At 62.7% G+C, this 53,247-nt stretch carries 49 protein-coding genes, 2 pseudogenes and 1 riboswitch; of the genes and pseudogenes, 28 read left to right on the top strand and 23 right to left on the bottom strand.

Annotated elements, in window-relative coordinates; all coding sequences use genetic code 11:
* The 6 genes and pseudogenes from G552_RS16220 to G552_RS0104425 form a co-directional block, all read right to left on the bottom strand.
* Nucleotides 1–165, bottom strand: a pseudogene (locus G552_RS16220) (IS701 family transposase); the annotation flags it as partial.
* Nucleotides 135–2,312 carry a type I restriction endonuclease subunit R gene (locus tag G552_RS14745; protein WP_245575110.1) on the bottom strand — a complete coding sequence of 726 codons (2,178 nt, stop codon included), beginning with the start codon at nt 2,310–2,312 and terminating at the stop codon, nt 135–137. The pseudogene G552_RS16220 and the gene G552_RS14745, both read right to left, overlap by 31 nt.
* A 1-nt stretch (nt 2,313) precedes the next feature.
* A complete protein-coding gene (locus G552_RS0104440) occupies nt 2,314–2,667 on the bottom strand; it encodes a HepT-like ribonuclease domain-containing protein (protein WP_027881936.1) in 354 nt (117 codons plus the stop codon).
* Nucleotides 2,657–2,950: a nucleotidyltransferase family protein gene (locus G552_RS0104435; RefSeq protein WP_027881935.1), complete on the bottom strand. Its 294-nt coding sequence runs from the start codon at nt 2,948–2,950 to the stop codon at nt 2,657–2,659. The genes G552_RS0104440 and G552_RS0104435 overlap by 11 nt, the downstream gene beginning before the upstream one ends.
* Nucleotides 2,907–3,647 carry a restriction endonuclease subunit S gene (locus G552_RS15960; protein WP_084640371.1) on the bottom strand — a complete coding sequence of 247 codons (741 nt, stop codon included), beginning with the start codon at nt 3,645–3,647 and terminating at the stop codon, nt 2,907–2,909. The genes G552_RS0104435 and G552_RS15960 overlap by 44 nt, the downstream gene beginning before the upstream one ends.
* Nucleotides 3,644–5,179, bottom strand: a complete 1,536-nt coding sequence (locus G552_RS0104425; RefSeq protein WP_027881933.1) for a type I restriction-modification system subunit M — start codon at nt 5,177–5,179, stop codon at nt 3,644–3,646. Before G552_RS0104425 ends, G552_RS15960 begins: the two co-directional genes overlap by 4 nt.
* Nucleotides 5,180–5,414: 235 nt before the next feature.
* On the opposite strand from G552_RS0104425, the gene trpS reads away from it, so the two are divergent.
* Both trpS and G552_RS0104415 read left to right on the top strand, forming a co-directional pair.
* Nucleotides 5,415–6,449 carry a tryptophan--tRNA ligase gene (gene trpS / locus G552_RS0104420; RefSeq protein ID WP_027881932.1) on the top strand — a complete coding sequence of 345 codons (1,035 nt, stop codon included), beginning with the start codon at nt 5,415–5,417 and terminating at the stop codon, nt 6,447–6,449.
* The gene (locus G552_RS0104415) at nt 6,446–7,150 is read left to right on the top strand and encodes a chromosome segregation protein ScpA (protein ID WP_027881931.1); all 705 of its coding nucleotides are present in this window, start codon (nt 6,446–6,448) and stop codon (nt 7,148–7,150) included. Before trpS ends, G552_RS0104415 begins: the two co-directional genes overlap by 4 nt.
* A gap of 3 nt (nt 7,151–7,153) precedes the next feature.
* Here G552_RS0104415 and G552_RS0104410 read toward each other — a convergent pair whose 3' ends face one another.
* The 4 genes from G552_RS0104410 to ispD form a co-directional block, all read right to left on the bottom strand.
* Entirely contained in the window at nt 7,154–8,677 is a 1,524-nt protein-coding gene (locus G552_RS0104410; RefSeq protein ID WP_027881930.1) for an ABC transporter permease, read from the bottom strand.
* A 110-nt stretch (nt 8,678–8,787) separates the two neighbouring features.
* A complete protein-coding gene (locus tag G552_RS0104405) occupies nt 8,788–9,840 on the bottom strand; it encodes a thiamine ABC transporter substrate-binding protein (RefSeq protein ID WP_027881929.1) in 1,053 nt (350 codons plus the stop codon).
* A gap of 44 nt (nt 9,841–9,884) precedes the next feature.
* Nucleotides 9,885–9,983, bottom strand: a riboswitch (TPP riboswitch).
* A gap of 35 nt (nt 9,984–10,018) precedes the next feature.
* Nucleotides 10,019–10,846 carry a 4-(cytidine 5'-diphospho)-2-C-methyl-D-erythritol kinase gene (gene ispE, locus G552_RS0104400; RefSeq protein WP_027881928.1) on the bottom strand — a complete coding sequence of 276 codons (828 nt, stop codon included), beginning with the start codon at nt 10,844–10,846 and terminating at the stop codon, nt 10,019–10,021.
* Complete coding sequence (gene ispD / locus G552_RS0104395) at nt 10,834–11,481, bottom strand: 2-C-methyl-D-erythritol 4-phosphate cytidylyltransferase (RefSeq protein WP_036270245.1); 648 nt, start codon at nt 11,479–11,481, stop codon at nt 10,834–10,836. The genes ispE and ispD overlap by 13 nt, the downstream gene beginning before the upstream one ends.
* 28 nt (nt 11,482–11,509) lie before the next feature.
* On the opposite strand from ispD, the gene G552_RS0104390 reads away from it, so the two are divergent.
* Nucleotides 11,510–12,283 carry an undecaprenyl-diphosphate phosphatase gene (locus G552_RS0104390; protein ID WP_027881926.1) on the top strand — a complete coding sequence of 258 codons (774 nt, stop codon included), beginning with the start codon at nt 11,510–11,512 and terminating at the stop codon, nt 12,281–12,283.
* On the opposite strand, the gene G552_RS0104385 is transcribed toward G552_RS0104390, so the two are convergent.
* The 3 genes from G552_RS0104385 to G552_RS0104375 form a co-directional block, all read right to left on the bottom strand.
* Nucleotides 12,280–12,870, bottom strand: coding sequence for a UbiX family flavin prenyltransferase (locus tag G552_RS0104385; RefSeq protein WP_027881925.1), 591 nt, complete (start codon nt 12,868–12,870; stop codon nt 12,280–12,282). The two genes, G552_RS0104390 and G552_RS0104385, sit on opposite strands and share 4 nt — an antisense overlap.
* A gap of 62 nt (nt 12,871–12,932) precedes the next feature.
* On the bottom strand, nt 12,933–14,309 hold the full coding sequence (locus G552_RS0104380; protein ID WP_027881924.1) for an alanine/glycine:cation symporter family protein: 1,377 nt from the start codon (nt 14,307–14,309) through the stop codon (nt 12,933–12,935).
* A 13-nt stretch (nt 14,310–14,322) separates the two neighbouring features.
* On the bottom strand, nt 14,323–15,108 hold the full coding sequence (locus G552_RS0104375) for a DUF4388 domain-containing protein (RefSeq protein ID WP_027881923.1): 786 nt from the start codon (nt 15,106–15,108) through the stop codon (nt 14,323–14,325).
* A gap of 123 nt (nt 15,109–15,231) precedes the next feature.
* Between G552_RS0104375 and G552_RS0104370 the strand changes: the two genes are divergently transcribed.
* A complete protein-coding gene (locus G552_RS0104370; protein WP_027881922.1) occupies nt 15,232–15,924 on the top strand; it encodes an alpha/beta hydrolase in 693 nt (230 codons plus the stop codon).
* A 7-nt stretch (nt 15,925–15,931) separates the two neighbouring features.
* Here G552_RS0104370 and G552_RS0104365 read toward each other — a convergent pair whose 3' ends face one another.
* On the bottom strand, nt 15,932–17,812 hold the full coding sequence (locus G552_RS0104365) for an ABC-F family ATP-binding cassette domain-containing protein (RefSeq protein ID WP_027881921.1): 1,881 nt from the start codon (nt 17,810–17,812) through the stop codon (nt 15,932–15,934).
* Between the two features lie 17 nt (nt 17,813–17,829).
* On the bottom strand, nt 17,830–18,393 hold the full coding sequence (locus tag G552_RS0104360; RefSeq protein ID WP_027881920.1) for a glycerol-3-phosphate acyltransferase: 564 nt from the start codon (nt 18,391–18,393) through the stop codon (nt 17,830–17,832).
* Nucleotides 18,394–18,483: 90 nt separating this feature from the next.
* On the opposite strand from G552_RS0104360, the gene G552_RS0104355 reads away from it, so the two are divergent.
* The 3 genes from G552_RS0104355 to G552_RS0104345 all read left to right on the top strand — a co-directional run bounded on the left by G552_RS0104355 (nt 18,484) and on the right by G552_RS0104345 (nt 21,524).
* A complete protein-coding gene (locus G552_RS0104355) occupies nt 18,484–19,497 on the top strand; it encodes a LacI family DNA-binding transcriptional regulator (RefSeq protein ID WP_027881919.1) in 1,014 nt (337 codons plus the stop codon).
* 61 nt (nt 19,498–19,558) lie between these two features.
* Nucleotides 19,559–20,707 carry an aminofutalosine synthase MqnE gene (gene mqnE, locus G552_RS0104350; protein WP_027881918.1) on the top strand — a complete coding sequence of 383 codons (1,149 nt, stop codon included), beginning with the start codon at nt 19,559–19,561 and terminating at the stop codon, nt 20,705–20,707.
* A gap of 4 nt (nt 20,708–20,711) precedes the next feature.
* Nucleotides 20,712–21,524 carry a menaquinone biosynthetic enzyme MqnA/MqnD family protein gene (locus G552_RS0104345; RefSeq protein WP_027881917.1) on the top strand — a complete coding sequence of 271 codons (813 nt, stop codon included), beginning with the start codon at nt 20,712–20,714 and terminating at the stop codon, nt 21,522–21,524.
* Here the strand turns inward: G552_RS0104345 and gltX are convergent.
* A complete protein-coding gene (gene gltX, locus G552_RS0104340) occupies nt 21,509–22,939 on the bottom strand; it encodes a glutamate--tRNA ligase (RefSeq protein ID WP_027881916.1) in 1,431 nt (476 codons plus the stop codon). The two genes, G552_RS0104345 and gltX, sit on opposite strands and share 16 nt — an antisense overlap.
* Nucleotides 22,940–23,024: 85 nt before the next feature.
* Here gltX and lptB point away from each other — a divergent pair, with 85 nt between their 5' ends.
* The 6 genes and pseudogenes from lptB (at nt 23,025) to G552_RS0104305 (ending at nt 30,013) form a co-directional block, all read left to right on the top strand.
* Nucleotides 23,025–23,795 carry an LPS export ABC transporter ATP-binding protein gene (gene lptB / locus G552_RS0104335; protein ID WP_051195675.1) on the top strand — a complete coding sequence of 257 codons (771 nt, stop codon included), beginning with the start codon at nt 23,025–23,027 and terminating at the stop codon, nt 23,793–23,795.
* A gap of 34 nt (nt 23,796–23,829) precedes the next feature.
* Nucleotides 23,830–25,260, top strand: a complete 1,431-nt coding sequence (locus G552_RS0104330) for a DUF3084 domain-containing protein (RefSeq protein ID WP_027881914.1) — start codon at nt 23,830–23,832, stop codon at nt 25,258–25,260.
* Nucleotides 25,261–25,373: 113 nt separating this feature from the next.
* Nucleotides 25,374–26,531: a PQQ-dependent sugar dehydrogenase gene (locus G552_RS0104325; RefSeq protein ID WP_084640373.1), complete on the top strand. Its 1,158-nt coding sequence runs from the start codon at nt 25,374–25,376 to the stop codon at nt 26,529–26,531.
* Between the two features lie 197 nt (nt 26,532–26,728).
* Nucleotides 26,729–27,793 (top strand): annotated as a pseudogene (locus G552_RS0104315) (PQQ-dependent sugar dehydrogenase); the annotation flags it as partial.
* Between the two features lie 44 nt (nt 27,794–27,837).
* The gene (locus tag G552_RS0104310) at nt 27,838–28,941 is read left to right on the top strand and encodes a PQQ-dependent sugar dehydrogenase (RefSeq protein WP_027881911.1); all 1,104 of its coding nucleotides are present in this window, start codon (nt 27,838–27,840) and stop codon (nt 28,939–28,941) included.
* A 19-nt stretch (nt 28,942–28,960) separates the two neighbouring features.
* Nucleotides 28,961–30,013, top strand: coding sequence for a C39 family peptidase (locus G552_RS0104305; protein ID WP_051195674.1), 1,053 nt, complete (start codon nt 28,961–28,963; stop codon nt 30,011–30,013).
* Between the two features lie 46 nt (nt 30,014–30,059).
* Here the strand turns inward: G552_RS0104305 and G552_RS0104300 are convergent, their stop codons facing one another.
* From G552_RS0104300 to purU, 6 genes are all read right to left on the bottom strand, one after another.
* A complete protein-coding gene (locus tag G552_RS0104300) occupies nt 30,060–31,370 on the bottom strand; it encodes an ABC transporter substrate-binding protein (protein WP_027881909.1) in 1,311 nt (436 codons plus the stop codon).
* A 12-nt stretch (nt 31,371–31,382) separates the two neighbouring features.
* Nucleotides 31,383–32,207, bottom strand: coding sequence for a carbohydrate ABC transporter permease (locus G552_RS0104295; RefSeq protein WP_027881908.1), 825 nt, complete (start codon nt 32,205–32,207; stop codon nt 31,383–31,385).
* On the bottom strand, nt 32,200–33,129 hold the full coding sequence (locus G552_RS0104290; protein ID WP_051195677.1) for a carbohydrate ABC transporter permease: 930 nt from the start codon (nt 33,127–33,129) through the stop codon (nt 32,200–32,202). The genes G552_RS0104295 and G552_RS0104290 overlap by 8 nt, the downstream gene beginning before the upstream one ends.
* A gap of 70 nt (nt 33,130–33,199) precedes the next feature.
* Nucleotides 33,200–35,917, bottom strand: a complete 2,718-nt coding sequence (locus G552_RS0104285; RefSeq protein WP_036270247.1) for a PD40 domain-containing protein — start codon at nt 35,915–35,917, stop codon at nt 33,200–33,202.
* A gap of 23 nt (nt 35,918–35,940) precedes the next feature.
* Entirely contained in the window at nt 35,941–37,182 is a 1,242-nt protein-coding gene (locus tag G552_RS0104280; protein ID WP_027881905.1) for a S1C family serine protease, read from the bottom strand.
* 67 nt (nt 37,183–37,249) lie between these two features.
* A complete protein-coding gene (gene purU, locus G552_RS0104275; protein ID WP_027881904.1) occupies nt 37,250–38,110 on the bottom strand; it encodes a formyltetrahydrofolate deformylase in 861 nt (286 codons plus the stop codon).
* An 80-nt stretch (nt 38,111–38,190) separates the two neighbouring features.
* Between purU and G552_RS0104270 the strand changes: the two genes are divergently transcribed.
* From G552_RS0104270 to G552_RS0104225, 10 genes are all read left to right on the top strand, one after another.
* Nucleotides 38,191–39,186, top strand: a complete 996-nt coding sequence (locus G552_RS0104270) for a sensor histidine kinase (RefSeq protein ID WP_027881903.1) — start codon at nt 38,191–38,193, stop codon at nt 39,184–39,186.
* Nucleotides 39,187–39,339: 153 nt separating this feature from the next.
* On the top strand, nt 39,340–39,819 hold the full coding sequence (locus G552_RS0104265) for a prepilin-type N-terminal cleavage/methylation domain-containing protein (RefSeq protein WP_027881902.1): 480 nt from the start codon (nt 39,340–39,342) through the stop codon (nt 39,817–39,819).
* On the top strand, nt 39,816–40,292 hold the full coding sequence (locus G552_RS0104260) for a type IV pilus modification PilV family protein (RefSeq protein ID WP_027881901.1): 477 nt from the start codon (nt 39,816–39,818) through the stop codon (nt 40,290–40,292). The genes G552_RS0104265 and G552_RS0104260 overlap by 4 nt, the downstream gene beginning before the upstream one ends.
* Before the next feature lie 11 nt (nt 40,293–40,303).
* On the top strand, nt 40,304–41,170 hold the full coding sequence (locus G552_RS0104255) for a hypothetical protein (RefSeq protein WP_027881900.1): 867 nt from the start codon (nt 40,304–40,306) through the stop codon (nt 41,168–41,170).
* Nucleotides 41,158–43,065, top strand: coding sequence for a DUF4900 domain-containing protein (locus tag G552_RS0104250; protein WP_051195673.1), 1,908 nt, complete (start codon nt 41,158–41,160; stop codon nt 43,063–43,065). The genes G552_RS0104255 and G552_RS0104250 overlap by 13 nt, the downstream gene beginning before the upstream one ends.
* Nucleotides 43,066–43,129: 64 nt before the next feature.
* Complete coding sequence (locus G552_RS0104245) at nt 43,130–43,711, top strand: response regulator transcription factor (protein WP_027881898.1); 582 nt, start codon at nt 43,130–43,132, stop codon at nt 43,709–43,711.
* A 96-nt stretch (nt 43,712–43,807) separates the two neighbouring features.
* Nucleotides 43,808–45,910 (top strand): pilus assembly PilX family protein, encoded by a 2,103-nt coding sequence (locus G552_RS0104240; protein WP_027881897.1) that lies wholly within the window; start codon nt 43,808–43,810, stop codon nt 45,908–45,910.
* Nucleotides 45,907–46,359 carry a type II secretion system protein gene (locus tag G552_RS0104235; RefSeq protein WP_027881896.1) on the top strand — a complete coding sequence of 151 codons (453 nt, stop codon included), beginning with the start codon at nt 45,907–45,909 and terminating at the stop codon, nt 46,357–46,359. The genes G552_RS0104240 and G552_RS0104235 overlap by 4 nt, the downstream gene beginning before the upstream one ends.
* Nucleotides 46,349–46,723, top strand: a complete 375-nt coding sequence (locus G552_RS0104230) for a prepilin-type N-terminal cleavage/methylation domain-containing protein (RefSeq protein WP_027881895.1) — start codon at nt 46,349–46,351, stop codon at nt 46,721–46,723. Before G552_RS0104235 ends, G552_RS0104230 begins: the two co-directional genes overlap by 11 nt.
* A 7-nt stretch (nt 46,724–46,730) precedes the next feature.
* Complete coding sequence (locus G552_RS0104225; RefSeq protein ID WP_027881894.1) at nt 46,731–47,543, top strand: PilW family protein; 813 nt, start codon at nt 46,731–46,733, stop codon at nt 47,541–47,543.
* Between the two features lie 140 nt (nt 47,544–47,683).
* Here the strand turns inward: G552_RS0104225 and aceA are convergent, their stop codons facing one another.
* On the bottom strand, nt 47,684–48,979 hold the full coding sequence (aceA, locus tag G552_RS0104220; RefSeq protein WP_027881893.1) for an isocitrate lyase: 1,296 nt from the start codon (nt 48,977–48,979) through the stop codon (nt 47,684–47,686).
* Between the two features lie 208 nt (nt 48,980–49,187).
* Between aceA and G552_RS0104215 the strand changes: the two genes are divergently transcribed.
* The 5 genes from G552_RS0104215 to G552_RS0104195 all read left to right on the top strand — a co-directional run bounded on the left by G552_RS0104215 (nt 49,188) and on the right by G552_RS0104195 (nt 53,119).
* Nucleotides 49,188–49,703: a hypothetical protein gene (locus tag G552_RS0104215; RefSeq protein ID WP_027881892.1), complete on the top strand. Its 516-nt coding sequence runs from the start codon at nt 49,188–49,190 to the stop codon at nt 49,701–49,703.
* A gap of 95 nt (nt 49,704–49,798) precedes the next feature.
* Entirely contained in the window at nt 49,799–51,325 is a 1,527-nt protein-coding gene (locus G552_RS0104210) for a carboxylesterase/lipase family protein (RefSeq protein WP_027881891.1), read from the top strand.
* A 33-nt stretch (nt 51,326–51,358) separates the two neighbouring features.
* Entirely contained in the window at nt 51,359–52,000 is a 642-nt protein-coding gene (locus G552_RS0104205; RefSeq protein ID WP_027881890.1) for a DUF5639 domain-containing protein, read from the top strand.
* Nucleotides 52,001–52,029: 29 nt separating this feature from the next.
* Nucleotides 52,030–52,908 carry an alpha/beta fold hydrolase gene (locus tag G552_RS0104200; protein ID WP_027881889.1) on the top strand — a complete coding sequence of 293 codons (879 nt, stop codon included), beginning with the start codon at nt 52,030–52,032 and terminating at the stop codon, nt 52,906–52,908.
* Nucleotides 52,889–53,119 carry a CDGSH iron-sulfur domain-containing protein gene (locus G552_RS0104195; protein WP_027881888.1) on the top strand — a complete coding sequence of 77 codons (231 nt, stop codon included), beginning with the start codon at nt 52,889–52,891 and terminating at the stop codon, nt 53,117–53,119. Before G552_RS0104200 ends, G552_RS0104195 begins: the two co-directional genes overlap by 20 nt.
* The last annotated feature ends 128 nt before the right edge of the window (nt 53,120–53,247 follow it).

Here is a 53,247-nt window from a genome sequence, read left to right as displayed (position 1 = left end):
AAAGGCATCATGGGCGGGAGGGCTCTTCTCCTTTGGACTACAGCGAGCGGCCTCGGTACAGGTGAAGACCCGCTGAGCGGCGATGAGAAAGTGGATGTAGTCCAGGTCATCGCACTTCGGTGGGTTCATGGGCATCACCCCCTTTGGAGAAGCTTGGCTAAGCACTCTCCTCCTAGCACACAGAAGAATGTCCAGTCAACTGCAACTGCGTAACTCCTATCTGGGGTATCCCCGGTCTCCAGGGGTAGGTATTCGCGCCGCGCCTGGGCTATGAGTTCCTTGAAGCGATTTTGCAAGACCTCCAGGCCGGTGATGACGCCCTCCACGTCTTGCGAGTCGAAGGCCAGCGCCCGCTCCAGGTTCTCAAACACGCCCACAAAGTCCAGGATCAGGCCGGCTGTCTTGCGCTGATTGCCTGCGCTCTCGTAGGGGCGGTTGACGCGGGCAATGGCCTGCAAGAGCACGTGGTCGCGCATGGGTTTATCCAGATACATGCAGTAGAGGATGGGGGCGTCGTAGCCGGTGAGCAGCTTTTCGGTGACGATGAAAATCTGGGGGTTTTCTCCTGGCTTGCGGAAAGCACGGCGCAAGCGCGTTTCTTCATCTTCAGATAGGTGATACTTGCGTAAGTGCGGCGGGTCGTTGTGACTGGCGCTGATGACCACCGCGCTCCATTCCTTCGGAAGGAATTGGTCGAGGGCTTCTTTGTACAGGCAACACGCCTCGCGATCCACCGCCACCAGGAAGGCCTTATAGCCCATGGGCTGCACATACTTTTGAAAGTGATCGGCGACGAAGGCCGCCACCTTTTTCACCCGTGCCGGGTTTTTGAGCATGTTGGTCAGCGTCACCGCCCGGTCGAGAACGCGGTTGAGTTCCTCGATGTCGCTTATGCCCTCTAGCGCCGCGGCCTGCCAGAATTCGCGTTCCATGGCCTCGCGGTCGGCGATGAGATCGTTGGGGGCCAGTTGGTAGTGCAGGGGGACGGTGGTGCCGTCTTCGATGGATTCGCGGATGGAGTACTTGTCCAGGTAACCGCGCTCGTCGTCCGTGCCAAAGGTCTTGAAGGTGCCCTGGCCGTAGGCGGTCTTGTCGATGGGCGTGCCGGTGAAGCCGATGTAGGTGGCGTTGGGCAGGGCGCCCATCAGGTAGTTGCCCAGGTCGCCGCCGGTGGTGCGGTGGGCCTCATCCACCAGGACGAAGATGTTGGCGCGGGTGTTGAGGCCTGCCGGCATGTCGTCGAACTTGTGAATCATGGAGACGATCAGGCCGCGCGTGTCGCGGCGCAAAAGGTCTTGCAGATCCTGTTTGCTGCGTGCCAGGTTCACGTGTCCGAAGCCGACCGCCTCCAGGTTCTGGAAGAGCTGCTGCTGGAGTTCGTTGCGGTCCACGATGAGCAGCACGGTGGGGTTCTGAAAGGCGGGGGCCTGGAGCAAAAGGCGGGCGACGGTGAGCATGGTGTAGGTCTTGCCCGAACCCTGGGTGTGCCAGATGAGGCCGCGGCGTTTCTTGGGATCGCGCGCCCGGCCCAGGACGCGCTCCACGGCGCGCACCTGGTGGGGACGCAGCACGGCCTTTGTAAGCTCGCCGTCTATACGCGGGAATAGGATGTAATCGGTCAGGACGCGCAGCACCCGGCGCGGGGCGACGAAGGACTTGACCAGGGTCTCAAAATCGCCAGCCTGTTCATACCGCCAGTTGAACAACCCCTTGCGCGAGAGATTCCAGGTGGCCCCGTAGAAAAACTGCACCAGGTGGGTGAGGGCGAAGAGTTGCGCCTGGGCCATCAGTTCTGGGGCCTGCTCGTGGTAGCGGCGGATCTGATCGAAGGCCTCGGCGATGCCCTCCGGGCGGGTAGCGGCCTTGGTCTCGACCACGATGACCGGGATGCCGTTGACCAAAAGCACCACATCGGCGCGGATGGCGGTAGAACCTGCGGCGAAACGGAACTCATCGGTGACGTGGAAGGCGTTGGCCTCGGGATGTTCGGGGTCAAGCAGGCGGACGTTCTTCTCGCGGCGTTCGGCCTCGACGAAGACGGTCTTGAGGCCCTTGAGGTACTCCCAGGCTTCCAGGTTGCCCTCGATGGTGGGGCGCACGCGGCGCAGACGTTCGACGACCTCTTCCGCTTTGGCCGCCGAGGTGACCACGCCCGGGTTGAGGCGCTGGAGCTGCGCCACCAACACATCGTGCAGCAAGGGAGAAGCCTCACCCCCGCGCCGGCGCAGGGCTTCCTGGGGCGGCAAATAAGTCCAGCCCGCCTCTTCGGCGTAGCGCAGGAAGGGGTTTTGCACGGTGTGGCGTTCGCCCATGCTACTCATCTTCTCCAAACTCAACGGCAAGGATGGCATCTATGGCCTTCTCTAACTTTGGTATCCTGGTTTGTATCACATCCCACAGCACATCTTCATCAATCCCAAAATATTCGTGAACCACAATGTCCCGCAACCCTGCAATTTTCCGCCATTCAATCGCGGGATGCCGCTGCCTGAAGTCCAGGGGAAGGTTTTTCACGGCCTCGCCGATGACGATGAGATTGCGCACCACCGCGTCCACCGTTTTCTCGTCTGCTACAAAGCGTTCAAAGTCAAAGCCGGCAGTGTAGCGGCGAATCCTGGCACAACTCTCCCGAATGTCTTCGAGATACAACCGCACGTTACGCGACATAGATGGCCTCACGTTCCACGTAAGGTTTGAGGCGTGGCTTGAGCGCTTTGGGCGTTACCAGATCGACCTTGCATCGCAGCGTATCCTCCAGAAAAAACTTGAGGTCCATGTAGCCGTCAAAGGTGGCTGGACCGCAAAACTCTACGAGAATATCCACATCGCTGTCGGCTCGAGCCTCACCACGGGCAACCGAACCAAAGATCGCCAGGGACTTCACGCCAAAGCGGGCAGTCAATTCCTCACGATGCTGCCGTAACCTTTCCAGGATTTCGTCTTTCGTCACGCAAACTTCTCCCTTGTTTTTCAAATTTCGCCACAAGTTCCGCTGGCAAGCGAACCATGGCCGTCATCAGATGATGTAGCAGCGACCGAAACAGTTCTTGCAGCGCCTTCCTGCGCCCCTCCTCGGCGGCGATTTTGGCGTCCACCGCCGCCAGGATGCGGGCGATTTTCTGCTGCTCGGGGAGGGGAGGGAGGGGGATGGGGAGAGTTTCAACAACGAATTTTGGAAGTCTTTGGCGGCCCGTGGTGCCTTCCATTTTATCGGCAAGTTGTTTTCTGATGGCTGGCAGTTTGAGATAAAGAGCCAAAAACTCTGGTATCAACCCTTCTAATGTTCTCAATGGTATGACCTCCGTCGTGGCAAATCCCCATCCATTAGGAAGATTGATGATAATTCCCTGTTTACCGTTTTCCAGGGATGGTGTAATCTTTGCTAGTAATAGGTCTCCTTCGTAAACAGGTATTCCACTCCGTATTTCTTGTGGCTCTCGCAACTCCCATTTTGTGATATAGAGCGAGTCCTCCGGAATCAGAGACATTGGTACAAAGGGGATTATGGATGGCTGAGCTGCTTTTTCTATCTGGGCACGACGCCCAAAATGCACCACCTCCCCCAACCGCACCACCTGCCACTCCTCGGGCAGGGGGCCGATTTCGGTCATCTTGACGCCGGGGGGCAAGTCGTTGGGCGTGCTCATAGGTCTAATCCCAATCTAGCCAATACCTCGCGTAGTGCATAGTCGGCCTTAGCCCGCTCCTCTTCCGCTTCGCGCAAGAGCACCATGGCTTCCTCCAGCGGCAGGGTTTCTTCCTGCCCATTGGTGCTCACGTAGCGGCTGGGGGAAAGGTTATAGTCGTTGCGGGCCGCTTCCCCTTTGGTGATCAGGGCGGAAAACCCTTCCTCCGCTCGCCAGGCATGGTACACGTCGGCGATGGCGGCGATGTCGTCATCGGTCAGGTAGTTCTTGGGCCGGCCCTTGGCGAAGAGTTTGCCCGCGTTGATGAGCAGGATCTTGCCGGGATGACGCTTTTTGCGATTGATGACGATGATAACGCCCGGGGCGGTGGTGTTGTAGAAAAGATTCTCTGGCAACAGGATCACTGCCTCGATCAGGTCGCGTTCCACGAAGGCCTTGCGAATGTCCCGCTCGCGGTTGGAACCCTGGTTGCCACTGCCCCGACTTACGGCGCCGGTATCCAGCACCACGGCCATGCGGCCGGTGTCGTTCAACGAGGCCAGCATGTGCTGGAGCCAGCCCCAGTCGGCGCTGGAAGTCGGCGGAATCCCAAGGCCAAAGCGCTGGTAGGGGTCGTTTTCATACAGGTCGGTGGGAAAACTTTGATTCCACATGGGGTTGGCTACCACAGCATCGAAGGTCTGTAGCTGACCGGCGGCGTTTTTGAAGGCCGGCTGGCGCATGGCATCGCCGATGCGAATATCCGCCTCCAAGTCGTGGATGACCGCATTCATGCGGGCCATGGCGAAGGTGGCGGGGTTGATTTCCTGGCCGTATAGGCGCAAAGGGGCAAGTTCGGACGGCAGGCGCTGGTGGCCGTTTTCATTCACCCCGTGCACCTCCAAAAGGCGCAGATGGCATTTGATCAGCAGGCCGCCGGAGCCGCAACAGGGATCATAAATGGTCATGCCGGGCTGCGGTTCCATGAGACGCGCCATCAGGATGGCGACCTCGCGCGGGGTGTAGAACTCCCCGGCGCTTTGGCCGCTATCTTCGGCGAATTTGCGCAGCAGGTATTCATATGCCCGGCCCAAAACATCGGGCTCTACATCCTCCAGCCCAAGGCGATGCCGGGAGAGCACCTCGATCAGGCGGGCCAGATACTCATCAGGTACGATGCGTTGTCCAGCAGCAGTGGCGTTAAAATCCACCATGTCGATGACGCCCTCGAGCTCTGGGTTTTCCCTCGCCACGCTGCGCACCGCATCGGTCAGATATTGGCCTAGGCCGGCTGCGGTGTGGGTGCGGATGGCTTCCCAGCGGGCTTGTGGGGGGATGTAAAAACGCACCAGTTTGTGATCCTGCTCCACCAGCTGCAAGGCACGGTGGCCTAGGTCGGCTTTGAGACGCTCGACTTCATCCTCGAACACGTCCGAGAGGCGTTTGAGAAAAATGAGAGGCAGGATGTAGTCCTTGAACTTCGCAGCATCCACCGGCCCGCGGATGGCACAGGCCGCATCCCAAAGCCAGGTTTCCAAATCCTTCAAATTCACAGCGCAACAGCCCCCTCTCTTACTCGCATGATAACCCAGCGGTGCATAGACTCAGGTTCCTGAAAAAAGAGCCCAGCAAGACTTGCGAAGCAGAAAGGGTGCCCCCAAGAGCAGATGTGCGTCCTGGCTTGGATGCAACTCGATTCAGTGTGCCGTATATGACGCAGAAGGCCTTACCCCTTAGGGGAAGCTGGCCGGGAACGTGCGAAGGCGAGAGAATGTTATCCTATAGAGCATGAAGCGGGTTTTTTCTGGTTTTCAGCCCACCGGCGAGCTGCACATCGGCAACTACCTGGGGGCTATGGTCAACTACATTGCCCTGGGGGAGCAGCTAGGGCAGAACGCCATTTTTTGCATTGTGGACTACCACGCCCCCACCAACCCGGCGGCCTACGACAAAGACCTCCTAGCCCAGCGCACCTTCGAGGCCGCACTGGTCAACATCGCTGCCGGACTAGACCCCAACAAGGTCATCCTGTTCGTGCAGTCGCACGTGGCCGAGCACACCGAACTAGCTTGGATTTTCGCTACCCAGACCCCTTATGGCGATCTGACCCGCATGACCCAGTTCAAGGACAAGGCCGCCAAGCTGGTCTCAGTACCGGCAGGCCTGCTAATGTACCCGGTGCTCATGGCCGCCGACATCCTGCTCTACAAGGCCGATACCGTGCCGGTCGGTGAGGATCAGACCCAGCACCTCGAGCTCACCCGGGAAATAGCCCGCCGCTGGAACCAGACCTACGGCGAAACCTTCCCTGAGCCGCAAGTCTACCTAAACCCCCACGCCCCCCGGGTACCTGGCATCGACGGCAAGGCCAAGATGTCCAAAAGCGTAGGCAATACCATTGGCCTTTTGGAAGACGAAGAGAGCATCTGGGCCAAGATTCGCACCATGCCCGACGACCCCGCCCGCATCCGCCTCTCCGACCCTGGAGACCCCGAGCGCAGCGTGGTGTTCAAGTTTTTGCAGTACTTCGCCCCACCCGAGTTGGTTCAGGTGCTGCAGGAGGAGTACCGCCGCCGGGGTATTGGGACGCTGGTGGTCAAGCAAATCCTGATGCAGGAGATGATGAAAACCCTGCGGCCCATCCGCGAGCGGGCCGCGGAACTCAAGGCCAAACCGGAGCAGGTGCTGGACGCCCTCGAGGATGGCGCCACTAAAGCGCGGCGCATCGCCCAGGCCACCATGGAGGAGGTACGAGAGAAGTTCGGCCTGCTCAGGCCAAAGCGGCAGCAGACCCCGCTGGATTTGCGCGCGGCCCTGCGATGATCACCCTTACCTTCGGGCCGTTTAGCGGAACACCCAGCGCCCTGCTCGAGCAGGTGCGCAAGGGCAGAATGGCCGCACAGGAGCTGCCCATAGCGTTGCTGTGCGAACAAGCCTTAGCCCAGGTGCAGGCCCTGGGACTGGCCCAGCGCAGCGAACTACTGCCCATCCTGGCCGAACTGGTGCTCCATAAGCTACGGGCTTTTGCCCCAAAGCCCCCACCCCTCTTGGCCGAAACGGAGGAGGAGAGCTTTGAAGCCCCCCCCTTCCTAAAAACCCTGGTGGCCCTGGAGGAGGCCATTGCCTTTCTCGAGCAGCGCTCACGCGAACGCGCCCGGGTGGTGCCTGTACCCCCCTCTCCCCTGCCCAAGGATAGGCGCCTGCGCCCTTTGCCTGTGCAGGTGCTGGTGCGGGCCGCCGAGCGCTTTTCCCGCCAGGCCGAGCTACATCTAGCCCCAGAAACCTTTGGCCTGCCCGAGGCCTGGACGCGCATCTGCCGCTTCTTGCGGGGGCTTAGGCGAAGCCTCTTTAGCCACCTACCCTTCAAAACCTGGGCCGAGCAGACTGTGGCCTTTATCGCCTTGCTCGAGGCCAAAAAGCAAGGCCAGGTCGAGCTAGTCCAGGCTCAGAACTTCGGGCCGCTCGAGGTCGAGCTGCTCGAGCACCCAAAGGAAGCCGCCCGGGCTAAAGGCGCGGCAGACTGACCCTCAAGGCCTGCGGTTTTGCCCTAGCCGTTCCAACCCCCACAACAAAACCCCACACAACCCCATCAGCACCACCGCCAGCACCACTGCCTCGTAAAAGGGCAGTGCCCCAGGCCGGCCCAGCCGCTCGTAGATGGCCAGGGAAAGGGTAGCCCACTCTGGGCGTTGCAGAATGAGGGTGGCCCCGAACTCCCCTAAAATGGCCGCCAGGGCCAGGGCCACCCCCGTCTGCGCCGCGGGGCGTACCAGGGGCCACTCCACCCGCCACCAGCGCCGCCAGGGGCTGGCCCCTAGGAGTCGGGCCGCCTCGATGACCCCAGAGGGCAAAGCCCGCAAGGCCGGTAGCAGAACCCGCACCAGCAAGGGATAGCTAAGCAAAGCATAGGCCGCCACCAAAATGACCAAGGAGCCCCGTAGGCCGGGATAGGCCAGCAGGTAACCCAGGCCAATGGCTACCGGCGAAACCAGGATAGGCAAAAGCCCCAACCCATCCAGCCAGGGCGGCCCCCGCCAGACCGCGTAGGCGTAAAGCGTCCCCAAGGGCACCACCCAAAGCAACGCCAGCCCGGCAAAGGCTAGGGTGTTGAGCAAGGCCAGACTCCCGGGGGTAAAGCCTGGGCTTTGCCACACGCTAACCCAGGCCACAGGCCGCTCAAAAGCCCGCAACAACAGGTTCCATAGCGGGCTATAGATAAGCGCAAACAAAAGCCAGACCCCCAGCGCCAGCCCCCAAGCCGCCTTGGGGGCCAGGGGCAGGGGTGTCCCGTAGCCGCCCATGCCCAAGGCCAGGTGGGCCTGCAAGCGCAAATAGCCCGTCAGCACCAAAAGGGTAACCCCAAGTTGCATCAGCACTAAAGCGGTGGCCTCGGGAAAGGCCAGCCGCTGGGCCAGGGCCTCATAGGTGGCGACCTCGAGGGTGGCCCAGGCCGGCCCCCCCAAGAGCAGCGGCACGCCAAAGCTGGTAAAGCTGTACAAAAAAACCAGACTCCCACCCGACAAAACCGCTGGCCCCAAAAGCGGCACCCCCACCCGCAAATAGGCCCGTAGGGGCGAGGCCCCTAGGGTGCGGGCCGCTACCAGCGGGGTTTGCAGGGCCGGAAGCAGCACCACTAGAGGACGCAACACCAACCCCAGGTTGTACAGAAGACTGGCCCAGAACAGAATCCAGGGGGTGCCGTACAGGTTGAGGCCCAGGCTCCCCCTGGGCCCCACCAGGCCGAGGAAGCCCATGGCCACCACTAACGTAGGGAGCACAAAGGGCACGGTAGAGAAAGCTAGGAGAAAATCCCGCCCAGGAAAGCGATAACGGAAGGCATAGGCCAGCGGCAAAGCCAGGATACTGCACAGCAGGGAGGAGCCCAGCCCATACACCAGGCTCCATCCCAGGCGGGCCAGGTAGTAGGGGTCAGCCAGGGCCGCCCAGAGGCCTTCGCGCAGACCGAGGGCCAGAATACAGGTCAATGGGTAGATCAAAGCCAGCACCAGAAAGACCAGCACCGGCAGGGCCGCTATCCCTGGAAAGCGCACTAATACCACCCCACCCCAGCGCTGCCAGGGTGGGGGCCCCGGCACTGCCCTTGGTAAGTCCACATCTTCCCCGAGGGCACACTAGCCTGCCCGATGGCCCAGAGCTGCCCTCAGCGCCTCGAGCGCACCGCCTCGGCGCTTTGCCCCTGCAGCACCACCTGGGTCCACTCGCGAATCCAGCGGTCGCGGTGTTGTGCAATCTGCTGAGGGGTTAGGCGGGCTGCTTGTGGAGGCACTTCGGCGAAACGGAAGACCTCGGGCAAGGCCGCGTCACGCCGGGCCGGGTAGACCCACATCTGGGTGGGAATGTTCTCCTGCACCGGTTTGGAGAGCAGCCAGTCCACAAAACGCTGGGCTGCCGACAGGTTGCGGGTACCCCTTAGGATGCCCACGTACTCCACCTGGAAAAAGGCGCTGCCTGGGAGGAAAAGGTTGGCCGTGGGCGGCTCGCTGGGCTTGGGCTTAGCCTCGCTGTAGTACAGTTCAGCAGCGGGACTGGTGCTGTAGGAGACCACCAAAGGTCGGTCGCCCCCCGCGCGGGTGAAGTGGGTGTAGTAGGCCTCGCTCCAACCGCTGACCACCCGCACGCCGTTTTTACGTAGCTCTTCCCAGAAAGAGAGGTAGCCTTCCTCACCCAAAGTCGCCACCGTAGCCAGCAGGAAGGCCAGCCCCGGCGAGCTGGTGGCCGGGTTCTGCACCACCAAAAGCCGGGCGAATTCTGGCGAGGCCAGCTCGGTAAAGCGCTGGGGCAGAGGCTTGCCTTGGAAGAAGGCCCGGTCATAGTTGAGGGCCACGTAGCCGAAGTCTACCGGGGTGGCCCGGTAGGTCTGGTCAAGGCGCAGTTCTGGGCGCACGTTGACCAGCTCAGGCGAGCGATAGGGCCACAGGATATCGGCCTGCAAGGCCCGCGAGAGCAGGGTGTTGTCGAAGCCGTAGATGACATCGGCAATGGGGGCACCCCGGCTTAGAATGGCTTTATTGAGCATTTCTCCAGCATCCCCACCTTTCAAAAAGCGCAGGCGGATGCCCGAGGCTTGCTCGAACTGGGCAATCAGGTTCTTGTCTAGGCTCCAGCTATTGTGGGTCAGGACAGTCAGGGTGGTCTGGGCTAGGGCAAGCTGCAGGCCAAGGGCCAGCAGGAGTATCCAAAGCTTTTTCCACATAAAAATCCCCTCCTGTCACCGGGAGGGGCAACCTGAGCGGTGGGCCAAGGCCCGTGTCACACTTCCTACGTCGGTGCTAACCGAATCAGGTTCCAAGGGTATCTCTCAGCCTGCACACGATGCAAGCACCCCCGGTGACTAAGGCATCATACCGCGGGAAGCCCCCTGGCACCAAGCCTCAGCTCACGGTCCGGGCTGGAACAACCCAGCAAGTGGGGTAGGCCTTTTGCAATTTCCGAGCAAGGTAGCTGGCCTGGTCGGGGTCTGAGGCCAAGCCGAAGAAGCTCGAGCCAGAGCCCGAGAGTAAAACCCCTCGCAGCCCAGCCTGGCGCAGCCTTTCTTTCAGCTCCTCTAAGGAGGGCTCGAGGCGAAATACCGGCTTTTCCAGGCTGTTCCAGTAGGGAGGCTCTTCCCCGGCCTGCACCGCTTGCAAAATGGCCGCTATGTCCAGCTCGCCCCCCCACTCCTCCCGGCGCAACTGCCGGTAGGCCTCGGCTGCCGCCACGGGAATACCGGGGTTGAGGAGCACCAGGTGAGCCTCCATCGGCCCCAGGGGCCTAAGCCGTTCCCCCACCCCCCGCCCTTCGGCCAGCGGGGGCCCCAGGAAAAAGGGGACATCCGCCCCTAGCCCCAGGGCGAGGGCTTTTAGATCCAGGGGGGTGGGGTAGAGCTGGGCCAAGGCCCGCAAGGCCGCCGCCGCATCGGAAGAGCCTCCTCCCAGGCCAGCCGCTAAGGGCAAGCGCTTTTCCAACACCACCTGCACCCCGCCCGGCCAGCCCGCCGCCTCGAGGTAGGCCACAGCCGCCCGGTAAACCAGGTTGTCGGGGCCCGCGCTCAACGCAGCACCGCGCACCTTTAGGGCCACCCCCTGGGGGGCCGCCTCAACCCACAAGCGATCCCCCACCGACAAGGCGGCAAAAAGGGTATGCAACTCGTGGTAGCCGTCGGCCCTTCTACCCAGAACCGAAAGACCCAGGTTAACCTTGGCAGGGGCTAGGCATTCCATAGACGGGCCAGTCCTTCGGCCAGCTCGAGGTCCTCGGGGTAGGTGATCTTGAACATCCGTCGGTCACCCTCTACCAAGGCCACCGGGTACCCCAGGGCCCGTACCATCTGGGCATCGTCGGTGTAGTCCAGACCGGCCTGGCGGGCTTTCTGGTGGGCTTCCCACAACAGCTCGCGACGGAAGCCCTGGGGGGTCTGCACGAGCCGGTGCGCCTCCCGGGGAATCACCGCTCCGTACTGGCCCTGCTGCGCCTGCACCAAGGTGTCGGGCACCGGCAAGGCCAAGGTAGCCGCTCCCCAGCGGACCACCTCGGCCAACAGGCGCTCCACCGCCGGGCGCACCACAAAGGGCCGGGCCACATCGTGCACCAGCACCACCTCTCCACAGGCCGCTTGCAATAGGTTATACACACTTTGCTGCCGGGTAGCCCCTCCTTCCACCACCCGCACCCCAGGCAGGACGAGGCCCAGGCCTGGCGGTAGGGCGACCACCACCTCCTCAGCCCAAGAAAAGCCCTGTAAAGCCCACTGCAAAAGGGTCTTTCCCCCCACCTCGACCAGGGCTTTGGGGCCACGCCCCAGGCGCAGACCCGCACCCGCTGCCGGCAACAACACCGATACCCTCACGCCAGGCATCCTACCGTATCGTGGTATCCTCTGGGGCATGACGTTTTGGGAAGCTCTGCTGCTAGGGGTGCTGGAAGGTCTGACGGAGTTTTTGCCGGTCTCCTCTACCGGGCACCTGACCCTAGCCGCCCACCTGATGGGCCTGGATATCGAAAACGACCCCTTCATCAAGAGCTTTGTGGTGGTCATTCAGCTCGGGGCCATCCTGGCCGTGCTGGCGCTGTATTTCAAGCGCTTCTTGCGCGATGCGGAGGTGTGGAAACGCATCCTCGTAGCCTTCATCCCTACCGGAATCCTGGGCTTTCTGCTGGCTGACGTCATCGAGAACATATTCCTGGGCAATGACCTGATCGTGGTGGTGAACCTGGTGGGCGTGGGCCTCTTGCTTTTGTTCGTCGACCGCTGGTTAGAAGGGCACAAGCGTTACGACGACGTCAACCAGATACCCCTACTACAAGCGGTATGGATCGGCTTCTTCCAAGCGCTGGCCATGGTGCCAGGGGTCTCGCGCAGCGGGGCCACTATCGTGGGGGGCATGGCCCTGGGGCTGTCGCGCAAGGCGGCCGCCGAGTTTTCCTTTATCCTGGCCGTGCCCACCATGCTTTCGGCCACAGGCTTCTCGCTTTTGCGCAATTTAGAAGAGTTCCGCGCCGATAGCTGGGGCCTTCTGGGGGTGGGTTTCCTCACCGCCTTTGTGGTGGCTTTACTCACCGTGCGCTGGCTCTTGGGCTTTGTCAGTCGCAATAGCTTCATGCCCTTCGCCATTTACCGCATCTTCATCGGACTGGTGTACGCAGTCTTCTTCCTTTAGTCGAGCTCGAGCTCCACAGCCTCCTTCCAGCGGGGGGCCCGGGGATAGTCCAGGTCAAACAAATCCAGAATGCGCTGGGTGATGAAGGCCAGCAGGTCGTCGATCTGGGCGGGCCGGTGGTAGAACCCCGGGGCCGCCGGCAGAATCACTGCCCCAGCCTGAGCCGCCTTGACCATGGCCTCGAGGCTGGGTAAGGGCAAAGGGGTCTCGCGCGGCACCAGCACCAGGGGACGGCGCTCCTTGAGGGTAACGTAGGCTGCGCGGGTCAGTAGGTTGTCGGCTAGGCCATAGGCCACCTTAGCTAGGGTGGTCGCACTACAGGGCACCACCACCATCCCTAGGGTACGAAAACTACCCGAGGCCACTGCGGCTCCCAGGTCGCTGCTGCGGTGCACCACATCGGCCAGGGCCTCCACCGCCTCCGGGCGGGTACCCACCTCTTCCAAAAGCACCCGCTTGGCCCCTTGGGTCATGACCAGGTGGGTCTCGAGGCCGGGAATCCGCCGCAAGGTTTTCAAGAGATCCAGAGCATAGGGCATCCCCGAAGCCCCCGAAAGCCCCACCACCAGACGCTTAGGCAAACTCATGGATTGAGTCTAGCAGTAAAGGGAGAAAAGAAATGCAGCCAGGGCTGCGCTGAAGGCCCTGTTCAATCCTCCTCGGGAGGCTGCCAGGGCAGCCCACGGAAAAACTCCCCTACCAGCCGGCCCACCACCCCTCCCAATGCCAGCAAGGCAATTAGGTTGGGAATAGCCATCATGCCGTTTAGGGTGTCGGCTACGCTGGTGAGGGCTGCCAACCCCCCTAAAGGCCCCACAAAGGCAAAGGCCACAAAGGTCAGGCGGTAAGGCCAGCGAATCCCGTCGCCAAATAGATAGGCCGCCCCCTCCTCACCGTAAAAGCCCCAGGAGACCATGGTGCCCAGGGCGAAAACCGCCAGGAGCACCCCCAGCATGGCCACTCCCAGGGGATGCTCCGCAAACAGCAAACGAGCAGCTTCCACCCGGTCGCCACCTAAAAAACGCTGCCACAGGCCACTGGCAATGAAGCTCAGGGCCATCAGGCTGGTCACCAACAGGCTCACCAGCATCTCGGTCAGGCCCCAAAACCCCTGCCGCACGGGGTGGTCCACCTGGGCCTGGGCATGGGCGATGGCCGCTGAACCTAAACCGGCCTCGTTGGCAAAGATACCCCGCCCCACCCCAGCCTTGAGAATCTCGGCCAGCCCCAGCGATAAGGCTGCCCCCGCCACCCCTCCAGTGGCCGCCTGAAAGCTAAAGGCGGAGGAGAAGACCAAGGCCAGCGCGCCAGGGAGCTGGCCGATGTGAAGGAGCAATAGCGGCAGCACCGCCAACAAAAACAAGCCCAGCTTGATGGGCACCACCACCTGGGCAAAGCGGGCAATGCGGCGAATACCCCCACCCAGCAAAAAGCCTACCAACAAGGCCAGCAACAGACCGGTAATGGCTGGCGGTACATCGAACTCCTGGGCCAAGGCCGCCCCCACCGCCCCTGCTTGCGAGAGGTTGCCAATGCCAAAGGCCGCTACAGCGGTAAAAAAGGCAAAAAGGCCCGCCAGCCAGGCCATCCGCCGCCCTAAACCATAGCGGATATAGACCATCGGCCCGCCCAGTACCGAGCCATCGGTGTACTGGCGACGAAAATGTACGGCCAGCACTGCCTCGGCAAACTTGGTGGCCATACCCACCAGATAAGCCACCCACATCCACACCACCGCCCCTGGCCCGCCCACCACCACCGCCCCCACCATGCCGATGATGTGGCCAGTACCGATGGTGGCGGAAAGGGCTACCATGGCAGCTTGAAAGGGGCTAATTTGGCCGCCAAAGCTAAGGAAGCGCTCCCGAATAGCCCCCACGGTCTCGCGCAAAGCCACGCCCATCCGGCCGAACTGGGCAAACCCCGTGCGCAAGGAAAGGTAAAGGCCCACCAGGATAAAAACCAGCATCATCCATTCGCCGTAGACCGCCCGGTTGAGCAGCTCGTTAATTTCAAGGATGTCCATAAAGGCTCTCCCCCTATATCAGCTCCGGCCAAGCTTCAACCCTCATCCCCCGGCTCAGGCGCAACCGGCGCATATCGCGCTCGAATAGCCCCAGGCGACCCTGCATCTGAATGCGCGGCTCGGGGCGCAGGGCCGCCTCCTGGGTTTTGCTGCGCAGCCGTACCCAAAATGGCCCACCCAAAAGACGCTGCCAGTGAACAAATAGCCCCTCATCGATTACCGCCACCCCCTGCCCTCCCCCGTACAAAGAGAGTACCACCAGCGTCTCGGACTGGATTTCCCAACTTTTTCGCGCCTCTAAAAGCCCTAAGCGCAGGAGCTTGTCGAGCACCTGAGCGGTCTGGAGGGGGGTGAACTGCTGATTCATCAAAGCCTGGGCTAGGCTCTTGCCCTCAGCCAGGGCCAGCACCCGCAGTTCCAGTGGGCTGAGCTGGGTCTGGCTCGAGGCCGGCTGGGTCTGGAGGACAAGGCCCCAGTTTTCCGGCAACTCTATCTCCCGCCAGGCCTCGAACTGGTGGAGAATCAAGCGCTGGGTTTCCAGCCTAGGCTCGATGCTTTGTTCCTGGGCTTGAACACCTGCTTCGTAGCGAAAGGGCCCGGAGCGTAGACCCGTCAGCAGCTCGAGGGCCTCGAGGCCCCGCAAAGGCCCCGCTTCTGCATGTACCGGATACCCTCCCTGCAGGTATAGGCAGCCCGAAAACTGGGGGTGCTGGATAAACAAAGCCCCTTCCCTAGCAGCCCCCATTAGGGTTTCCAACAGCTGCAAAAGGGGAAACTCGGCCAGGTTTCCACTCAGCACGTTCTAGCCTCCGGCAGTGCTAACTATCTGAGCCATAAACCGAATAATCAAGCACAGCTAAGCCATTCTAACCGCCCATGGTGCCTCCCCGTTCGACCCGATGCGCTAAGCTGGGAAGCGGCCATGCCGAGCGTTTTGGTTTTGCACGGTTTTACCTCCCACCCCATTCTCACCATGGGGCCGCTACCCGAGACCCTGCGCCAAGCCGGGTTTACCCTAGCCCAGCCCGCTCTACCCGGCCACGGCACCCGCCCTGAAGACCTGTGGTCCGTGCGTTGGCAGGACTGGCTCCAGACTGCCCGCGAGGCCTACCTCGCCCTGCCGGAACCCAGGGCGGTGGTAGGGCTTTCCATGGGGGGGCTGCTGGCCGCTTGGCTGGCGGCCGAACACCCCACCGCAGTCCTAGTGGCCCTAGCCCCAGCCCTGGGGCTCAAAAACCGCCTGGCCTATCTAAGCCCCTGGCTACACTACCTCAAACCTTGGGCCTTCAGCACCGACCCCGCCGAAGAGGCCCGCAGGCGGGCACAAAGCCCCAACTACCCCAACTTCCCCACCCGGGCTTTAGCCCAGCTCATCGCGCTCCAGCGGCGCTTGCCCGAGCTTCTCCCCCAGGTTCGGGCTCCGGCGTTGGTGCTCGAGGCCACCCGCGACGACACCGTACCCGAAGCGGCGGTACGGCGCTACTTCGCCCTCATCGGCAGCCCGCACAAGGAGTACCGCCGCTACCCCAGCCAGCACGACATGCTACTCGACCCCCTGGCCCAGGCTATCGCCGAGGATATCGCCCTTTGGATAAAGGAAAACATGCCCGCCTGAGGGCGGTTTACCGGGGTTCTAGCTGCTCCGCCAGTGCAGCCCAGCGCTCCAGGGCCTGGTTGAGCTGGGCCTCTAGGTGGGTCTGCTCCTGGGCAATCTGGGTATACTCGCTGTGGTGCAGGTTAGGCTGGGCAGTGCGGGCCTGCAGGGCTTGTAGCTGGGCCTCGAGGTCAGCAATCTGGGCCTCGAGGCGTTCCTGCTCGCGCTCTAGGTGCCAGCGGCCCTTCACCCTGCGGGTTCTGCTCTGGGCTTCGGGCGGGGGTTCGGTCTCAACCTTGCGGGTAACCATCTGAGCCTGCTGGCGCTCCAGGTACTCGCCCGGCGGGCCTGGGTAATCGGCAAACTGCCCATCGAACAGGTGCCAGGTGCGCCGGGCCAGCCGGTCAAGGAAGTAGCGATCATGCGAGACCAAAAGCAAGGTGCCAGGATAGTCCCAAAGGGCCTCTTCAAGGGTCTCCACGGTCTTTAGGTCGAGGTGGTTGGTGGGCTCGTCCAGCACCAGCAGGCTGGCCTGCTCTAGCGAAAGCGAGAGCAACGCCAGCCGGGCCCGCTCCCCGCCCGAAAGATGCTTCACCCGCTTAAACTGCGCCGGGTAGGGAAACCTCCAGGCCGCTAAGGCCGCGTGGGCCTTTTCCCCTAGCATCCGGTACAGCGTCTCGTAGAGGCTCAGCTCCGGATCGAAGCCAGAGAGCTTCTGGTCATAGTAGCCGAGGCGCACCCCTGGCCCGGTTCGCACCCGCCCTGCGGGGTGGTCGGAAGGCAAGAGGCCCAGCAACACCCGTAGCAGGGTGGTCTTGCCCGCTCCGTTGGGGCCGATCAGGGCAATACGCTCGCCCTTGCGCACCAGCAGGTGGGGGATGTCGAAAAGCAGCCGCCCAGCCAGGCTTTTTTGCAGGGCCCATCCCTCCAATACCCGCTCCGCACTGGGGGGGTGCTCGAGGGGAAATTGGATGCGCACTCCCGGGGCTTCGGCCTCGGGAGGGGGAACCGCTTTCTGCACAAACTGCTCCAGGCGGGCCTCTAGGCTATGCATCCGCCGGGCATGCTTGGCGCTACTGTGGGCCCAACGGCGGGCCTGCGCTAAAACCCCCTCGAGCCGCTGTTTCTCTTTGAGCCAGCGGGCATACTGCTGCGCTTCTTGGGCTTCTTGGGTGGCCTGCTCGCGGCGAAAAGCCGTGTAGTTGCCCTGGTAGAAGCTAAGCCGTCCCTCGCGCAACCAGGCCACGCGCTGGGTCACCTGGTCGAGAAAGCGCCGGTCGTGCGAGACCGTAACCATAGCCCCGCCAAAAGACTGCAAGAAACTGACCAACCAGTCCACCCTCTCCAAGTCGAGGTGGTTGGTCGGTTCATCCAGCAGAAGCGCATCCGCCCCCGAAAGCAGCAAGGCCCCCAGGGCCAGCCGGCGGGCCTCGCCCCCAGAGAGGGCCTGGGCCTTTTCCTCCTCCCGATGGACAAAGCCCAACCCCTTGAGCACGGCCTGGTAGCGGGCCCGCTGCCGGTACCCCCCCACCGCCTCGAAGCGTTGGTAGAGCGCCTCCCAGCGAAGATAAACCTGGGGGTCGTCTAGGCCCCTCTCCAGGCGGGCCAGCTCAGCCTCCATCTGGCGGAAGCGGGCCTGCCCCCGTTGCAACACTAGGGCTACCGTCTCTTCAGGGCCGTACTGCGGGTCCTGGGGCAACAGCTCCAGATGCACCCCTTCGGCCCGTAGTATCCGCCCACGGGTGGGCTCGAGCTCGCCCACCAGCAAGCGCAACAGGGTGGTCTTGCCCGAACCGTTGTCCCCTACTAAAGCCAGCCGGTCACCGTGGCGGAGCTCCAGGTCAACCGCCCGCAAAAGCTCCTGGCCGCTTTGGGCATACTCGAGGTTTTCCGCCAGAACAATCCGCACAAAGGCCAGTTTAGCAGCTAACGGCCTCGAGCCAGGCCCAGCCCCCGCAAGGCCACCACCCCGCTGACCCCCAGAAAAGCCCAGAACCCCAGCCCTGTAGGCCAGAAGGCCAAAAGCGCGTACACATAACCCACCACCGCCCCTACCGGGATGGGATACCAGCTTGTCCGGTGGGTCTTCCAGTAGAGCTGCCAGTACAGGCCCGCCACCCCCAGGCCCAGGCCCAGGCCTACCCCCACGATGGCCGGGTAGAGAAACCCAAAAAACCCCAGGGTCGGGGCAATCCCCCCTCCACCACGGAACGCAAAAAAGAGGGGCCAGTTGTGCCCGGCCACCAGGGCCACCGCCATCCAAGGCATAGCCTGGGGAGGGGCCCACTGGCTCAGGTAGGCCACCAAAACCCCCTTAAGCCCATCGGCCAACCCTACCCCCACCCCCCAGGCCGCCCCCAGCTGGCGAAAGGTGCCACTGGCCCCAGGGGTATCCCGTTCGGCTAGGTTTATCCCCCTGAGCCGACCGGCCACCTGGCCAAAGCTGAGCGAGCCCACCAGGTAAGCCCCCACCACCCACAACCCTTCCATCTCGGGTTAATATCGTAATCGGGTTTGCGCTAGGTAGGGGTTTCGGGTTGTGGTAAAATCAGCCAAATTTTTGACGAAAGCGCTTCCAAAGTGGCCAAACGTAAACCCACCATCCACGAAGTCGCCCACCTAGCCCAGGTGGGTATCGGCACCGTGAGCCGGGTTCTCAACAACCACCCCTCGGTTCGGCCTGAAACCCGCGAGCGGGTGCTGGCGGCTATGGCTCGCCTTGGCTACAGCCCCAACCCCCACGCCCGCCGGGTCGCTGGGGGACGGAGCTACACCGTCTCGCTGGTGCTGCCGGTAGTCTCCACCGAGTTTTACAACCGGCTGCTCGAGGGCATCGAAGCGGTACTGACCGAGGAGCGTTACGAGCTGGCCCTTTTCCCCATCCTCTCCCCCATCCGGCTACAACGCTATCTGGAAAGCCGCTCGCTGGCCTACCAAACCGACGGCATCCTGGTCTCCTCCCAGGGCCTAGCCAGCCTGTTGCCCGACCAGCGCTTCCCTACCGAACGTCCGGTGGTCCTGGTGGATGCCTACAGCCCCCGCTACGACTCGGCCTACATGGACAACCGCCTGGGAGGGCGGCTGGCCGCCGAGCACCTGGCCCAGTTTCCTGGGAGCCTGTTTGCCATTCAGCTCAGGGAAGAGCTAGACGAGGTTCTGAAAAACACCGTGGGCCAAGAGCGCATCGAGGGCTTCCGCGAGGGCCTCAGGAAGGCCCGCCGGGCCTTTCCGGGCAAGCACGTCTTCCTCTCGCGCTTCTCCCTCGAGGGCGGGCGCCTGGCCCTGCAGTACTTCATGCGCCTGGCCAAACCCCCTTACAACATCTTCGCCGGGGCCGATCTGCTGGCTTTGGGGGTGCTGGAGGAGGCTGAACGCCAGGGCCTCGAGGTCGGCCGGGAGGTCCGGGTACTAGGCTTCGACGGCCACCCCTGGACGGCAGAAAAGGGTCTTTCCACCCTGGCCCAGCCCATTGAAGAGATGGGGGCCGAGGCGGCTCGGCTCTTGATGAGCCGAATTCGCGGTTTCAAGGGGCCTCCCCGGGCCCGCCGCTTCGAACCCACTTTGGTGGTGCGCCCATCCACCCAAGGGCCCTAGCCCGGTGTAATCGTTGACTAAGCCCCTGGTTTGGCGGCCAGGCAGTGTTAGGATTATCTCGATGAATGCCGCTGGGTACACCCCCACTGTGCGCGACGAACGGCTCTGGCCCATCCTCGAAAAGGTAGAAGCGGGCCGGCGCCTAAGCTTCGAGGAGGGCATGGTTCTTTACCAGACCCCCGACTACCCCACCCTGATGTGGCTGGCCAACCGAGTGCGCGAGCGCAAACACGGCCACAAGACCTACTTCGTGCACTCCTTGCGCCTCGAGTTCACCAACATCTGCTACGTGGGCTGCACCTTCTGCGCTTTTGCCGCCAAAAAAGGCGAGGCACGGGCCTGGGACTATAGCGTGGAGGAGGTGGTGGCTAAGGTACGGGAGAAGTGGGAGCCTGGCCTGACCGAGCTGCACATGAGTTCAGGCCACCACCCCACCCGCCCCTGGAGCTACTACCCTGAGCTGGTGCGCACCCTGAACGAGACCTTCCCCGGCCTGCAGGTCAAGGCCTTCACCGCCGCCGAGATCGAGCACCTCTCCAAAATCAGCAAGAAGCCCACCCTGGAGGTGCTGCGCGAGCTTAAGGAGGCCGGGCTCAAGGCCCTGCCCGGCGGGGGAGCGGAAATCTTCGCCGAGCGGGTGCGCAAGCAAATCGCCAAGAACAAGGTTAAGGCCGAGAAATGGCTGCAAATCCACCGCGAGGCCCACTCCCTGGGCCTACGCACCAACGCCACCATGCTCTACGGCCACATCGAAACCCTGGAGGAGCGGCTCGACCACATGGACCGGCTACGCCGCCTGCAGGACGAAACCGGCGGCTTTTACAGCTTCATCCCGCTGGCCTTCCAGCCCGACGCCAACGCCCTGGCCTTCAACCTGGGGAAGACCGAGTTTACCACCGGCCTGGACGACCTGCGCAACCTGGCCGTGGCCAGGCTCTACCTGGACAATTTCGACCACATCAAAGGCTACTGGGTGATGATCTCCTCCGACCTGGTACAGGTCTCGCTGGACTGGGGGGTCTCGGACATCGACGGCACCCTCATTGAGGAGCACATTGCCCACGCCGCCGGGGCCACCAGCCCGTTGGGCCTCTCCCGCCAGAGGCTGGTACAGCTCATCCAGGCTGCCGGTCGGGTACCGGTGGAACGGGACGCCTTGTACAACGAGCTTCGGGTCTATCCGGCCGTCCCTGTAGGAGCCCGGGCCTAAGGGTATGTACATCCTGGGTGTTCCCCGCTACGCCAACACCGCTCCTTTGTACCACTTCCTGGAAGAGGGCGATGGCCTGGCTTTTCGCTACGGTGTGCCCACCGAACTCAACCGCTGGCTGCTGGAGGGCACGGTTGACCTGAGTCTGGTCTCCTCCTATTTCTACCTACAGCATGCGGACAAGTTGCGGCCTTTGCCTGATTTTAGCGTGGCCGACCTGGGGCCGGTGTACTCGGTCAACCTGTTCCACCGCAAGCCCTGGCCCGACCTGCGGCGCATTGCCCTAACCACCGAGAGTGCCACCTCGGTGCGGCTTTTAGAGTGGCTTTTGCAAAAGGACGGCATCCCGGCAACCTGCACCCCCGAGCAGGGCGGCCTCGAGCTTTTGGACCGCTACGATGCGGTTCTCCTGATTGGCGACCGGGCCATCCAGACCTATTTCAGCCTCCTGTCCATCATCCCCGAGTCGGTGCACCAGGTGCCCACCCAGGCCGAGGGCATCCGCATCACCGATCTCTCCATGAAGTGGTTCGAGCAGACCCGGCTGCCCTTTGTGTTTGCGGTCTGGGCCACCCGCAAGAACAGCCCTCCACCCCCGGAGGTGGTGCGACGACTACGGGCGGCCCGCTCGCTGGGCCTAGGCAACCTGGCCGCCGTAGCCGGCACCGAGGCCCAGCGCTTACAGGTGCCCGAGCGCCTGATGCAGCACTACCTGTGGAATTTCCGCTACCACCTGGAAGCCCCCGACCGGCTGGGCCTGGAAGCCTTCGCCCAGGCGGTAGGCCTCCCCTACCCCGACGACTACTGGGAGGTATAGCGGGCTAACCGGGCCAGCACCCGCTCCTTGTCCAAAATCATCAGTAGGTCGAACATACCGGGGGTCTCCAGGCTCCCGGTGAGGGCTGCCCGCAGGGGCTGCATCACCGCCGCTGGCTTAAGGCCTTTAGCCTCAGCAAAACCCCGCAAAGCCGGCTCGGTGGTCTCGGGGAGGAGGTCGGGTAGGCTGGCCAGCAAAGCCTGCAACGCAGGCAGCAAAGGCCGCCCTTCCTCCAGCTTGGCCTGGGCCTTAGCCTGCAAGGGGTAGGCCTCAGTGAAAAAGTACAGGGCCTTATCCACAAACTCTTCCAGGGTATCGAAGCGGGGCCGCATGGCCTCCACCACTTGTTTCAGGTACACCTCGGAGGGCCAGGCCAGACCACGGCGCTTTAGGAAAGGCTTGACCCGCTCGGTCAGGTCGTCCAGGCTCAGTACCTCGCGGATGTACTTGCCGTTCATCCATTTGAGCTTGTTCAGGTCGAAGACCGGCCCTCCCAGGCTGATGCGCTCGAGGCTAAAGTGTTCGATCATCTCCTGGAGACTGAAAATTTCCCGTCCGTCGGGCATGCTCCAGGCCATGGTGCCCAGGTAGTTAAGCAGGGCCTCGGGCAGAATCCCCTGGGCTCGATAACTTTCCACGCTGGTATCCATTTTGCGCTTGGAAAGCTTGGACTTATCGGGATTGCGCAACAGGGGGGTGTGGCACCAGACCGGCTCCTCCCAGCCGAAAGCCCGCAGGATCAGAATGTGAAAAGGCGTGCTGGTGAGCCACTCCTCGGCCCGGATGACGTGGGTCACCCCCATCAGGTGGTCGTCCACCATGGCCGCCAGGTGGTAGGTGGGGTAGCCGTCGGCTTTGAGGATGACCTTGTCGTCCAGCATGGCGTTGTCAAACTCCACTGGCCCGCGCAGCAGGTCGTGCACAATGGTCTTGCCCTCTAAAGGCACCTTGAGCCGCACCACATGGGGCTCCCCTGCCGCAGCCCGCCGCTCGGCTTCCTCCACAGGATAGTCGCGGTAGCGCCGGTTGTAGCCCTGCTCGAGACGGCCCGCCCGCCGGGCCTCCTCCCGGGCCGCAGCCAGCTCCTCGGGGGTATCGAAGGCCCGGTAGGCCGCCCCTTTTTCCAAAAGTATCTGCACGTAGCGGTGGTAGATGGGCAGGCGCTGGGACTGCACATAGGGTCCGTTGGGGCCGCCCTTGGCCGGGGACTCGTCGGGCACCAAACCCAGCCAGTCCAGCATCTCCAGGATGCGCCGCTCGGAGGTGGGGTTGTAGCGGGAGCGGTCGGTGTCCTCCAAGCGGACGATAAACTTGCCGCCCTGCTGTTTGGCGAAGACATAGTTGAACAAGGCCTGATAAGCCGTACCCACATGAGGGTCGCCGGTAGGACTAGGGGCAATACGGGTCACAACCACAAGCGATAGCTTAAGGCCCAAAGCGCCAGGGGGAAAGCCTAGCCTCTCACAGCTAGCTTAGCGGGGAATGATACCCTATAGAGCAATGGAAGCAGCCGTGCAGCAATCCCCGGCTTTATCCGTCCGCGCCAACACCCGCCTCGAGGCCTCCGGCCTGGTCAAGCGCTACGGGCGGCGGGAGGTGGTGCGGGGGGTGAACCTGGAACTCTCCCGCGGTGAAATTGTAGCCCTCTTCGGCCCCAACGGGGCAGGTAAAACCACCACTTTCTACATGCTGGTGGGCTTTATCGAGCCCAACGCGGGGCGTATTACCTTAGGCGGTCAGGACATTACCCGGCTGCCCATGTACAAGCGGGCCCGGCAGGGCTTGGGCTATCTGCCCCAGGAACCCTCGGCCTTCCGCCGTATGACCGCCTTGGAAAACCTATTGGCCGTGCTGGAGTTCCAACCGCTTTCCAAAACCGAGCGCCTCGAGCGGGCCCATAGCTTGCTGGAGGAGCTAGGCATCCGTCACCTGCGGGACAAGTACGCCTATACCCTTTCGGGCGGTGAGCGGCGGCGGCTGGAGATCGCCCGGGCGCTGTGCACCAACCCCGATTTCATTCTGCTGGACGAGCCCTTCACTGGGGTAGACCCCAAAAACGTGCGGGATATCCAGAAGCTTATCTCCGAGCTACGGGAAAGGCGTGGGGTGGGCATCTTCATCACCGACCACTCGGTGCGCGAGACGCTGGCCATCGCCGATCGCATCTACCTGATGTACGACGGCCAGATGGCTTTTCAAGGCTCACCGAAGGAATTTGCCCGCGACTCCGGAGTACGCACGCACTATCTGGGCGATGAATACGAGCTTTGACTCAGTCCCTTAGGGGAGCTACCTTTTCACACCCATGACCTTCTGGGCCATTCTCACCCTTATGGTGCTGGTAGCGGGCCTGGTGGCCTACGTGGGCGACCAGGTGGCCAAACGGGTGGGCAAACGCCACTGGCGCTTTTTGGGCCTGCGCCCCCGGGCCACCGCTACCCTGGTGGCGGTGGGCACCGGCGTACTGATTGCTCTGGGGGCCTTTGGGAGCTTTTTCCTATTGGTGCGGGATGCCCGCGAAACTATCCTGCAAGCCGAGGCGGTACGCCAGGAACGCGACCGGCTGCGCAGCGAAATCCACCGACTAGAAAGCCGGGCGGCCAGCATCTTCGCCCAAAACGAGCAGCTCAAAACCGAGCGCGACGAGTTCGAGAAAAACAACACCATCCTGGCCCGCCAACTCGCCCAGTACGCCGAACTCCAGCTGCAAACCCGGCAGGAACTCGAGGAGGCCCTGCTCGAACGGGAGCGCTTGCACCAGGAGGTGCAAAAACTCCAGGCCGCCAGCAGCGCCCAGCGCCAGGCCCTAGAACAGCTCAAACAGGTTCGCCAAAGCCTTTTGCGCGAAAAAGAAACCCTGCAAAAGGAAAAGGAACAGCTTCTGACCCAGGCTCGTGGGGCCGAACTGCAGCTCAAGCGGCTCGAGGCCGCCCGCCGCGAGGCACAAAACCGGCTGAACAGCCTGCAGGCCCGTACCCGGAAACTGGAAGAGCAATTGCGCCAGCTCGAGGCCGAGAAGCGCATCCTCGAGGGGGATGTGGCAGTGCTGGGCCGCGGGGTGAGCCAGGCCCCACCTAGCGAGGGTTCAAACCGCCAGCTCGAAGCCCTTCAGCGAGAAAACAGCGACCTGCTGGCCAAGTTGAACCAGGCCCTGCGCGAGCTGCAACAATTGCGCGAGCACAACCGGCTGATGGCCGCTAGCCTAGACAAAAGCCTGACCACCAACCTACTGGCGGAAGAACCCGTGTTCCCCGGCAACGAACAGATGGCTTTGAGCGAGGTTACCCGACGAGCAGAAAACCGCGTACGCCTGATCGGCCTGCGCCCTGAGATAGTGGAAAGCCCCAACCTGAATACCCCTAAACCTGGCGTACTCCTGGCCCGGGTCCAGGGGGTCAGCGCCGAGGGACGAATCCGGGTGGCCATCGAGTACTGGCCTCGCGTACAGGCTTTTGCCGAGGGCGATGTGCTGGCCAGCACCATCCTGGTACTTCCTGCCAGGGCCAGTGAGCTACAGCGCAAGTTCAATATCCTGCGCCAGCTGGCCGAGAACCGGCTAGCCGAGGCCGGCTGGGTACCGGAAAAACTGGCCCAAGGGGGCATTGCTCTGGAAGAATTCGTCAACCTGACTACCCAGCTCACCGGAAAGCGCGGCGGTGTGCGCATCGCCGTGGTGGCCACACGCAACCTGTATCCCACCGAACCACCCCAGATGGGGTTGAAAGTTCTACCCTAGGCTTTTCTCAACATATTAAGAAAGCAAGAATCTGCTCTTAGCCCACACTCAGGCAAACTGCGTAGCTTTGGGGGGTGAGCCCAAAAGCCAGACCTGCCCCGATCCTCTACTACATGGTTGCCGGTCTTTGCTTGGGCCTAGTAGGCTGCCAGGAGAACACCCCCCCTCCCCGGGGTGAGCCACAGGTGCGCCTGGTTTCCGTGGTCTCCTCCGGTCTGACCCAGCCGCTCTACCTAACCCACGCCGGGGATGGCAGCGGCGACTTATACGTGGTAGAGAAAGCCGGGCGCATCCGGCTGATTGAGGGGGGCACGCTGCGCCCACAGGCCTTCCTCGATATCAGCAGCAAGACCTCCAAGGGAGGCGAACAGGGTTTGCTGGGCCTGGCCTTCCACCCCAGCTACCGCAACAACGGTTACTTCTATGTGAACTACACCAACAGCGAGGGCGATACTGTAATTGCTCGCTACTCTGCCAACCGCAGCACCAAGCTAGCCGACCCGAACTCCGAACAGGTGGTGCTCACCATCGACCAACCCTACGACAACCACAACGCCGGCTGGCTGGGCTTTGGCCCCGATAGAATGCTCTACATTCCCCTGGGGGATGGCGGCTCGGGAGGCGACCCCCAGAACTACGCCCAGCGCCTCGAGGCCCAGAGCGGGAACCGCCACTTCCTGGGCAAGGTGCTGCGGATTGATGTAAACAGCAGCGAACAGGGTCGAAACTACCGCATTCCCGCCGATAACCCAAGCCTGGGCGGTCGGGTGTCGGAAATCTGGGCCTATGGCCTGCGCAACCCCTGGCGAGCTAGCTTCGACCGGCACACCGGCGACCTGTGGATTGCCGACGTAGGAGAGCGTACCCAGGAGGAAATCAACCGAGCCCCCCAGGGAGGCAAAGGCCTCAACTACGGCTGGAAGATTATGGAGGGCACCCACTGTTATGCTAACCAAGTTGCCCCGGGATGCAACCACCCTAGCCTAACCCCACCCGTACATTCCTATGGCCGAAGCGATGGCATCTCGGTTACAGGGGGCTACGTTTACCGGGGCTCGCGCTTTCCCCGCATGCAGGGCCGCTACTTCTTCACCGACTTTGGCTCCGGCCACCTCTGGAGCCTGCGCCTGATCAACGGTGCCTGGACCCACAAAACCGAGGTTTCTTCGGCAGGCAACGGCTTGGCCTCTTTTGGGGAGGACGAGCAGGGGGAGCTATACGTAATAAGTCTGTTTGGGGGCCAGGTCTGGCGCCTGGAAGACCAGCCCTAGCCGAGTCCGTGACTCACACGTTGTACAAAACATATACTGTCCTGTACCCACTTTCCTCATATCTGCCCATTTATGCTAGGGCCGTGCGTCTGCTGGGTTTGCTATTTTTGTTCGGTTTTGCCTGGGCACAGCCCCAACCTACTTTCCGGGTCGAAGAGGTAGCCCGCAACCTGGGGGTACCCTGAAGCCTACGGTTTGCCCCCGATGGGCGCCTGTTTTTCACCCAGCGGAACAACCCTGTTGTAACCATAGGCGCGCTGAACTTGCGCAGTAGCCAGATCACCTTCTACCAAAGCCAAGCCCCCGTGCGCAACGAAGGCGAAGCCGGGGTCATGGGCCTCGAGCTCGACCCTGGTTTTGCCCGGAACGGCAGGCTATACATCTGCTACTCCTACTGGAAAGAGGGCATCCAGAGGGAAAACAACCGCCGTAACCGGCTCTCGAGCTTCACTTTATCGGGAAACCGCCTGACCGACGAGAAAATTCTGCTCGACGACATGCTGGGCTGGTGGAACCACAACGGCTGCCGGGTGGTGTGGGGCCCCGATGGCAAGCTCTATGTCTCGATGGGCGATGCCGGCGATGCTCCCTCCAACGTGCCCGGCGAGTTCGGCTTTGCCGCCAAGGCCCAGAGCCTGAAACTACTGGCAGGAAAAATCTTTCGTATCAACCCTGATGGCAGCATTCCTCCCGACAACCCCTTTTACCAACAGACCACCGGAGCAGCTAGGGCTATCTGGAGCCTGGGGCACCGCAACCCCCAGGGGCTGGCCTTCCAGCCCGGCACCGGTCTCTTGTGGTCGACCGAGCACGGCCCCAACACCCGGGATGAGCTCAACATCATCTACCGAGGCAAAAACTACGGCTGGCCCCGCTGCAGCGGAACCCAGCCCTGGGGCACGGTGCTCGAGGTTGCCGCCGACAACATGACCTTCAACTGCACCGGTGAAGACCTACGCCAAAGCTATCAGCCTGCCCTACGGGAGTACGCCGGGGGCGATGAACCTACCGTTGCCCCCAGCAATCTAGCCTTTTACACCGGACAGGCCTTTCCCCAGTGGCAGGGGAGCCTGTTCTTCGTCACCCTAAAAACCGGGCGGCTTTATAGGCTAGAACTGCAAAATACCCGTATTCTTGGCGAAGAAATTCTAATCGATGGCCAGTATGGCCGCTTACGCGATCTAGCCATAGGCCCAGACGGTTTTATCTACCTTTCCACCGACCAGGGGCAAATCCTGCGCTTGCGTCCTGCCAGCCTGTAGCCCAGACCCATCGGTCTCAGACTCAGCCTGGCTAGACTAGGCGCATGCGAATCCTTCTCGGTTCTGCCCTGGTATGGTTGGGCCTAGCCTCTGCCCAGAGCATCCAGCTGATTCCCGTAGCCAACAACCTGAGCCGCCCTTTGTTCCTCACCTACGCCCCCGACGATACCGGTCGGCTCTTCATAGTGGAACAAGGCGGCACCATCCGCATCCTGCAAAACGGGCGCCTTCTAGCCGAGCCCTTTCTCGATGTGACAAATCTGGTTTCCTGTTGCGGCGAACGCGGCCTGTTGGGCCTAGCCTTTCACCCCGGCTTTCGCCAAAACCAGCTATTCTTCGTCAACTACACCAACCGCCAGGGCCACACTGTGATCGCCAGTTACCGGGCTAACGGAAATCGCGCCGACATCGCCTCGGCCCAAATTCTGCTCACCATCGAACAGCCCTATGCTAACCACAACGGCGGCATGATTGCCTTTGGCCCTGATGGCATGCTCTACATCGGCATGGGGGATGGTGGGGCCGCAGGTGACCCCCTTAACGCCGGACAGCGGCTCGATACCCTGCTGGGCAAGATTCTACGCATAGACGTAAACCGCAGCGAGGGGGGACGGGCCTATGCCATTCCCGCCGACAACCCTGTCCTGGCCGGACGCCGCAGCGAAATCTGGTCGTATGGCTGGCGCAACCCTTGGCGCTTTAGCTTCGACCGGGAAACCGGGGACATGTGGATTGCCGACGTGGGGCAAAACGCTGTAGAGGAGGTACACTTCCAACCCGCCAGCAGCAAGGGGGGCGAGAACTACGGCTGGCGCATCATGGAGGGAGACCGTTGCTACAACCCCCCGCAAAACTGCAACCGCGAGGGGCTGGTGATGCCGGTGCTCACCTATACCCACGACCAAGGCCGCTCCATTACCGGGGGGTATCGCTACCGCGGAAACGCCATGCCGGCCTTTCGTGGGGCGTACTTCTACGGCGACTACGTGAGCGGGCGCATCTGGGTGGCTACCCTGCAGGGTGGACGCTGGCAAAGCCGGGAGGTTTTGCGCACCGAGCTGAACATCAGCTCTTTCGGGGAGGACGCGGCTGGCGAGCTGTATGTAATCGACCACCGGGGCACGGTCTACCGCATGGCCCAGCGCTAGGATAGGCCATACTGGAACAATGCGGACAACTTCAGGTAAAAAAGCCCTCGGCTGGACTTTCTTCTTCCTTCTTTTGCCCGCTTGGGCCCAGCCTGCCAGCATTTTCCTGAGCGGGGCTCGCCACGAGTACCAGCGCTTTAACAACTGTGGCCCGGCCACCTTAGGCATGGCCCTGAGCTTCTGGGGTAGCCCGGCCACCCAGTACCAGATTGCCCCGGTACTCAAGCCTAACAAAAACGACAAAAACGTGAGCCCCGAGGAACTGGCCGCCTATGCCCGCCAGCAAGGGTTTGGGGTGCACCTGGGTGTGGCCGGTGACCTGGGTCTGCTCAAGCGTCTGCTGGCCGGGGGTTTCCCGGTGGTGGTCGAGACCTGGTTCATTACCCCCGACCACGGTGGGATGGGCCACTACCGCCTGCTGGTGGGCTACGACGAGCGTCAGGGCCACTTCAACGCCTTCGATAGCTACCTCGGCCCCAAGGTGACCTTGCGCTATGGCGAGCTAGACCGGCTTTGGCAGGTGTTTAACCGCACCTATCTGGTGGTCTATCCCAAAAGCCGTGAGGCAGCCCTAAGTGCCTTGTTGGGCCGCCGCAGCCTCGAGGCCACAGCGTGGTCGTTGGCCCTCGAGGTGGCCCGTCACGAAAGCCAGAGCACCCCGGGCAACGCCTTCGCCTGGTTCAACCTGGGCAGCGCCTACCTCCGGCTGGGCCTGGCCCAGGAAGCGGCCAGGGCCTACGACCGCTCACGCCAGCTCCCACCAGACCTCCACCTCGACCCGCGCCGACCGGCTGATGTGGCCAGCCCCTGGCCCTGGCGGATGCTGTGGTACCAGTTCGGCCCCTACGAGGCTTACTTCAAGACTGGGCGCTACCCAGAGATGGTGGCCCTGGCCAACGATGTGCTGCGCCGGGCTGGCGACCACGAGGAGAGCTACTACTGGCGCGGCTTAGCCCGCCAAGCCTTGGGCCAGCAAAGGGAAGCCCTGGCCGATCTTCAAAGTGCACTGCGTTACCGGCCCAGCTACCGCGAGGCCGCTTTGGCGTTGCAAGGCTTGCAGGGCTCGAGGTAAGCAAAACCCCAGCGCAGCAGGCGCGCTTGCGCTGGGTTTCTAAGAACTACTGCCGCACGCTGGCATTGTAGCGGGCTAGCACCGCATCCGCTCGCCCTTTAGCCTCGCTAAGGGCCTGCTGGGCTGGTTTGCCCCTCAGGGCCTCTTCAATGGCCGACTGGACAATCTGGCGAATCTCGGTAAACCCGCCCATCAAGCAACCCGCCGAAGCGTTGTTGACCTTGGAGGTTTCCAACTGCCGCACCGCGGTGGTGTAGTTGGGCTGGCGCACATAGGCCTGCCGCACACTGGGCAGCTCGGTCACCCCCCTCACCACCGGGAAGTAGCCAGTGCCAATGATCCATTTAGCCTGAATTTCCGGACGCAGCAAAAAGCGGATAAACTCCCAAGCTGCCTGGGTTTCGGCTTCCGGGAAGCCTCGGATCAGATAAACCGCAGCCCCTCCGATAGCAGTGCCGTTGCGCTCCTGCAGGTAGGGGTAAAAAGCTGTGCGCACCTGGAAGCGATTGCCCACCTGACGCAACACCCCGGTCAGCGAGGCCGTGGAGTAGATGGCAATGGCGGCCTGTCCCTGGGCGAAAAGGCTCTGGCTGTCGGCCCAGTTGCGCCCGGTGTTGGCCGCCACCCCTTCCCGTACCAACCGGGCCCAGGTATCGAGGAAGGCCACGGCTGCGGGGTTGTTGAAGGTTACCTCGGTGGCTCGAGCCTTGCGACCGTTCTCGTTGTTGCAAAAGAACTGGCCCGAGTTATAGGAGAACTGCTCCACGAACCAGCTATCAATAGGAATGGAGAGGCCGTAGCGCAGGGTCTTACCCGAGGCGTCCTTGACGGTCAGCCTGCGCGCAGCGGTCTCGAGGTCGGCCAGGCTCCAGGTATTGCGGTAGGGAATGCCTGCTTCCTCCAAGGCCCGGGCATTGAAGTAAAGGATGGGATTGGAGCTGTTGAAGGCCAACCCGTAAAGCTTGCCATCCACCGTGTAGTAGTTACGGGGCTGGGGCACGAACTGCGAGAGGTCAAAGTTGTTGGCCCGGGCTAGATCCTCCAGCGGTATCACAGCACCCGAGTCGGCCATAAAACGGGCCCCGATATCGTAGACCTGGATAACGTGGGGCCGGCCCTGCCCCCCTGCGCGCAAGGCCGCTTGCAGCTTGTTTAGGCCCTCGTCGTAGGAACCCACAAACTGGCTGCGAACCGTAATCCGGTTCTGTGCCGCGTTGAAGTCCTTGACCAAAGCCTCGGTGGCCTCGCCCAGCACCCCACCCATGGAGTGCCAGAAGTCGATGGTCACCCGTTGCTGGGCTAGACCTAGGCTGCCCAACACTACGCCTACCAGCAGACCAAACCCGTGCTTCTTCATGCTCTTCCTCCCTTATCCCTTAAGCCCGCCTAGAGCGATCCCCCGGATGAAGGTTCGCTGGGCGAGCAAAAAGGCCAGCAAAGTAGGCAGCAGCACTAGGATGGCCACTGCCGCTACCACGTTCCAGCTCGAGACCTCTACGCTTTGCACCTGAGCGATGGCCACCTGGGCCGTCTTCATCTGGTTCTGGTTGACCACTACCAAGGGCCAGAGGTACATGTTCCAGGCCCCCAAGAAAGAAAGCGCTCCCAAGGCTCCTAGAGCCGGAGCAGCCAGGGGCAAGGCCACATGCCAGAGGGTGCGCAGGTGGCCAGCCCCGTCTATCCGGGCTGCGTCAAAGAGGTCCTGGGGTAGGCTTTTGAGAAACTGGCGCAGCAGGAAGATGCCCAGGGGCGAGGCCAGAAAAGGCACGATTAGCGCAGCGTAGCTATTGATCCAACCCAGCTGCTGCACCAGGAGGTAGCGGGGTAGAAAGGTCACCTCGTCGGGGATCAACAAAACAGCTACCACAAAGCCAAACAACAGCTTCTGCCCTGCGAAGCGGATACGGGCTAGGGCGTAGCCCAGGGTGGCCGAGGTGAACAGCACCCCTAGGGTGATGCTCAGCGAGACCAGCAGGCTGTTCAAAAGATAGCGGCCCACCGGGTGTTTTTGCACAGCCTCCCGGTAGGCCTCGAGGGTCGGCTGTGGCGGCCACAGACCGGGAGTGTATAGGTCAGCCTCGCTGCGGAAACTGGCTGAAAGCAGGCTCAACAGGGGCAGGATCAGAAGCCAGGCGTATACCCCCAAAGCCAGGTAGAAAAGCGGACGGGCCAACCAACGCGGTAGACTAGGCATAGTGCACCTTCCCACCTAGGAGGCGGAACTGCAAAGCCGCCAACAGCAACAGCACCAGGAATAAAACCACCGCCTGGGCCGCAGCATAGGTGAAGCGGAAATTGAAGAACGCATCCTGGTAAAGGCGATAAACCCAGACGGTGGTGCTTTCCATAGGACCTCCCCGGGTTAGCAGGTGAATCTGGCCAAAGGCGGTAAGGCTCGAGAGCAGGGTAAGGAGGCCCACCAAGAACAAGGTGGGCGATAAAAGCGGTAGGGTAATGCGCCAAAACTGCGTCCAGGCGTTGGCCCCATCGATCCGGGCAGCCTCGTAGAGGTCTTCGGGAATCTGTTGCAGTCCCGCTGTGAGCAGGATGGCGGTGAACCCCACCCCAGCCCAGGCCGTCACCACAGCCAAGGTGGGCAGCGCCAGTTCAGGGCTGGTCAACCAAGGTTGGGCGGGGAGACCCAAAGCCTCAAGCCAGCGGTTCAGGCTTCCACCCACCGGGTGCAAAAACCATCCCCAGGCAATTGCAGCCACCGCTGTGGGCACTGCGGTCGTTAGAAAGAAGAGGGTGCGGAACAGTCCTACTCCAGGAAAGGGGCGAGCCACCATCAAAGCAGCCAGCAAGCCCAGCAAAAGCTGCAGTGGGGCCACAATAGTGGCAAAGGCAAAGGTGGCCCCCACCGAGCGCCAGAAAGCCGAATCGCGCAGCAGCTCAGCATAGTTGGCCAGACCCACCCAGACCTGCTCCCTGCCCAGCAGGTCCTCTCGGTGAAAAGACAGACAGAACGCATTCAGGGTGGGCCAGACCATGAACATCAACAGCAAGCCCACCCCCGGGGCCACCAGCCAGAGGGCCTCGAGGGCTTCCCCTCTAGTGAGAAAGCCTCTCTTTAGGTGGGACGGTACACGGGAGATAGGGGTACGACGGGTTGCCATCAGACCTCCAGTCCGGCTCAGCATCCCGTCTTTGTATCAGGAAAGTTTCAGAACAAAGCAGATTTTCCGCTTACAAACCCGGTATAACCAGACTAAGGTAAAACCGCGGTGCAGGCTCGCTCAGCCCTTGGGCCCCGCCCAACACCAGGCTGTAGCCGGGGGCCAGATAAAACAGCGTCAGGCCCAGCCGCAACTCAGCCCCTATGGAAAAGCGAATCTGGTTCCAGTCCAAAGGCGAACCGGCCACCCCGGCATTGGCGAATAGGGTAAGGCTTAGGTCTTCGAAGAAAAGGGGCCAGTTGCCCCAGCCCCGCTCGAGGCGCCAGGGGGGCAGGCGGTATTCCAGCGCACCGGCCAGGGCCTGGGCCCCCCGGAGCTGGCCTGGCCCGTAGCCCCGCACGGCCAGCACTGGGGCACTCCCCAGCCCCAACAGGCCCCTTCCCAGGTCAAAGGCATCCAGGGCCAAAGGTGAGGTGGTCCAACCTCCCCCAAGGCGTAGCCCAACCAGGTGAGCCTCCTCTAGGGGCAGCCTGAACTGGAAGCCTAAAGCCGCCTGCAAGCTGTACTGCCAGTCTGGGTGGCCTTCCCGCACAAAGGCCGTGCCCACCACACGCAGGCTGTTGCGCAGGCGAAACAAGTCGCTAGCGCTGGTACTGGCCCCCTGTAGGCCCAAGGAAAAGCTGTGGGTGACGGTATTTCGCTCCGGGTCGAGGGCCGGCTCGAGCCTGTCCGAACGCAGGTACCCCAGGCCCAGACTGCCCTGGGGTAGCCAGAAGGAGGCCGACAAGCCCTGAAGATTGTGGCGTCCCAGACCAGCAAGCTGTAGGGTGAGGGGGAAGCCCAGGCCGGTATAGCGGTAGGCCAGATTGTAGTACAGCTCCCCCCCGCCACCGAAACCGGCCTCGAGGGCATAGCCATGCAGGCCCACCGGGTCGGCGGCGGACAGAGAAACCCCCAAAAGAGGGCTCAGACCAAAGCCCCCCACCCCGGCTACGGGGAGCCAGTAGCGGGGTACCAGGTAGGGCCAGGGGTCGTAGGGCTCGGGCGGTGGCCCTTCCGCCACCGGCTGGGGGGAGGGCCGCGGCTCGTGGGCCAAAACCACCCGTTTCCAGGCTTCCGGCCGGTAGGCCATTTGGTAGAGGTTGTAGCCGCTTTCGTCGTAACCGGTGAAGATCAGGTGCTGCCCGTCGTGGGCGAACGTGGGCTCAAAAGCCCCGGTCAGCAGGTTGGTCACCTGGAAGACCGCCCCGTCCTCCAGGCGGTAGGCGTAGAGGTTGTAGACCTGGTTCACATCGGCGCTGTAGAGCACATACCGCCCATCCGGGCTATAGACCGGGTCGCGCTCCACGTTCTTATCCTGGGTCAGGGGGATAAGGGCCCCGCTGGCCAGGGTGTACAGATACAAGTCCTGGAAGCCCCCCCGCCGCAGCAGGGCTAGCACCAGGCTCTGGCCGTCGGGAGCCACCGCCAAGGAGTGAATCACCCCGTCCTGTTGGGGAAAGCGCCGCAGGGGTTGCACCTGCTTTAGCGCGGGGAAGTAGCGGGCCAACTCGGTGGAACCGTCCGCCGTGTTGCGGGCCAGGAAGATGCTGTGACCATCGGGAGCGTAGCGGGCGTAGTAGACCCGCTGGCCCTGGGTAAGCCGCCGCACGCGGCCCTCTAAGCAGTCGTACTGGTAGAGATCGCTCTCCACCCGGTAGGGCCCCTGGGCGCTGCGGGCCACAAACAAGAGATAGCGCCCATCGGGCGACCACTCTGGGTACTGAGCCGCACCACTCCACAGCTCACGGTCCTGCCCCTCCTGCACCAGGCGCAGGCCGCTGCGCCAAGGAGAAGTATGGGCATACACCAGGCCACTCGGCGAATCGGTGGGGCTTTGACTGAAAAACCCTAGCTGGCTAAGACGGACGGCTGGGGTTAGCCCTTGGGCACGGATGCGGGCGATCTCCTCAGCAAACTGCTCCGGCAACCAGCGCACAAAATCGGCGTAGAGCTGGTCGAGGGAGACCCCAAAGGCTTTTAGGAAAGGTTGGTTGAAATCCTTCAGGGCCAGCATGCCCGCGTTGACCCGGCTGAAGCGGGTGTAGGCCTCGGGGCCGAAGCGCTCCTCGAGGTAGCGCACCAGCCAGGCGCTATAGTTGTAGACCAGAAAGCCCAGGTAGGGCCAGCGAGTGCGGCCATAGGCCTGGCGAATCTCGTCCAAACTGGGGAATGCCCCCAAAAGGGCCATCTGGCGCAGGAACATCCGGGTAATGGCCTCGTTGAGGCGCGACTCGCCCAGCTTTTTGTACTTCAAATACACCACCGCGCCTTCCACAAAGGGGAAGGGCTTGATGGCGCTTTGGGCGGGAAGCTGGCCGAAGATGCGGGTGCGCTCCTTGAGGGGCCCCTGGGTCTGGGTTAGGTCGAAGAGGTGGGCCACCTCGTGAAAGACCACCGCCTCCCACCAGGAGTCCAACCGGGGGTTGAAGAAATCGGCCAGGCGAAACTGGGCCGTGTAGATGCCCGCCACCAGGTTGACCGGGTCGGCAAAGCCGTTGACTACGTCGCCCACGTCGGCCAGCACCAGCTGCAAGCGTCCGGGGGGAGGCTCGAAGTCGGCGGCCAGCAGGCGGTAAGCCCGCTCAGCGTGCCAGGCTGCCTCTCGCGCGGGCGCCTCGAGGCCTTGGGGGTAGTGGATGTCAAAGTGCTCGGTGCGCAGGGTGAACCAGGCCTGAGTGGGGTCGAACTGGGCCAGCCCTACCGTGGTCAGCAGCGCCCACCAAAGGGCGACAAAGCGGCGTACCAACGGAGCCCCCCACTCTGGCAAAATCAGCGGATAATCTGGGGCACCACCCGCACCTCGCGGGTCTGACCGTCGCGCCAGACCTTGAGGACGACCGCCTCGCCCGGCTTCTTAGAGAGCAACACCGCCCGCAGGTCGTTGATGTTGGTGATGGGGTTGCCATCCGCCTCGAGCAGCACATCCCCGTTCACCCCTAGCTCAATCACCTGGCCGCTGCGCAGCTGAAGCTGCACGCTGCGCGTCGCGGAGCGCAGCCCGGCCCGCTCCGCCGGACCGCCGCGCTCTACTTGCTGAATCATGAGACCGGTCTCAGGCAGGCGGTTCTGCCGGCGGATATTCTCGGGGTACTGGTTCATGGGCAGGAGGGAAAGGGTGATCCCCAGGCGGGGCCTCGAGCGGATGATCTCTTCGGCGGTGATGTCCTTGCCGGCCTTGAGGTCGGCCAGGTACTGCTTGGCCAGGTTGATGGGAATGGCAAAACCGATGCCCGCCGACTGGGCCTGGCCCCCGAAAACTCCAGTGGTGCTGTAGATGAAGGTGTTGATGCCAATGACCTCCCCGCGCGAGTTCAGCAAAGGCCCCCCCGAGTTGCCGGGGTTAATGGCGGCATCGGTCTGGATAACGGTGGGCACGAAGGCCCCCTTGCCGCTGGCACTGCCGTCGTTGGGGTTGCGCCGGATGGCCGAGACAATGCCCTCCGTAACGGTAAACTCCAGACCAAAGGGGTTGCCCATGGCGATGGCCTTCTGCCCTACACGCACCTGGTCGGAGTCGGCTAGGCGCATGGGCTTGAGCTTCTCGCGCGGGGCCTGTACCCGAATCAGGGCCATATCCAGCGGCTCGGCCCGGCCCACCACCCGGGCGGGATAGCTTTTGGGATCGTTGTGGAAACGCACGGTGATCTGGTCGGCCCCCTCAATCACGTGGTAGTTGGTGAGGATATGCCCCTCTTGGTCTATCACGAACCCCGAGCCGGTGCCCTCCTGGGGCTGAGGCTGGAAGAAGGGGGCAAAAAACCCCAGGTCGCGGCTGGCTGGGGCACTGCGCACCGCCACGAAGACCACGCCATCCCCGGTACGCTGAACCACCTCGATGGTGTTGCGCTCGTTTTCCAAAAGGGCCCGGTTGGGATCGAAGGACTGGGCCTGCGCCTGAGCAGCGGGGGTCGGCTCGAGGGGCGCCTGGCTTTTGCTTAGGTTAAACCAGGCCACCCCACCCCCCACGACCAGCAGGAGGCCCAAAACAATCGAGGCGCTTCTCATAGACATCTCAAAAACCTCCTTCTTCCAAGGTAGCAAGCCACGGTGAAGACGACGTGAAGCCGGTTTATGAGACTCAGGAAAAGACCACGGTTTTGTTGCCATAGACGATGATGCGGTCTTCCAAGTGCCAGGCCACCGCCCGGGCCAGCACGGTGCGCTCGAGGTCGCGGCCCAAGCGCACCAGGTCGGCTACGTCGTGGCGGTGGGAAACGCGGGCCACATCCTGCTCGATGATGGGCCCTTGGTCGAGTTCCTCGGTCACGTAATGGGCGGTGGCCCCGATGATTTTGACCCCACGGATATAGGCCTGCTTGTAGGGATTGGCCCCCACAAAGGCAGGCAGGAAGGAATGGTGGATGTTGATGATGCGGTTGGGGTACTGGGCCACGAAATGGGGGCTGAGAATCTGCATGTAGCGGGCCAAGACCACCAGGTCGCTGCCCGATAGCAGCTCGAGCATCCGGGCCTCGGCCTCCTCTTTGCGATCCTTATCCACCGGTACATGGTGATAGGGGATGCCGAAGCGCTCCACCTCGGGCCTGAGGGTTTCGTGGTTGGAGATGACCTGGGTGATCTGGCAGGGCAGTTCACGGTTGGCGTGCCTCCACAGAAGCTCGAGCAAGGCGTGGTCGTATTTGGAGACCAGGATGGCCACCTTTTTCACATCAGCGGCATAGGCGATGCACCAGTCCATCTCAAACCGGGCGGCTACCCGCTCGGCAAAAGCTTTTTCCAAAATCTCCCGCGAAACATCGAGATGGGGGGTTTGGAATTCCAGGCGCATGAAGAAAAGCCCCCCCTCGGGATCGGTGGAGTGTTGGTCCAAAGCGGTGATGTTAGCCCCGTGGTTGAAGAGGAAGTTCGAGACCGCCGCCACGATGCCGGGGCGGTCGGGGCAGGTAATGAGGAGACGCGCGGTGGTGTCGGACTGCATACCACCCCCCAGGCTACACAGAGAGGGCCTCTGGCTCAAGGACGGTCTTGGCAGGCTGGGGCAAAGCGTAAACTAAGGCCATGCCGCTCAAGCACCAACTGGCCTGGGTCATCGGCCTGCTGGCCTTTGTGCCCAACCTGGTCATCGTGCTGACCTTCTGGATGGCCAACCCAGAGCGCCCCCCCCAAACCTCGCTTTTCCTGCTGGCCTGGGTGGGGGTGCTGGCCCTGGTGGCTGCCGGAGTGGGCTATGGGCTAGCCCACACCCTGCTCCAGCCGGTGGACGAGCTCACCCGCAGCCTGTATTACCTACGCGGAGCCAACCGCACCCTGGCCGAGCTATCCCTCCCTACCCCCAAACAGCGTCCCCCCGCCGAGATCGCCCAGCTACGCGAGGGCTTCGAGGAGGTGCTGGATCACCTGCGCGCGCTGCTCGAGGCCCGCGAGGCCACTTACGCCGCCCTGACCCACGACCTCAAAACCCCCCTGCTGGCCAGCCTGCGGGCGCTGGAATACCTGGAGGAAGCCGACAAAATCGGGCCGGAAAAGCGCAAGGAGATGTTGCGTACCCTGCAGGAAGAACTGAACCGGAGCTATCAGCTGGTGGAAAACCTGCTCACCGCCAGCCACCTCGAGGCCCAGCGCATCCAGCCGGAAAACCTCAACCTGCGCTCCGTTCTGGAGGATTTTCGCCTGCGCTACGCCCAGCAGGCGCAAAAGCGCGGCCTCTGGCTGGAGATTGAAGGGGCCGGGCAAGCCCGGGCCGAGCGGCTTTTGCTCGAGCGGGCCGTGGCCAACCTGGTGGAAAATGCCCTGCGCCATGCCCGAAGCCGGGTGGTGCTGCGGGCGGGAGAGGGCTGGCTCGAGGTCGAGGACGATGGCCCCGGCCTGCCCGATAGCCTGGAAACCCTCTCCCAGCCCTTCCGCAGCCAACGCCTGCGGGGGGTGCGGGCCGGCAGCGCCGGGCTGGGGCTGTACGTGGCCCGCCGGGTGGCCGAGGTACACGGAGGACGGCTGGAAAACCTGGCCTCCTCGGGGCAGGGCACCCGGCTCAGGCTGTGGCTGTGTGAGATTTGACCCACCCCAGCCAGACATATCAATAACCACCAAACCCGCCCCCACACGCGCAAACATCCTCTTGGCATAATGCAAGTAACCATATCTATGTAACGCCCTAACCCCCAACAGGGGGTGTTCGACTCAGCCTGCTTTCCCCAAACTAAAGGCGGTATGTCTGAAGGGCTAGAGTTAAAGAAAACCCATCCATCAACGGGGCGGCCCCTGGGGTTCACCCTGCTCGAGCTCCTGATTGTGATGGCCATTCTGGGGGTAGCAGCCGGGATCGGCATCGCCCAGTTCCGCACCCTGGGCCAGCGCCAGCAGGCTGCGGCTGCCGTGGATCAGATTCGCCAGCTCTTCTGGCAGGGGGCCACCGCAGCGGCCAGCCGGGGCGGCACCAACTTCCTGCTAGTGCGCAGCGGAAACACCCTGCGGGTAGAGTCCCAGGTCGATGGCAGCGTACTGCGCAGCGTAACCCTGCCCAGCGGGGTCACCTGTAGCCTGAGCGAAGGAACCCTGGCCACCTTCACCTCGCCGGGCAAGGTCAACTTCTCCAGTAGCTTCCCAGCCAACCGCCAGTTCACCATCTCGGCCAACGGGCGAACCCACACCCTTACAGCTACCCTCATCGGGGAGGTGCGCCGGCAATGAGAAACCGGGGTCTGACCTTTATCGAGGTGATTGTGGCAGCAGGGGCCCTGGCCATCGTACTGGGGTTGTTTACCACCCTGCTGGTGGGCAACATGCGCCAGACCAGCGTGGTGGGAGGTCGGGCTCAGGCCAACCAGCTTGGCATATTCTTGGGCCGGCAAATCCTCGAGGCCGACGACCGGGCCCTGCCCGCGGTGGGCGGCAGCCTCGAGTGGGGCTATGGCCAGCTCAGCAACCCCAGCACTGGCTTTGCCAGCCTCACTGCCGAACAGCAGTTCGGCAACATCAACCTTTACCGCGCCCGCATCGCCAACCAGGGTACCCCCTCCTGGGCAGGTAGCGGCTGGCAGATTCACCAGTACCGCATCGAGGTCTGCTGGCAAAGCCCCGAAGGCGAGCAGTGCGTGCGCCAGAGCATCATTGGCCCCTCACCCGCCGCAGCCGGCAGCGAAATCGTGACCAACATCAACTAGGGGAGGTTTCTGTGCGTTCTCAAGGTTTGACCATCCTCGAGCTTCTGCTGGCCCTGGCGGTGCTGGTCATTGTGATGGCCTTTGCCTTTAACACCAGCATCCAGGGTCTCCAGCTCAACCAGTCCAACGAGGCCATCAGTGCGGCCCAAAACAAAGCCCGGCGGGTGCTGGAGGTGCTGAGCCAGGACTTGCGCACCGCAGCTTTTGCCATCGTGACCCACACGCCCTTTGACACCAGCCCCACCAGCATCTCCTTTGCCCAGGTGGCCGGTGGCGCTGGGTACTCGGTGAGTGCCGTAGCGGGGAGCGCCCTTACCCTGGTAAGCAACTCTGCCACCCTCGCTACCGAGGTTCCCGTAGGCAGCCGGCTGGTGGTGGTGGATGGCAACGGCAACGCGGTCATCACCCGCACCAGCAGCCTGCCTGTACCCAGCGGCCTCAACCTGTTTGGCCTCACCACCACCTGTAACAACCTGCCCGTCAGCGCCACCTCCGAAACCCTGGCCGCGGTGGTCAACCTGATGGGCTACAGTTACGATGCGGCCAACCGAAAGCTAATCTACCGGGTGCAGGGCGATACCGCCCCTACCGATGTAGCCTTCGATATAAGCAACTTTCGCATCGATTATGTCTACCAGCGGCGCACCAGCAGCGCCATCAGCGAGGAGCGCAACCCCACGGGCTATCTGGTCGGCGGGCGGGTACAGCCCTACTTCACCAGTGGGGGAGCAGAGTTTTCCCTGCGGCGGGTGCAGTTTACCCTGGGCACCCAGGTTCCCCTGCAGGGGCGCAACGTGGAGCGCACCTATACCGGCCAGGTAGACATGATTAACACCCTCTACTACCAAGCAAAGGTGGTGAACCTATGCAATCCATGAAGCCCCAGGGCATCGCCATCGTGGTGGCCCTAACCGTCATTTTGCTGCTAAGCGTAGTCAGCGGCCTCATCTTTACCCGCACCATGAACGACCTGCGCACCAGCCGGGACAACAGCGCCATGGCCCAGGCCATCAACCTGGCCCGCGGTGGGGCGGTGGCTGCCTCGGCCTTGCTCTCAAACGACGTGCGGGCCAGCCTGGAAGCCATCGTGCGCTCGGCCAACCCCAGCATGGGCGGCATTAATACCAGCGACATATGGTATTACGGCGGCAACGGTACCCTGCCCAACGCAGCCACCGTGGCGAGCCGCTTGGCCACTCTGGCCGCCAACCTGCAGACCAGTGTCAACAGCATGATCTGCAGCCAAAATTTTGCCCCAGATGGCTCTGGCGCTACCGTGCAGGTACGCATCCACTTCACCACCAGCCCAGCCTGTGGCCAGCCTTTCCCCAGTGCCGCCCAGCTTCCTTCGGGCTATGTGGTGGACAACGACAACAACCCCGCCACCCCCCTCACCCGCCAGGTGCAGGGCTACGCCCTGCCATACGTGATGGTGGTCACCGCCTCGCCTGGCACCCCCTACCAGCGCAACGTGCTGGTGCAGGGCGAGTACCGCTTTCTCCTGACCAACGGTAGCTTTGCCCGCTATGCCCTGTTTACCAATCGGCACCGCACCCGCTCCAATACCGGGGTCTGGTTCACTGCCAGCACCCTGTTCGATGGGCCGGTGCACACCAACGAACGCTTTCGCTTCTCCTTCAACCCCTGGTTTGGCGGCTACGTAACCAGCGCCGGCTGCAGCAACGCAGGGGCCAGTAGCTGCAGCGGGGAAATCAGCCCCGGAGCGCACTTTGGCTCGGGTAACAGCACCACCTTCCTTTCTCCCTCCCAGATGGCCAACCCCAATGCCCCTTCCTGGACCAGCGGGGGCATCACCCATGCTCCAGTTTTCGATGGAAACCCCAAGGTCAACTGGCAGGAAGCCTTTATCCCCATGCCAGAAAACGCCCAGAACCAGCGCGGTGCAGCCATAGTGGGTGGGCTCTACCTCAACTTCAACGTGGTGCGGCTGACCCTTTACGCTGCTGACGCCAGCGGGAACCGTCCCACCTGCAACAGCTCTGGGGTCTGCACCCCTGCGACCTCGAGCTACCAGTACATCGAGGTCTGCCGCACGGCGGCCTGCAGCGGGAGCGACCGCTTTCTCTACCGCTACGGCCCCGATGGGGTGCTGTACCGGCAGCAGGGTAGCACCTGGATGGTGGAGCGCCCCAGCTTCAACGGGGTGATCTTCGCCGAAGGTAGCATCAGCAACCTCACCGGCCCGGCCCGCTCGGATAGCAACAACCCCAACACCGCTCCCCCGGCCCTGGCCAGCTTTGCCCAGATCACCGTGGCCAATGCGGGGAGTGGACGCAACATCCAAATTCAGGGCGACCTTAAGTACCAAAGCCCGGCCTGCACGGGAACCCTTGCCCGCAGCGGCAGCACCGTGACCCGGCCCACCTGCAACAACCTCTCCGCCGACAACATCCTGGGGGTCTACAGCCAGGATGGCGACATCCTGCTGGGCAACGGTACCAACACCTCTTTGCAAGACCTGACGGTACATGGGGTGTTGATGACCTCGAGGGGTGAGGTAACGGTGCAGAACTATAGCACCATCTCTCCCCGCGGCTCCATCCGCTTGCAAGGAGGCATCATCCAGTACTACTACGGCGCTTTTGGTCAGTTCAACAGCTCGACCGGACAGATGACGGCTGGTTACGCCCGCCAGTTTACCTACGACCCCCGTATGCAAGACCGGGCCCCGCCGTTCTTCCCCACCACTGGCGTGGTGCAGGTGAGCGTGGCCACCCCTCTCAGCTTTGGCCAGCGCGAGCAGGTCTACTAAACTGCCCCAGAACCCTACAAGCCCTAGGGCTTGTAGGGTAGGCTTTGGTGTTAGCCTGTAGGAAATGCGCCTAATCATCGCCGACGACCACCCCCTGTTCCGCATGGGGCTGCGCTTAGCCCTCGAGCGCGAGGGCTTTGTTGTGGTGGGCGAGGCCAACGACGGCCAGGAAGCCCTAAGCCTGTGCCTAGCGCACTTGCCAGATGCGGTGGTGCTGGACGTGCGCATGCCGCAGATGGATGGGATTACCGCCGCCCGCCTGCTGCGGGAAAAACGCTACTTGGGGCTTGTCGTCCTGCTGACCACCTTCAACGAGCCGGTCTTGATCCAGCAAGCCGCCTACGCCGGAGCCGACGCCTACTGGTCGAAGGAACTGCCTCCCGAGGCCCTGGCCGAACGCCTGCGGCGCCTCAGCCAGGGTTTGGAACCCCGCCTGCGGGCCCCAGAGCTGCCCCGCCTCACAATGCGCGAGCAGGAGGTGCTCCAGCAGATGGCCCAGGGGCTTTCCAGCAAAGAGATCGCCCGCAACCTGGGTCTATCGCCCGAAACCGTCAAAGACCACCTAGTGCGGCTGTATGAAAAGCTTGGGGTGCGCAACCGGGTGGAGGCCCTCGAGCGGGCCCGCAGCTTGGGTCTATTGCGCTAAACCCAGCCTGGACCCCCTGTACCCCCTAAATAGGGGGTGTTACAATCTAGGTAATTGCAGACCATTACCAAAGGTTTACTGCAACGGGGGGATTCGATGCGAAGCCGTAAGGGGGTTACCTTAGTTTCAACCCTGGTATTCCTGTTTATCGTGATTATCCTGGTCAGCGTCTCGATGCTGACCTCCCTTTCCAACCGGCGCAACGCCCAAGACGCCCTGCGCACCTCGCAGGCCCAATTCGCCGCCGAGGCTGGCCTCGAGCGGGCGGTAGCCCGGTTATGGCACCAAGTTTTAGCCGAGGCCAGCTCCCCTAGCGTGGTAGCCTACCAGCAGGCCCTGGATCGCATAGGGCTACCTAACCGCGCCACTTTGCCAAACCTGTTCGGCTCACCCCAGGCACTAAGCGATGGTAGCCGCTTCGTGGTGCAGGTCTCGCGCAACGATACCTCTAGCCCTTCGGGCGAACCTATTGTTCAGCTCACGGTGATCTCCACCGGCACCCTACCCGACGGCACCACCCGCCGGCTACGTCAGATATTCCAAGTCGCCCAGGCTCCTTTTCCCTTCGATTTCCCCTTCCTAACCAACAAGGCCGACTGCATCTTCTGCCACCTCGAGGTACGCAGTCTGGATGCGCTGCGGGGCGAACCCAACCCCAACGACCCCAGCACCTGGTGGCGCCGGGTGAAGGTAGGGGTGCTGGAAAGCCTGGTCATGCGAGACAACCAAGAGGCGGGTACCGTGCACGGGGCCTTGCTCACCCGGGGTACCGTCCGCCAGCAGTACAGTGGCCGCCTCGAGCCCTCGAGCCAGTACTTCACCACCCTGGAACCCGGCCAGACCCGCATTCGCTCTACCACGCGGCAAAGGCCCACCCCCGCCGACTGCGCCACCCCCAGCCACTGCGCCACCCCACAGAACCTCTACTACAACTACCCCACCCGCAACGACCTGGCCGCCTTTGGCAACCGTTTCCCCGACGGCGAACTGCCCGACCACTTCCCCTTACCCATTCCCGACGCCAACGGCAACCGCCTCATCGACGACGAAGAGTGGCTGGCGGAGGTGCGCTCGAGCCTGGAAAACGGCAATGCAAGCTACCGCGCGGGTAACCTTAGGGCGGCCATCCTGGTCAACCCCACCCGCCCCGACTGGCCCAGCGGCGGGGTGCAGACCCTGGACTCCCGGACCCTAGGCCTCAACCCCAGCCACGTCATCATCGACGGCAGCACCACCCCCATCACCCTCTCCGGCACGGTCTTCATCAACGGCGATGTGGTCATTCGGGGGCGTGCGCGCGGCAACGGCACCATCCTGGCCCGGGGCAACGTGTACATCCTGGGCGATTTGGTCTACGACTGCGGCCAGGACAATAGCCTCCAGCCCTGCGACTACCGCGATCCCAGCCGCCTGCCCCAGCTCAATCTGATCGCGGGAGGCAACATGCTGATGGGCGACTTCCTTAGCATCGACACTTTCCAAGCAGAAAACCTCAACCTGCTGGAAGCAAACCGCCTGCAACTTCCCCTGAGCCTCTGCCGCGAAAACCCCCAGCAGCCGGGCTGCGGTAGCGGGGCCAGAGTGGATTGGCAGGAGAGCCCCCTGTACCGGCCCAACCTGGCCCTCACCGAGGTCACCAACTTCAACCGCAGCGAGCTACAGCGCTGGCTGCGCGACAGTAGCTACCGTCCCCGCTTTTACACTTACGGCGAGGATCAAGTCTACTTTGCCGAGGGCTGCAACCACGACCCCGCCAACTACAACACCTACCAAACCCTTACCGCAGGGGCCCGAGTGCACACCTGCAACGGCGAAACCTCCCTGGGCAGTGTAGCGCTTACCGAAGCCCAGGTGGCCTTCCTCCAAACCATGCCGCGCTACGCCCTGACCTCGAGCGTCTTCGACAACGCCACGCTCAAACGCCTTTGGAACGCCAGTGCTCGCACCCGTCCCGCTGGAGCCTTCCGCACCGACGGGCTTTTGTACTCGGCCAACGCCATCTTCAGCGTGATTCAAAACGGGCGCGGCTACAACCTGGAGGGCCGTTGGGATTTGCGCGGGGCCCTGGTAGCTGCTGATACCGGGGTGCTGGCTCCGGTCAAGCTGGACATCTACCACGATGCCCGTCTGCGGCCCCGCCTCCCCGGTGGGCAGCAGGCCCAGCTTAACCGCGGCGTCTGGGAAGTGGTGGGTCAATGAAAGCCTTGGTCAAACGCGGCTTGAGCCTGGTGGAATTTTTAATCGCGCTGGTGGTATTGGGCATCCTGCTAGGGGTGGGCTTCGTCTCGCTGCGCACCTACCAACAAAACCTGATTATCCGCGAGGCAGCCACCCAGGTTTACGCGGACTTACTCAACATCCGCCAGCAGGCCCGTCGACAGTCGGTCAACTTCACCTTTCAGGCCAACGAGGGGGAAAGCACCTACCGGGTGGGCCACAGCAGTGAACTAGCCTCCTTGTCCCCTAAGTCGCTGCCCGCAGGGGTGGTTTTCCAGCGCGTGCCCAGTGGGGGAACCGTGACCTTTACCGCTCCCTATGGGGTAGTGAACGCTCCTAACCGTACCTATACCCTGCGGGGCCCCGGCAACCGGGAACTCAACGTGCACATCGTGGGTAGTACGGGAAAGGTGGTGGTACGTGCGCCCTAAGGGGTTCTCCTTTGTCGAGGTGATGGTAGCGCTAGCCATTTTGTCCCTGAGTATCTTGATCCTGAGCTATTTTGGCTCGAGCTTTACCCTTACCCGCAACGCCCAGATAGACACCCAAGCCCAAGCCTACGCCCGCAGCTATTTCGACAACCTGCGGGCTGCCTGGGCTACCCAGGCGGCCTTCCACACGGGAGCACTACCCGAGCTAAACCCCCCCCGGGGGTTTAGCAACCCCACCGTTCGCCTCGAGGACATCCAAAGCATTGGTAACCGGGTGATCCTGCGGCGGGCAACCCTGGAGTTTACCGGCCCACAAGAGCGCATGTTCCGCTTTTCCACCGAGATCGCCCTGCCGCCACAGTAAAGAACCTATGCGCAACATCGGTATCACCCTCATCGAAATGCTCATTGCCGCGCTGATCGGGGTGGCCATCCTGGCCCTGATTGCCAGCGGCCTGAAGAGCGGCAGCGAGAGCCTGCGTTTTGTGCAAAATAACCAGCTCCTCACCGAGGATTTGCGCAATGCGGGCAACCTGGTAAGCGACTATATCGCCACTGCCGCATTCGTGTATCCCCCCGGAGTGACCCTTACCATCGGCAGCTCCGGGGGGTACACCGTACGCAACCCTAACACCCACACCAATACCTGGCGCATTGGCCAAGACCCCGCCATTGCCCTGCTCCAGCCGCCCGGAGCCGACCAACGGGTCAAGTTCATCATGATCTACCCCCTAAACCGCGGCTGGGTGGTGGGCCGGGCCAGCGGAGCGGAGAACCCCGGCCCCGACCCAGCCAACAACGATAAATGGCTGCTGTACGTGTACGAGGAGTATCTGGAATCCAATACACCCCGCCTGCCCAACGGTCTACCCCAGACCATCCCCACCGCCCTGAGCCGCTCCAGCGGCAACCTGCTGGCCGACTATCTGCAGCCGGGCGGGTTTGTGGTACGCCTGGAGGAGTGCCTGGGCTTCGACGAGTCGGGCCTAGCTATCCGGCAGCCCTGCCCAGTCCCCCCACCCACCCCCCTGCAAGCCCAGTACAGTGCGGCTCGAGTAAGCTTCGCCCTTCAAGGCGAAATCCGCCAGGGCGGGCGCGACTCGCGCATACCTGCCAACCCTCTGAGCTTTCAGGCTGCCCCGCGCAACCTCCCAGCGCGGCTTGGCGAAATTAGCCGGGACTGAGCCCAGCCCCGGTGGCCCCACGCATAAGGACAGACCCTCTCTCCCAAAAGGGGACGCTCCCTTTGGTCGGGAAGTTCACTGCCCAGCCGAGAGGCAGCTAGAAAAGGCGGCGAATAGCCTCGCCGCCTTTTCTGCAGGGTTCAATGGAACTGAGCTTCCTCGGTCGAGCCGGCCAGAGCCGCAGTGGAAGCCTGGCCCGCGGTGATGGCCATGAGCACCTCGTCGAAGTAGCCCGCGCCCACCTCGCGCTGGTGCTTGACCGCGGTGAAGCCCTCTTTCTCGGCGGCGAATTCCAGTTGTTGCAGTTCCACAAAGGCGCTCATGCCGCGCTCCTTGTAGCCTTTGGCCAACTCGAAGGTGCGGTAGTTGAGGTTGTGCCAGCCGGCCAGGGTAATGAACTGGAACTTGTAGCCCATGGCCCCTAGCTCGCGCTGGAACTTGGCAATGGTCTCATCGTCGAGGTTTTTCTTCCAGTTGAAGCTGGGCGAGCAGTTGTAGGCCAGCATCTTACCGGGGAACTCCTTATGCACAGCCTCGGCAAACTTGCGGGCCACCTCCAAGTCGGGAGTGCTGGTCTCCATCCACAAGAGGTCGGCGTAGGGTGCATAGGCCAGGGCACGGGCAATGCAGGGCTCGAGGCCATTGCGCACCCGGTAGAACCCCTCAGGGGTGCGCTCACCCGCTTTAACGAAGGGCCGGTCGCGCTCGTCGATGTCGCTGGTGAGCAGGGTAGCCGCCTCCGCATCGGTACGGGCGATGATTAGGGTGGGTACCCCCATCACGTCGGCAGCTAGCCGGGCGGCGTTGAGAGTGCGGATGTGCTGCTGGGTAGGAATAAGCACCTTACCCCCTAGGTGCCCGCACTTTTTCTCGCTAGAGAGCTGATCTTCCCAGTGCACTGCGGCGGCGCCAGCCTCGATCATCTGCTTCATTAGCTCAAAAGCGTTCAAAGGCCCGCCAAAACCGGCCTCGGCGTCGGCCACAATCGGGGCGTACCAGTAGCGACCGGTCTTGCCCTCCGCCCGCTCAATCTGGTCGGCCCGCATCAGGGCATTGTTGATGCGCCGCACCACCTGGGGCACCGAGTTAGCCGGGTAGAGCGACTGGTCGGGGTAGGTCTGCCAGGCCAGGTTGGCGTCGGCAGCCACCTGCCAACCGGAGAGGTAGATGGCCTCGAGGCCAGCTTTGACCATCTGCACCGCCTGAGCCCCGGTGTAGGCCCCAAAGGTATTGACATAGGGGCGGGTGTGCAACAGCTCCCACAGCCGCTCGGCCCCCACCTTGGCCAAAGTCTGCTCGGGCAGAATGCTAGGGCGCAGGCGCACCACATCCTCGGCGGTGTAATCGCGCTTAATGCCCTTCCAGCGCGGGTTGGTCTCCCACTCGCGGCGGAGCTTTTCGGCTTCCAGTTTCATCTCAGGGGTCAGTGTGGCCATGTCTTCCTCCTGCTCTTTGAGTATGCGGGCAAATGGCGCGCTTCTTTGCGTGTATATCCAGGTAAGCGACACCCCCGAAAATGTGTACTTTATTTCTGGGTACACTTGCATATTATCTACACACTTATTGGGAGCGTTACAAATCTACGCGCCTCGACGGCATCTCTCGTACCTCATCTGTTATGATGAAGCCAGCTTTGGAGGAACCATGAAGCAACTTTTAGCTCTGCTAACTCTGGTGCTTGGTTTGGCCTTTGCCCAGGCCCCGGCCTATCCCGAAAACACCCTAGGGGTGGGTTTCGGCATCGGGCGTGGGCTGGTAGCGCAGGGCAGCTTAGGGTTGCCCTTTAGCCCGCTAGGGATTGACACGGGGTTGGACCTCGAGGCCATCGTGCCTACCAGCTTCAATGCCCTGGAGGTTTGGGCCCTCTTTAAGGCCAACCTGCTGCCAGCGCTCAGCGTAGCCGATCTTTCGCTTTCAGCAGGCTTGGGGCTGGACCTGAGCTTTAACACCGTAGGTAGCCTTTTCGGCTTCCACCTGGGGCCGGTAGCCAGCCTCGAGATTCCCGGTGGGGCCATCTCGGGCTATCTTGGACTAGGCTTCAAAGGCGGCTTCAGCCTGGCCTATGGCCTGGGCGGGCGGCTCTACCTCGACCCGGTAGCCCTCGAGGTGGCCACCTCCGACCGCTACCCCATCAAGATTGCCCTGCTCTACCTCTGGTAAGGTCGCTTTTGCCAGTCTTTTTGTAGAGGGTGCTTGAACCCGCACCCTGGCCCCGGACACAGCCTTGAGACTCCCTTATTTAGCAGAATACAACCATGCGCTGGATGATGGTTACAGGTTTTCTGCTGGGCGTGGCCTGGGGTCAGTCGGTGTTCGTGCTGACCCCCCAGGGCCGCCTGCAAGGCGGGGTCAATGAAAAGGCCCAGGTGGCCTACTTCCTGGGGATTCCCTACGCCAAGGCTGGGCGCTGGCAGGCCCCGCAGCCGGTTTTGCGCCTGGAAGGGGTCTTCCGCGCCATCCAGCCCGGCCCGGCCTGCCCCCAGCGGGGGGTCTTCACCACCCGGCTGGGGGGCTACCTGCCCCCGCAGGACGAAGACTGCCTGAACCTGGGGGTCTGGCTGCCCTTAGCCCCCCCACCCCCGGAAGGCTACCCGGTGATGGTCTGGATTCACGGGGGGAGTTTCACGGGCGGGGGTTGGGCCGAGCCCCTCTACGATGGCACCGCCCTGGCCGCTCAGGGGGCGGTGGTGGTGGGCTTCAACTACCGGCTGGGGCCCTTGGGCTGGCTGGCCCTGCCGGCCTTGCAGGCCGAGGATGCCCAGGGCAGCACCGGCAACTATGGGCTGATGGATATGCTCGAGGCCTTGCGCTGGGTCCGGCGCAACATTGCGGCCTTCGGCGGCAACCCCGACAACGTGACCCTTTTCGGCCAGTCGGCGGGGGGAATGGCGGTCTGCACCCTGCTGGCTAGCCCCAAGGCCCAGGGCCTGTTTCATAAAGCCATCCTCCAATCGGGGGGGTGCACCTATGTGCGCACCCTGGCGCAGGGCTTCCAGGCCGGCCAAAAGTGGGCCGCACAAATGGGCTGCGAGACCCACGACCTGGCCTGCTTGCGCCGGATTCCTTTGGAGCGCATCGTTCCCCCCGAGGAGCGTAGCCCCGCGGCCCTGTTGCAGAGGGTCGAGGCCGGGGAGTTTGCCGAGGTGCCCTGGAAACCCCACTTAGACGGCGTGCTGCTGGACAAAGTGCCCCTGCAGGCCCTTCAGGAGGGGCGCGCTGCGGGGATTCCCCTCATCGTAGGGGCTACGGCCCAGGAGGCCTGGGGCGACCGCCTGAACGGGCCTGCTAGCTGGGGCGAGTTTGCCCGGCGGGCCGAGGAAAAACTGTCGGGACGGGGAAAAGAGGCTGCCCAGCACTACCAGGCCCGCTACGCAAGCCCTGCTGAGGCCTGGGCCTATTTCCAGACCGACCGCATCCTGCTCTGCCCCAGCCTGGCCGCGGGGGTGGCCCAGGCTGCCCATGCCCCCACCTACGCCTACCTGGTGCGCTGGCGCTCGCCAGTGCTAGAGGGGCTGGGCAGCTTCCACGGCATCGAGCTACCCCTGCTTTTTGGCACCGAACGCACCTGGCCTGCTCTATTGCTCTTTCTGAGCGCCGAGGCCCTGGAACGTTCGCGCCCCCTGGCCCAGGCCCTCCAGTCCCAGTGGCTTCACTTTGCCCGCAATGGCGAGCCCTTTTTGCCGGACTGGCCCGAGATGAAAGCCGGCTACGCTATGGGCTTTGATACCCTCCCTGGCCGAATGCCCAACCCCTACCCCGAGCGCTGCGGGTTGTTCCGCTGAAAGCCCAGCCGGTAGCATGGGGGGGTGGGTGTGCTGCAGGTCTCCCTCGCCGACCAGTACCTCATCGCCACCGGCCAGACCCGGCTGCTCGAGGTCTGGGACGCCCTTCCCCCTGGGCTTTTTCCCCCCTTCCCCCCGGTTGAACTCCCCGGGGGACTGGATGGCTGGCTCCAGCGGGGCGGTTTTGCCCAAACCTTTTTTTTGGGCAGCGAGGTACTGGGGCTAAAGTTCCGCTCGCCTAAGGGCCACGTCCTGCAAGCGGGGGGGCTTACGGTAAAAAATGTGCAGGGCTACGACCTGGTACGCCCCTTTATGGGCAGCTTTGGCGCTTTGGGAGAGGCCCTCGAGGTCACCCTGCGCTTGCGCCCGGGGCGGGCCTCAATCTTCCTGCGACGCCCAGGAGAACTAAGTCTGCCGCCCTACAAACCCCGCTTCTTGTGGCAGGAAGGGGCCCATACCTACGCCTTCCACTTTGGTCACCCTTCCGAGGTCACCCGCTTCCGCGAGGTCTTTGGCGGGGAAAGCGTGGCGCAACCACCAGACTACACTCCCCTCTTCCCCAACGGCATGGGGGTGGGGCCGGGGGGGCTGATCGACCTCCGCTTTAGCTGGGCCAATGGCGGGGCTGCGCCTCCAATACCCGAGGTCTTCCGGCGCCTGGCAGAAGCTCTGTAAGGAACCGCGGGTATACTGGGCCTGGGCCTATGACCCTTTCGTTCCAGATTCCGCAAAACCTAAAACCCTACCAGGGTAGGCTCGATGTGGGTGGCGTCAATCTGCATCTCTACGACTCCGGCCCGGGCCCTCAGGGCCCGGCCTTTCTACTGCTGCATGGCCTAGGCGACGAGGCCGACACCTGGCGCCGGGTCTTCCCTCTGCTGATGGGGTTGGGACGGGTGGTGGCCCCCGACCTACCCGGTTTTGGCCGCTCGGATCACCCTCGGCGGGCCTACACCCTGGACTTTTTCGCCGATGTGGCCGCCGCCCTGTTGGAAAACCTACACATACCCCAGGCTGTGGTAGTGGGCAACTCCATGGGGGCTGGGGTGGCCCTACGGCTGGCGCTGCGCCGGCCCGAGAAGGTCGCCCGCTTGGTGCTGGTCAACGGCCCTCCACTGCCCAGCCGCCTAAACCGGGTGCAGCTTGCTTTCCTGCTGCCGGGCCTGGGAGAAAGTATTTACAACAGCTTCCGTCGCTCCCGGGAGGCCGCTTATGAAAGCCTGCGCCCTTACTACTACGACCTCGAGGCCCTCCCCCCAGAGGAACGCCACTTCCTGCGCCAGCGGGTCTGGGACCGGGTCTGGAGCAACGAGCAGCGCCGGGCCTTCTTCTCCACTTTTCGCTGGCTGGTTTGGGAAGGGCTAAAAGGATGGCCCCAACCCACCCGGCTTGCCCGGATTAAGGCTCCCACCACCGTGGTATGGGGAGAAAAAGATGCTCTTATTCCCCTCGAGGCGGGCCGGCGGCTCGGCCAGTGGATTCCTGGTGCCCGGCTCTACGGCATACCTGCCTGCGGACACCTGCCCCAGCAGGAACAACCCGAAAAACTGGTACGCTCTATTCATGAAGCTACGCTGGCGTAAGGATGGCTCTTTGGTGCTCGACCTGCCCCAAGGCACGACCTTCACCCTCAACGGAGAAAAGCGGGTGTTGGAACGGGCCAAACTAGCCCTGTGCCGCTGTGGTCATTCGGCACAAAAGCCTTTCTGCGATGGGAGCCACAAACGGGTGGGCTTCCAGGCTGAAGAAGGAGAGCTCGAGCTAGCCTTTGAGAATCCCTCGAAAGGCGCTTGATTTGATTAGGAGTTACGCAGTTGCAGTTGACTGGACATTCTTCTGTGTGCTAGGAGGAGAGTGCTTAGCCAAGCTTCTCCAAAGGGGGTGATGCCCATGAACCCACCGAAGTGCGATGACCTGGACTA

The organism is Meiothermus rufus DSM 22234 (genome assembly GCF_000423425.1).
Lineage (GTDB): Bacteria > Deinococcota > Deinococci > Deinococcales > Thermaceae > Meiothermus > Meiothermus rufus.
Note: the sequence above shows the minus strand (reverse complement) of the source record. Positions and strands in the feature narration are given on the sequence as shown.

What these genes read in the sequence shown, in the direction of transcription:
- G552_RS14745 (WP_245575110.1), bottom strand. Translation starts at nt 2,312, where the DNA reads ATGGGCGAACGCCACACCGTGCAAAACCCCTTCCTGCGCTACGCCGAA.
- G552_RS0104440 (WP_027881936.1), bottom strand. Translation starts at nt 2,667, where the DNA reads ATGTCGCGTAACGTGCGGTTGTATCTCGAAGACATTCGGGAGAGTTGT.
- G552_RS15960 (WP_084640371.1), bottom strand. Translation starts at nt 3,647, where the DNA reads ATGAGCACGCCCAACGACTTGCCCCCCGGCGTCAAGATGACCGAAATC.
- trpS (WP_027881932.1), top strand. Translation starts at nt 5,415, where the DNA reads ATGAAGCGGGTTTTTTCTGGTTTTCAGCCCACCGGCGAGCTGCACATC.
- G552_RS0104415 (WP_027881931.1), top strand. Translation starts at nt 6,446, where the DNA reads ATGATCACCCTTACCTTCGGGCCGTTTAGCGGAACACCCAGCGCCCTG.
- G552_RS0104405 (WP_027881929.1), bottom strand. Translation starts at nt 9,840, where the DNA reads ATGTGGAAAAAGCTTTGGATACTCCTGCTGGCCCTTGGCCTGCAGCTT.
- ispE (WP_027881928.1), bottom strand. Translation starts at nt 10,846, where the DNA reads ATGGAATGCCTAGCCCCTGCCAAGGTTAACCTGGGTCTTTCGGTTCTG.
- ispD (WP_036270245.1), bottom strand. Translation starts at nt 11,481, where the DNA reads ATGCCTGGCGTGAGGGTATCGGTGTTGTTGCCGGCAGCGGGTGCGGGT.
- G552_RS0104390 (WP_027881926.1), top strand. Translation starts at nt 11,510, where the DNA reads ATGACGTTTTGGGAAGCTCTGCTGCTAGGGGTGCTGGAAGGTCTGACG.
- G552_RS0104385 (WP_027881925.1), bottom strand. Translation starts at nt 12,870, where the DNA reads ATGAGTTTGCCTAAGCGTCTGGTGGTGGGGCTTTCGGGGGCTTCGGGG.
- G552_RS0104380 (WP_027881924.1), bottom strand. Translation starts at nt 14,309, where the DNA reads ATGGACATCCTTGAAATTAACGAGCTGCTCAACCGGGCGGTCTACGGC.
- G552_RS0104370 (WP_027881922.1), top strand. Translation starts at nt 15,232, where the DNA reads ATGCCGAGCGTTTTGGTTTTGCACGGTTTTACCTCCCACCCCATTCTC.
- G552_RS0104360 (WP_027881920.1), bottom strand. Translation starts at nt 18,393, where the DNA reads ATGGAAGGGTTGTGGGTGGTGGGGGCTTACCTGGTGGGCTCGCTCAGC.
- mqnE (WP_027881918.1), top strand. Translation starts at nt 19,559, where the DNA reads ATGAATGCCGCTGGGTACACCCCCACTGTGCGCGACGAACGGCTCTGG.
- G552_RS0104345 (WP_027881917.1), top strand. Translation starts at nt 20,712, where the DNA reads ATGTACATCCTGGGTGTTCCCCGCTACGCCAACACCGCTCCTTTGTAC.
- lptB (WP_051195675.1), top strand. Translation starts at nt 23,025, where the DNA reads ATGGAAGCAGCCGTGCAGCAATCCCCGGCTTTATCCGTCCGCGCCAAC.
- G552_RS0104330 (WP_027881914.1), top strand. Translation starts at nt 23,830, where the DNA reads ATGACCTTCTGGGCCATTCTCACCCTTATGGTGCTGGTAGCGGGCCTG.
- G552_RS0104325 (WP_084640373.1), top strand. Translation starts at nt 25,374, where the DNA reads ATGGTTGCCGGTCTTTGCTTGGGCCTAGTAGGCTGCCAGGAGAACACC.
- G552_RS0104310 (WP_027881911.1), top strand. Translation starts at nt 27,838, where the DNA reads ATGCGAATCCTTCTCGGTTCTGCCCTGGTATGGTTGGGCCTAGCCTCT.
- G552_RS0104305 (WP_051195674.1), top strand. Translation starts at nt 28,961, where the DNA reads ATGCGGACAACTTCAGGTAAAAAAGCCCTCGGCTGGACTTTCTTCTTC.
- G552_RS0104300 (WP_027881909.1), bottom strand. Translation starts at nt 31,370, where the DNA reads ATGAAGAAGCACGGGTTTGGTCTGCTGGTAGGCGTAGTGTTGGGCAGC.
- G552_RS0104295 (WP_027881908.1), bottom strand. Translation starts at nt 32,207, where the DNA reads ATGCCTAGTCTACCGCGTTGGTTGGCCCGTCCGCTTTTCTACCTGGCT.
- G552_RS0104290 (WP_051195677.1), bottom strand. Translation starts at nt 33,129, where the DNA reads ATGGCAACCCGTCGTACCCCTATCTCCCGTGTACCGTCCCACCTAAAG.
- G552_RS0104280 (WP_027881905.1), bottom strand. Translation starts at nt 37,182, where the DNA reads ATGTCTATGAGAAGCGCCTCGATTGTTTTGGGCCTCCTGCTGGTCGTG.
- purU (WP_027881904.1), bottom strand. Translation starts at nt 38,110, where the DNA reads ATGCAGTCCGACACCACCGCGCGTCTCCTCATTACCTGCCCCGACCGC.
- G552_RS0104270 (WP_027881903.1), top strand. Translation starts at nt 38,191, where the DNA reads ATGCCGCTCAAGCACCAACTGGCCTGGGTCATCGGCCTGCTGGCCTTT.
- G552_RS0104265 (WP_027881902.1), top strand. Translation starts at nt 39,340, where the DNA reads ATGTCTGAAGGGCTAGAGTTAAAGAAAACCCATCCATCAACGGGGCGG.
- G552_RS0104260 (WP_027881901.1), top strand. Translation starts at nt 39,816, where the DNA reads ATGAGAAACCGGGGTCTGACCTTTATCGAGGTGATTGTGGCAGCAGGG.
- G552_RS0104250 (WP_051195673.1), top strand. Translation starts at nt 41,158, where the DNA reads ATGCAATCCATGAAGCCCCAGGGCATCGCCATCGTGGTGGCCCTAACC.
- G552_RS0104245 (WP_027881898.1), top strand. Translation starts at nt 43,130, where the DNA reads ATGCGCCTAATCATCGCCGACGACCACCCCCTGTTCCGCATGGGGCTG.
- G552_RS0104240 (WP_027881897.1), top strand. Translation starts at nt 43,808, where the DNA reads ATGCGAAGCCGTAAGGGGGTTACCTTAGTTTCAACCCTGGTATTCCTG.
- G552_RS0104235 (WP_027881896.1), top strand. Translation starts at nt 45,907, where the DNA reads ATGAAAGCCTTGGTCAAACGCGGCTTGAGCCTGGTGGAATTTTTAATC.
- G552_RS0104225 (WP_027881894.1), top strand. Translation starts at nt 46,731, where the DNA reads ATGCGCAACATCGGTATCACCCTCATCGAAATGCTCATTGCCGCGCTG.
- aceA (WP_027881893.1), bottom strand. Translation starts at nt 48,979, where the DNA reads ATGGCCACACTGACCCCTGAGATGAAACTGGAAGCCGAAAAGCTCCGC.
- G552_RS0104215 (WP_027881892.1), top strand. Translation starts at nt 49,188, where the DNA reads ATGAAGCAACTTTTAGCTCTGCTAACTCTGGTGCTTGGTTTGGCCTTT.
- G552_RS0104210 (WP_027881891.1), top strand. Translation starts at nt 49,799, where the DNA reads ATGCGCTGGATGATGGTTACAGGTTTTCTGCTGGGCGTGGCCTGGGGT.
- G552_RS0104200 (WP_027881889.1), top strand. Translation starts at nt 52,030, where the DNA reads ATGACCCTTTCGTTCCAGATTCCGCAAAACCTAAAACCCTACCAGGGT.
- G552_RS0104195 (WP_027881888.1), top strand. Translation starts at nt 52,889, where the DNA reads ATGAAGCTACGCTGGCGTAAGGATGGCTCTTTGGTGCTCGACCTGCCC.